This window comes from Streptomyces sp. NPDC014889, assembly GCF_043081205.1.
Classification (GTDB): Bacteria; Actinomycetota; Actinomycetes; order Streptomycetales; family Streptomycetaceae; genus Streptomyces.
Genome location: NZ_JBIBWH010000022.1, coordinates 1 through 57520 on the forward strand (window position 1 = coordinate 1; position 57520 = coordinate 57520).

The window sequence follows — 57520 nt, forward strand, 5'->3', positions numbered from 1 at the left end:
CGGAGGGGCATAAATGCCCCTAATGGAATTCCTGGCGGAATTCCTAACGCCCCGGAATTCGCCTGGCGGCGAATTCTCTGTGGTTTATGCCGGGCCGCTGGCGCGGCCCTTTGATTGTGCGTGAATTTGCCTGGCGGCAAATTCTAGGTTGTGGGTGGTGAATGGATTTTGGTTTTATGTATTTTGCCTGGCGGCAAAATAGTCTTCTGTTGTTTGTTTAGGCCGCTGGCGCGGCCTTGTTGGTTTGGTGGTGTGTGTTGTTCGGAGCGCTGGCGCGCTCCGGTTGTGTTGGTTTGTCATTGTGGTGGGGTGTCATTCTTGGTGGCATGACAGGGTGTTGGGCTTGGTCTGTCTGATGGGTGCTCGGGGGTGGGGCGCCTGCCGGCGCTTGGGGTGGTGGGTTCGGGGGGATCCCATCCGCTGGTGCTCGGCTTGTTCTTGCGGCGCGTCTGTGGGGGCCGCTGGCGCGGCCGGTGTGTTGCTCGTGGGCTCCGGTGGCCCGGAGCGGAGTCTGCGGCGGTCTCCAGGCCTCGTCTCGCGAGGTGTGGACAGATCGCCGTGCTCGGCTCTCTCGTGCGGGCCAGTGCTCGGGTTCTGTCTGCCTTTGGTGTCGGCTGTGGCTGCAGGACGACGCTTGCCTGATCTGGGCGACTACGGTGGGCCGATGTCCAGTCTTCCCCTTGGTAGCGCGCGCGGCCCGAGTTGGTGTCGGCAGTGTGCGTGGTGGGTTCGGAGCTCGTGTCGGCCCTTCAGGCTCAAGGTGCTCATGGGCAGAGGGCGTTGAGCCTGTTGTTGGACGCGGCCCAGATCATGAACGCTCCCAGTGTCTTTCAGGCTCCTTATGAGGTGGCGCAGTCGTGTCTGCGTGGTGCGCTGGACAGTGTTCTGAAGATCGCGGGCGAGGATTTCCCTGGGGTGCGCAGCGCGACCGAGGCTGTCTCCAGGGCGGCTGGGGTTGTGGCGGATGCCTGGCGGCATCGCGGCGAGGTGGGAGCCGGGGATCTGGGTGTCCTCGTCGGCGCGGTCGATCAGTTGCGTGCCGAGCAGGCGAACCGTGGCGGGTTTCGCACGCGGCAGATCGGCCGTCTGGTGCTGGAGCAGACCCGGCAGGAGATGGGGCTCGCTGAGACAGAGGCGGCCCGCAGTTGGAGTGCCTTCTACAGCGCTGCTTCCGGCGTGCTGCACGGCTCCGGCAGCGGGGCGGACGAGGCGCGCCATCAGTTCGGGGATGTCACCGCTGCCATGGAGCAGCTGTTTCTTGGTTTGCCTGAGCGGGCGGAGCGGTTGCGGGAGCTGGCCAGGCTGGATACGCCGGTGCAGCAGGACGCGGACGAGGTTGCGCGGATGACCGACCCGCGGGCTGGGGTGTATTTCTTCCAGGCTGCTGTGAGTGGGCGGTGGCTCGATCTGCTGCCGCTGCCGCGGCTGCTGCCCGAGGAGCAGCGCTGGCCGGCTGTGTCGTATCTGCGGCGGCTGCTGGCTGATGAGCCGGAGCGGGTGTGTTCCTGGGTGGAGGAGAACCTGGACGTGGTCTGTGTCCAGGGTCTTGGGGCGCTGTCGCAGGCGGTTGGGTTGGTCAGCGAGGCGGGCATGGCGGCGTGTGCTTTGCTGGCCGGGTTGGTGCGGGAGCAGCCGGAACGGTTTGTTTTGGTGCGTGCCGCGTACTGGGCCAGGGATGTTCCCGTTGCCGAGCGGACGGGGCAGTGGGTTGCCGTGCTCGAGGATGTCCTGCGGTCTCGTACGTTCACTGCGCAGGAGTCGTGGGAGAGCGGACAGGTGCTGGGCGAGCTCGTCGGCACGGCACACCCCGAAGGGCGGCTGCGCACCGGCAAGGACCGGCTCGGCGTGATCATTCGTTCCGCGCTTGCCGGTGTCCTCGACGACCATCTCAAGGACGAGAACGCGGGTCTGCAGGTTGAGCTCGTGAACGAACTCGGCACGATCACAGTGGCTGACCCGCCGCGTGCCATCGTCGTGACGCTGATGCGGGCTGTGCTCGATCTCGCCCTGGCCGAGGCGCGGCTCGGCGTGCCGGTCGTACAGCGGCTTCGGGGTGTGTACAGCAAGCTGCCTGCCGGCGAGCACCGGGCACGGCTGGTGGCTGTGCATCTGACCGAGTCCTGGCCCCACGACAGCCAGCGTGCCGAGGCTGCGGCCGGATGGTGGCAGGCGGCTGTCGACGTCGCGCGGGAGGTGGGTGGTGGAACATGGCCGAACGCGGACTTGGCCGACTTCCTCGCCCTGCTGGAGGCTCACTGTCCGCATGAGCTGCGGGCGCAGATGGAGGCGGCTCTGGGAGAAGGCTTGGGCGCACCGCCTGCTGCGGCGCAGGTGCGTGCGTGGGCCGATGCCTTTCCCGGGCCGGTGCCACGGTCGTGGCGCATCGTGCGAGGGCTGTCCCCGGTGCTGCCCGAGCCCGTGCTCAGAGTGTGGGAGCCGGTCCTGGTGCTGCTGGAGGAGAAGTACGGGCCTCCCCCTGGCAGGCCTGAGCCCGCTGTGAAGACCACCTCGTGGGTGGAGGCCTGCGGAGGGCTGTGCGTGGAGGTCTTCAGCGCGCGGGTCCAGGCGGAGGGGGTGGTTGCGGCTGTCGCCGCGCTCGCTGCCGCTCCCGGTAGCGAAGACGATGGTGACGCTGACGGGGATCGTGCTGGACTGCTGGGCGAGCTCGTGGCCCAGGACCTGGAGGCCTGGGCTGCGGATCCTGCCGCGGTTGCGGCGGCCGCCGCGCGCCCGGTCCTTCAGGCCGCCTACTTCAACGCCCTTCACCATGCCGCGGGTAAGGGCCTGCTGGATCCCGGGGTGCTGGGGGCACTCGCCGAGGCCGCCTTCGCGATCCGCCCGCCGGAGGCTGCCGGGCCGCAGGCGGTGCCGTTGCAGCTGGTCATCTCCAACCTTTTGCACCGCGCCTGGGACAGTGGCGCATCCCTGGGGGCGGCCGCGGAAGTGGATGCCGTGGCGTGGCTGCGGGATCTGGTCACCGGCTGGAGCACCCCGCGGCTGGGCACCCCCTTCCCGCTCGGCGTGGCCACGACGGAGCTCGGCGGCAGCGCCCTACTGTCCCTGACCGCCTGGGGCGTCCAGTCTGCGGTGCGCACTGCGGGCGGTCTGCCTCAGGAGCTGACAGCGGTGCTGGAGGCGCTGCTGGGTGCCGAGCCGGACGATCAGGCGCTCGCGGTCATCGGGTTCTGCCTCACCCAGCTCCACCGCTGCGACCCGGTCTGGGCGGCCGGCCACGTCGATACGCTCCTGCCTTTGGAGCCGGCATGGCGCCCTGCGCGTGTCTGGCTGGCTCACGGCAAGCCCGACGTGGCGTTGCTGGCCCGGCTGGACCGCACCGGTCTGTGGCGTGTCCTGTGTGAGCCGGACGCCGAAGGCTCCCACTACCGGGTCTTGCTTACGCTGCTGGACGATGCCAAACCCCTCGGCCCTGCCGGGGAGTTCCTGGCCGGACTCGCTGGCTGTCCCGGCGGCGAGGTGGCCGTATCCGCGATGCTGTCCCAGCTCGCCACCTATACCGTCCATGCGGAGAACGGCAAGGTGGCCGAGCGGGCCGCTGGTCTGTGGCGTGCTGCCCTGGATGCCGGACTCCCGGCTGCCGCCTTGCGCGGGGTCGGGCATTTCGCGTTCGCCGCTGGTTTTGACCAGGACCTGTGGCTGGAGCTCACCGTCGCCACTCTCATCCAGCAGTCTGACTTGGAAGACGCCGACTACATGGTCAAGCGCGCCGGTCGTACTCCCGCTTCTCCTGGCGCCCAGTTCATCGCTGCCGCTGCCCTCGACCACGGGCCGGTCGAGGGCTACCGGCGGACCAGGACCGTCCGCCTCGCTGCCGACCTCTATGCTGCGGCACCCACCGAGAAGACCCCCGAGCGTGAGGCATTGCGTGTGGCGCTGATCAACGCTGGAGCCATCGATGACGCTTACGGAAGCTGACAGACAACCATGCGGGCAAACCGTGGATTCGAAGATGCTGGCGCGGGCTGACGCCTTCGAAACTGCGGCAGCTTCGGGGGACACGCCTACAGAAAGGATCTTTCTGGGCGGCGAAACAGATACCAGGGTGCTGCTTTCACGGGTGGCCTGGTGTGAGGATGAGTAGCGTGCTCGATGTTCGCTACGCCCGGATCGCCCGTCGCCGCGGTGGGCCGCGCCTGGAGGTGTTTTTCGCTTCTCGGCGGCGGGCGCAGCAGTCGGCTCCGGCACGGCCCGGGCCACGGGCCCGACCCCAAGATCGTCGAGCTGGCTTCCTGCTTCCCTCAACGGCTATAGCGCTACTGAAACTCCGTAGCGGGCAGGCCGGTCTGCCCTGTGTGCGGGGCGAACGGTGGCCCTGCTCGGTCGGCTACCGCAACCCGACACGGTGGGATCACGTGGGAGCTTCTGGGCCTGGCTGTTCTGGGCAGGGGGCAACCGTCACGGCTGCTCTTGCATCATGTGCAAGGCGATTCTGCTCTCTAGGGTTTCCGGAGCGCTCTCTCCGAAGATCCTCCTCCGTGACAGAAGCACTGCTTCGCACTCCGCGACACCGGCATCTCGCTGCCCTGCTTCGAACAGTGCTTGAGCCATCAGATGGCGGGTGGCCAGTGTCCGTGGGTCCTCGCCTCCAAATTCACTGGATTGCAGGTCCAGAACATAGCGACCGATTCGTCCGGCTTCCTCGAAATCTCCGATGATGTGCAGCCACTGCGCGAAGGAGTACTGGGCGGACATGGTTCTGGCGTCCTGGGCACCGTGCTGCTGCGTGTACCGGTCGATGGCGTGCCGGTGGGCACGGCGCACGATGGCGTAAAGTCCGTACTCGTGGGCGCGGGAGGCGATGAGTTCGGCCTCGTCGGCGGTGCTTCGCTCTATGACACGGGTACAGATTTCTTCGTGAATGATGGGGCGTCTGAATCCGCCCGTGTCGTTTTGCTCTTCCCTGTCGGTCGCGGAAATCAGGTGGGGAAAGACGTCGACAGGCGAGTTGCTCTGCGTCTCGCCGTCGGGGAAAAGCAGCGAGGTGGTTCCTTCCATCTGTTGGAAAGCCCATGCCCAGGCTTCGGCTTCGGGTTCGTGGCGTAGCCGAGGGCGATCGGCAAGATAGATTTCGTGCAGCTCCTGGAGCATCTCGTGGTCGAGGAGCCGGGTCAGTCCCAGGCGGCGGCAGTCCACTGCCGCTCTCACGAGCGAGGCACCGCGTGAGTTCGGTCCGGTGTCTATCGAATCCCACCAGCGGATGAAGAGCGGGACGCTGGCTCCGATATATTCCGCGAACCCGAAACGTCTTGTGGATTCGAGCGCTTCTTTGATCCTCTCGTCACTGGTTAATTGTGTGGCTCTGCGGATCTCTTCCGGAGTCAACTTCCATTTGAGTCGCACCGGCTTGGCACTTCGGATGACTCGTCTGGCCTCGCGAACGTCTGCCGCGTTGCCGGTGGCCAGGCGGATGTAGTCGCTGCTTCGCAGGGTGGCGATGATGCTGTGACGGTGGCCGGAGAGGAAGTTCCGGACGTCGTTGGATGTCAGGCCGTCAGGTACGAGGAACTGGTCCAGTTCGTCCAGCCAGAGAACGCATTTCGTCGATCCGCTGGCGTAGTCGACAGCTGCTCTCAGGCCTGCGGTGGAGGTGGGTGCGAGAAGCAGGTGGTCGGGCACGGATGCACGCACGGCTTCGTAGGCGGTGCGTGTCCTTCCGGACAGCCCGTCACCGATGAGCAGGACGAAGCTCCCTGCGTGCAGGAGCGCGACCAGCCCCTCGTGGACGTTGCGGCGCACGTAGGGGGGTGAACCGGCGCGCAGAGGCACCTGCCAGGCAGGCCGGACGCCCAGGACGGTGGGGTCGGCTATCTCCTTTACCCGTGGGAGTTCCTTCTCTCCGGCCAGGGTGACGCACCCTTCCAGCATGGACTGCCGGTCGACTGCGGCACGGTCGCGGCGGCTTCGCGCGGGCTCGATGAACACGCCGGCAAGCGCGGCGCAGCCCACACCCATCACAACTGCCCAGCGTGCGGTGACTCCAACGGCTTGCAACACGGCCGGAAGGGAGGCCGCAAGGGCAAGGCCACAGACGACGCCCACGGCTCCGAGAACAGACACACCCCGCCGAAACCGCGCCACAGAGCCCCCTCGTCTCCACGCTCCGTAGGTCATGGTCGGTATGCGGAGAGCTGTGGTCAACACCGCCTGAAGCTGCACGGAAGGTCTGTCAGGGCGGTGGGCGTCGGCAGAGATTGTCATGCTGAACCGGTCCGGATCGGGGTGCCAGCAGGCGGTATTCCTGGCCGCGCTCGCCGCGCATACGACTATCCGCCAGGAAACTTACTTCGGCTGCTGATGGAATCGGACAGACGGGTTTTTTGTGCGGATATTCTGTTTACAGATTTCGATTTTCTCTCCTTTACAGGTGTGACCCTGTGCACGAAAGGGTCCGTCGACGGCTGGCTCTGCCCGGGCGGCGACGGCACCCGGGCAGGCGCAGACGCATCAGTCCGGCTGACTGGTGCAGCTGGCGGAACGAGTCAGCGGGCGTCCGCGCCACGGCGGTGACGGCCGGATCGGGCGCCGCCCGGTGTCAGTGCGGCCCCGTAGGGTTTCGTCCATGGCCCGTTCCTGGACGCGACTGCACGAGCACCTCGGTGCCCCGCCTGGCCCGCTCACCTTCGACATGATCAAGGAGGCCGCTGAGTCCCACCTCGCCGAGTCCGACGATCTGGACTGGAAAGAGATGCTGCCCCAGCCGCCGCGGGAGGGCCGCTGGAACGAACTGGCCAAGGATGTCGCCGCGATGGCCAACACCCGCGGCGGCCTGCTCATCTACGGCGTCACGGACCAGGACACGAAGCCCGTCGGCATCGGCTCGGGCGAGGTCAACGCCCAGCAGTACGCGCAGTGGATCCGTAACCACGTCCAGCCCTACTTGTCCGGTGTCACCTTCACCGTTCTGTCCTCGGTCGACGGAGCCACAAGCTTCCTGGTCATCGACGTGCCCGCCAGCCCCATGGCCCCGCACCACGTGTACGGCACCGCTGCCAAGGACAAGGACCAGCAGGCCGCCGTCGTCCCCTATCGGGACCACGACCACACCGCCTGGATGGCCGAGCATCAGATCGAACGCGCCTACCGTGACCGCTTCACCCGCACCCAGCACGCCCAGGAGGAAACCGACCGGCTCTTCGCCCATGCCCTGGAGAACGTCCTGGCCGAGCAGGCCGAGCCGTCGGCCTGGTTCATCGCCGTCGCCCGGCCTGATCGGCCGCTGCCGCGTACTGCCCCATCTCTGGCCCAGGAGATGGCTGGCTACGTCAGCACCACGGCGATCGACCGCTCCCAGGCCCTGGCGCGCAACAGTGACGTCGTCAGCCCGCTGCGGGTTCTGGAGACCGTGTCCAGCCCGCGGCCTGGACTGCGCCGTTGGGTCTTGAGCACCCTGTACCCGAGCATAGGCCGGGGGGTCTATGCAGAGCTGCACCACGACGGCAGCACGGTCCTGGCCGCCAACCTGTCCTGGACGACCCGGCGCGGCAACCCTGACGGCCCCGAGCCCGAGACGACGGGCATCCTGGTCGACGCGGACGTCGCTGGCGCCGCCTGCCGCGACGCCGTCGCTCTCGCCCGTGAACTCGCCCGCCACCTGGGTGTGGACGGCGTCATCCCCGTGACGACGGCCATCGCCACCGCCGAACCGGCGCCGCTGACGCCCGTCGTCACCGAACACGGCAGCTTCAGGAGCATCCCCGACCGGGCCCGCCGGCCCCGCCGCATCCAGCCGGTGACTGTCACGGTGACCCCCGCCGACGAGGACGATCTCCTGCGCGCGAGCGCCCAGGAAGCCTTCACCGACCTGATGCACCAGTTCGGCATCACTGTCTGCCTGTAGCGGGCGATCCCGACAACCGTGGTCTTGCCGTTCGCGACGGCACGCACTGTGGCCTCGACGGATGGCTGTCGGCGATGTGATGCCTTCGTGCGGCCAAGGCCGCGGATGATGGGCAAGCGGGTCCCGCGCCGATCCCCGAGCCGGCGCGGGACCTGATGCACCAGTCCGGCCTCACCCTGTGACCGGATCTCGGGCGGCGCAGGCGTTGCCGATTCCGCTCGTCACGGCGTCGCGCCAGATGTCCCAGACCTGTGGCGCGCCCGGCAGCGTTCCGAGTGCGGCCTTTGCTGCAAGACGGAATGGCTCACATCCAGCCCAGGCGCCTCTACGACGACGCAGCCCACGGAGGCGTCCGCACCCCAATCCGCAATCCGCCGAACTGCGACAAGCCCGCTTAATTGCATGACCACGAAGAATCTCGGGCTTGGCGCAGATCCGGCGTGGGCAGGGCCGGAAACCCTTGGGGGCGGGTGCCCCTGTCAGCGCAGGGACACCCTGATGTCAGTCGAGCCAGTCGTTAGGGATCAGGGCCTGGCGCTGGCCGTCGGTCGGCCGCCAGTTCTCGACGATGGCTTCCTGGAACCAGGGCTCTTCGGTGAGGTCGGCGTGGTCGCACACGATGATCTGCAGAGTGCCTTCGTTGAGTTCGGCGACGTCTTTGAGGAGTTCGAAGTAGGCGGTGACGGTGTTCCAGTCGGCGTCCTGGACGGTGGTGGCGTCTTTGATCTTGGCGGGGAAGAAGGCCTGGGTCGGCTGGTCGAGCATGAGGAAGCCGGGGACGGGACGGTGGTGGAGCTGGAAGTACGTATGGAGAGCCAGGTGGGCGACCATGTGGTAGCCGATCCAGTTCTTGGCGCTGCCGATGCGGTTGAGCGGGAGGCGCCCTTGGGGGCGCCGTACGACGACGTTGAGCTGGCTGAGGCTGATGGCGACTTCGTCCGCCCAGGCGGCCTGGCCCAGGTTCAGGCGCCGGGCCCAGTCGGTCATGTTGACGGCGATGTCGGCGAGCCGACGTTCCGCTTCGGCGGCGACGTCGTCCTCGTCGATCAGGGCTTGGAGGGTGGCGACGTTCTCCTGGGCCAGGACCAGGTTGTTGCGCAGTTCGCCGATGTCGCCGGCGGGTGATCCCGTGCCGGCGGTGAGGGCTTGGTCGATGCGGCCCTGGATCCGGGCGATACGCACATGCTGGTCCTGGAGGTTGCGCATGCGTTCGTCGCTGGCGGTCAGTTCCCGCAGTTGCGCCCCGTTGACCTTGAGGCGTTCGACGACGGCTGCCCGTTCGGCTTCGAGGGATCTACGGTGCTCGTCGCGGATCGGCTGGATGCCCTGAGCCTGGTCAAGTTCTTCGGCAAGCTGCGCGGTGAGTGTGGTGATCTCTGCGGCCGAGGCATCCGGTTCCTCCAGCGGGCGGGTGCACATCGGGCACAGAGCGGCGTCGTAGTCGCGTTCGGGTCCCAGGAGGTTGATGGTCTGCAGGCGGCCGAGTTGCAGGTGGAGTTCGCCGGTGAAGGCCTCTCCCTGCTTTTGCCAGCGGTCCACCAGGGCGAGTGCTTCGTCGAACTGCTGCAGTTGCTCGCGCAGTTGCCGTCGCTCGTCGATCAGGCCCTGGCGCCGGTCTGTGAGGTCCACCGGGCCCACGGTGGAGACCGTGGCGGTGAGCGCCTGCTCCAGCAGGGCGCGGATCTCCTCGGGGCCGGGGGCCGGGGGGACTTCCTCCAGGAGTCCTTCGCTCTGGGCTAGGCGGAGCAGGGCGACACCGCTCGCGTCCACTGCGTCGCGGTGGCGGTGGGCGTCGTCTAGCTTGCGCTGGGCGGCGCGCTGGGCGCGCTGGGCCTCGTTGAGGTGGTGGCGGCGCAGGGCCTGTTCAGGACCGGCGGCTCCGAGGAAGTAGGGCAGGGTGTCCTTGAGGGTCTGGGCGATGCCGTTCTCGGTCTGGCGGTGGAAGAGGGCCTTCTTGTCGGCGATCTCGTTCTGGTTCTGGAAGCACAGCAGGGCCGCCTGGGCGATGGAGACGTCAAAGGCCTGGCGGGCGGCGCCGGTGGGCGGCTGGAAGCGGAAGTCCTCGATGCCCAGGCGGGCGCTGAGCTGGCTGCGCAGCGCGGCGACGTTCGAGTTCGGGGTCAGTTCGTCGGCGCGGGGCAGGTCGAGGGTGTCGCCTCCGGTGCGGATCATGGCCTGGGTGGTCGAGGCACCTGCGGGGCGGGGCCGGGCCAGGAGCATGCGGCTGTCGCGGAAGGCGACCAGGAGCGCGTACCAGCCCACGGTCCGGTCGATGGGTTCGTCCGGCAGGTTGGGGGTGCTGCGGCCCAGGCAGTAGTCGACGATGTCGAGGATCTCGGACTTACCGGTTTCGGACTCGCCGGTGAGGATGTTGAGCGCCCCGGGACGAAACCGCACGACCCTGGGGGTGGGTCGGCCGTCTCGGTGGTAGAGGGCCAGGGCGAGTAGCTGCATGGTGGTTCGTAGGCTCCTTGGGCAGAGGTGGTCAGGGGCGGACGCCGAGGAGGTTGTAGGCAAGGGCGGGCTCGACGACGGCGAGCCAGCGGCCGACGAGGCCGGCACGGCGGGCGCAGTCCGCGACTTCCTCGCTCGGGGCTTGCGAGGCGGCCTTGGGCGGGCGGGGGCAGCGCAGTCCTGCCGTGGTGACCTCGAGGGCGTGGTGGCGTACGGCGGTGCGCAGGCTGGCGCGGGTGTAGTCGGTCAGGGCGGCGGCCCGCGGGGCGAACGCGGCCTGGTGCTGGGGGTGTTCGGTGAGCCAGGCGGACATCGAGTGGACGGCCTGGGTGGGCAGGTCGTTGCGGGTGTCGGTGGGCAGCACGAGCGGCAGCACGAGAAAGGCGCTGGGCCAGGGCAGGGGGCGGTTGGCCTTCTTGGTCGCAGCGTGGACGCTGGTCGCCAGGAGGTAGGCGCCGAAGGCTGTGTTGAGCAAAGCCTGGGCTTCGGGAACACGGTGGTTGGTCATGGTCGCTGGCCTGGCTGCTCGTTGTGGTTCTGGCACAGGTCGGGATAGTCGGGATGCCAGCCGACCGACTCATCGTCCTCGGCGCTGTGGGCCCTGCCGGCGAGGCTGTGCAGGGTGCCGCGTCCGATCCAGCTTTCGGTGGTGCTGCCGGGGCGGGCGGGGAGGCCGGCGGCCTTGTCCATGGAGTCGTCGAGGACGCGTTTGCCGACGGCCTTGCGTTCGGAGGCGGGAGTGTCGTCTTCGACTGCGTCCGTGTGGCGGGTGAAGACGTGGTCCCACTCGTCCCACAGGAGCCGCTCGTAGTCGCCGAGGGCCTGTTCGGTGATCGTGAAGTCGCGCAGCCATGCGGAGCGTTGGGCGCGTGCGTAGTGGTAGTCGCGCAGGTGGCTGGCGATGGTGCGGTCCTTGAGGCCGATCCACTGCATCTGGGCGACGACCATGTCGTCCTTGTAGGCCGTGATCTCGGCCTGGGTGAGGCGGCGCAGTGTCTCGGTGATGGGCAGGTTCTTCCCCGTGAACCGATCGAGGGTCTCTTCCAGGCGGCACTGCAGTTCCTGGGCGGTTACCGAGGCGCGGCTCCGGTTGCGGTCCAGCAACTCCACGGCCATGCCGTACCACCACCCCTTGATGTCGTCGAGGATGGCGCGGGTGTGCTGGCCAGGCCTGATCCCCAGTGCGCGGGCCAGCTTAGAGTCGAGGTCTGACATCAGCGGCGACGCATCGTTGATCTCTATGGCGGCGACCAGCCGGTAGCGCTGGGCGGGGGTGAGGTTGGTGAACTTCTTGCGGTCGTCCGCGGTGTTGCCGGGCTCGGTCGCCCGCGCGACCTTCTCCATGCCGGCCAGGGCGTCATCGACGGAGCGCCCGGGGACGGGGCGGAGCTGGTGGAGGAAGGTGCCTTCGGCCGCCACCTGGGTGGTGGCTAGCCGCAGCAGCGGCATGGTCCCGTTGGACAGACGCCCCAGCACGGTCAGTGCGTCGATCCAGGAGGCGACCGAGCGCCAGAAGTCCTTGCCCGTCTCGCTCAGCCGTCCGGCACGCTCACGATGTTTGGACTGCAGCAGCACGAACGGGTCTTTGCTGTCCTGGTACAGGAACTCGATGTCGTCGAGGACCTCCATACGGACTTCGACCGTGATGTCGTCCCAGCTGCGCTCGGCGAGTTCCAGCAGGGCCAGTTCGCACTGGTAGAGGTATCCGGTCATCTGGCCTGCCGCCGAATGCGACCCTGCTTGCGCCACGTTCCCCACTTGTGGTCGGACCTGTATCAACGACAGTCGGCTCGCTGGCCGTGACGGCCAGCGAGATACGGTGCATGCAGACATCAGCGAATCCGCACGAACCGGACCCCCGCTCCCCTGTCGGCGTAACCTAGCACCTCTCGGACAGGAGCACCGACGCGTGTCCACCGACCTCGAACTGGCCCTGATCCGCAGACACTTCCGCTATGGCCGACTACGAGGGGGACCGTCTCGTCCCCCTTCGGGTTCGTCGGCGCGCCCCGGGACACCTGTGGCCCGGGGCGTACGCGGGAACCAAGGCCGCGGCCACGAAGGGCGGCGTCAGAACCAAGCTGAAGAACGCCGTGTGCAAGGGCACTTTCGCGCTCTCCACCGTCCGCAACAACTGGACAACCACACGCTTGGTCACCGGAGGGGCAGGGATCTGAAGAGCCGTCGAGGGCACGCTCGGATGCGTCCGTGCGCGCCCTCCTTCCTGCTCAGCCTGGCCCGGTGACGGACCTGACGCCGTGAAGGAGTGTGCCAAATGGTTGGAAACGGCACGGCCCTGCGTCAGCACACCACGGTTTCGAAAAGACGGTGTTTGTCAAGTCCACTCGAGTCAGGGGCCGTTGGGCCATAGCGTTGCACGCCGGAAACGCTGGTCGGGAAGGCAGGTGTGATGGCCAGTCAAGGTGGGACGGGCTCGGGAGGCAGCAAGCCGTCCGAAGCCGTGCGCCGGGAGGTATGGGTGCGCAGTGGGGGCAGATGCGCACTGTGCAACGCCTACCTCTTGGATCAGAGGCCGGCCGCCGTTCTCGGGGCTGACCGAGGTGCAGTTCGCCAGGCTGGTGGTGTTGGTACGGCGTCGCGGTGGTGACGTGCAGCGGGGCCGGCCGTGGCGGCTGCCGCTGGAGGACCGGGTGTTGCTGGTGGCGACGTACTGGCGCACGAACCTCACGTTGCGGCAGGTGGCGCCGTTGTTCGGGGTCTCGAAGTCGGCGGCCGACCGCATCCTCGATCACCTGGCTCCTCTGCTGGCCGTCTCGTCGGCCCGTCGGCCGCGCAAGGACACTGTCTACATCGTGGACGGCACCCTGGTGCCTACCCGCGACCGCAGCATCGCCGCCTCGAGCAAGAACTGTCGATACTCGACCAACCTGCAGGTCGTCATCGACGCCAACAGCCGCCTGGTGGTGGCGCTCGGCTTGCCGTTGCCCGGCAGCCGCAACGACTGCCGGGCGTTCACGGAGTCCGGCGTCGATCGGGCCTGCCGCGGCGCACCGACCATCGCCGACGGCGGCTACCAGGGAACCGGCCTGCTCATCCCGCACCGCAAACGACGAGGCCAGACGCACCTCAGCCCCCGGCAGGAAGCGGAGAACGCCGTCCACCGCCGGGCGCGAGCTCGTGTGGAACACGCCCTGTCGCGGCTGAAGAACTGGAAGATCCTGCGGGACTGCCGGCTCAAGGGCAACGGCGTTCACCAGGCCATGCTCGGCATCGCCCGACTCCATAACCTGGCCTTCACCGGATAACCGCACCCCATACGGGACAACCTCTAGGCGAGTCGTCAACACGACAGTCAGTGAACCTCTTTCATCCTGTGCTGGCGGGTGAAATGGGCTGGTCAGCGGGCGTGGTGACGAGGCAGGGCCCCTCGTCGTTGGCGTGGTGATTCCACTCAGCACACCGGCGACCGAAGGGGCCCTGTTGGTTCCGTATCCTGCCACGCTCGACGTCCCGCATGAGCTCGTCGAGCATGTTGCCTGGCTGCTGTACGAGCACCGCCGCGCACGCAACACCCGCTGGCGGAAGCTCGGCTGCTTCGACCAGGCACTGCTCACGCTGGTCCACCTGCGCAAGAACGAGACGTTCGCCCAGCTCGGCGCCGGGTTCGCGATATCGCAGGCCACCGCCTGGCGCTACGTGGACGAGGCCCTGGAGGTGCTGGCTTCCTGGGCCCCGGGTCTCCACGAAGCCCTCACCGGCCTCGGTGAGGGCGACCACGTCATCGTTGACGGCACACTGATCCCCACCGACCGCGTCCGCGTCGATCAGCCGTACTACTCGCAGAAACACAAGAAGCACGGCATGAACGTGCAGGTCATCGCCCGCCCGGACGGCACACCCCTGTGGTTCTCCCGCGCGACACCCGGCCGCACACATGACCTGACCTCGGCCCGTGCCCACGGCATCGTCCAGGCCTGCCTGACCCGGCAGATCCTTGTGCTGGCAGACCGCGCCTACCAGGGTGCCGGCGCCACCTTCCGCACCCCGTACTACCACCACAGCGAACAGCCCGAGCACTACCAGCAGTTCAACCGCGACCACGCTCGACTCCGAGCCCCCGGTGAACGTGCCTTCGCCCGACTCAAGTCCTGGCGCATCATGCGCAGAGCACGCTCCTCCACCCGCCGCGTCAGCCGCACCGTCCAAGCCATCCACGTACTACTGATCTGCGACTGAAAAGCTCTCCTATTCGACTCGCCGACTGGGCATCGCACATGGCATGGTCTGTGATCAGCAACAGGCCTACCTTGAGGAGGGGTTAGTGCTCGCGAGCGTGTGGGACGCGCCGGTCAGGGCGGAGAGGACTTCCGGTCGTGCCCCGCAGCCTTGACGACGACGCAGCCACGCGCGTGTCCGCCGCAGGGCGCCTTCTGCTCTTCGATACCCGTAGCGAGGTCCGGGTAGCAGAAGCCCAACTCGCCAGGCGCCGGATGATCAACCGAGTCGCGGTTGTCACCATGGCCATAGCGGCAGCTGCAATCCTCACCGGAGCCAGCGGAACCACGCTGTCGTGGGACTCCTCAAAGTTCATCAGAGGCAACATCGTCTGCGGCACCGCGGTCGCGCTCTGCGCAGCGGTCCTTCTGATCGCCTACGACCGAGACCTGCCGAGCCGCCACGATCTCCAAGCCGACCTTGAGAGCAAGAAGGAGTCGCTGCGCAGACTCAGCGCACACGAATACCCGCCGCTGGCCGAGCGCCGGCTGCTGTATCGAGAGGACATCGTCGAGGTCGTCGAGCGGTATCAGGCCGAGAGCCGAAGGTACCGGCGCGTGCACAACAGCTTGCAGACTCTCATTACGGTGGGATCCGCGCTCACCACGGCAATCGCCGCGTTGGATACCGGCAAAGAGCTGACCTGGCAAAGCGTCACGCTCACTGCCGTGAGCTTCGCCGTCACGCTCGCCTCCGCGTTCACCGGCTACTACAAGTACCGCGAGCGCAGCTACTTCCTGCAGCAGACGGCTGATGCCATCGAGGAGGAAAGTAACGCTGTCTCTCTCGGAGTTGGCCCCTACCGTGAGTTCGGCGCCAGTCAGGAGCAGGAGGCGCTTAAGCTGTTCACCGAGCGCGTCGAGGATCTACGCAACGAGCAGCGGCGTCGGCAGCAGCAGTTGGACCAGCCGACGGAACAGGGCAATCCGACTTCTCAGCCAGCGGGTTAATCCACTTCTGTTAGGCGGGACAGTTGAAAGAGAGAGATGTCGTCCCGGGCTCAAACCCTGCACCGTCGGTGCCACCTTCGGTCGAGGCCATGGGCGAGCGCGCTATCGCAGCTGGCGGCGACGTTGAAATCGCCGTGACTGGTGACAACAACATCATCCACCACTATCTGATCTTCGGTGGTGGAGACGGCCCAGTGGGCCCGATGCGTACGGACGAAGGGGCTCCGGACTTTCCCGCCTCCAAGGTCAGGGTCGTCGTCCCTGTGCTGATCGGCCTGGTCAACTGGGTTGGTCAGGCTGTCTCGGTGCATCCCGGTCGGCGTCTGGTGAAGTCCTACGTGGAACAGGCTTTGCATCAGGTTGGCGCTCAGGGACTGGTGGTCTACGGGGAGGAGCAGGACACCGGCGAAAGCCTGCTTCTGTTCACCGGGGCGGCGGACGTGCGCACGGTGGGAGCCTTCCTGTTGTCCGAACTGGATCGCATGATGGCTGCGGACTGGGCCAACGTCACGCGCAGGAGCGGCTATCTCTTGCCGCAGTTGCGGCTTGTCCTGCACGCGGGATTCGGCGAATACGACGGCTCCCGCATCTCCAGCCCGTCCTTCGTGAAAGCCATCCGGGCTCATGCCGAGACAACAGTTCTTCACGACGCGGATGCGGGAGACGAGGTCGGCGTGGTGGCGCTGGTGACGGACGAGGCGTATGACGCCGAGATCTACGAGGGCTACTGCGGGAGTGGCCAGCACTGGACTCCGTTCTCCCAGCACGTAGCCGGTGCAAGCCCTCTGGGCTTCTGGGCACGCGGTGCGCTGGGCGCCACGGCACCCGCAGCAGGCTGAAGACCACACGCCCCCTGTACTTCACCGTCCTTCGGCTAGGGTGCCGCAAAACAGGGACGAGGAGGCGTTGTCGTGATGACCGGCTGGCGCAGGGGCGTGGTGTGGGCAGTGGCGACAGCAGCCGGCCTTGCCTGTGTAGGACTGGCGCTGCTGCTGTGGTTGAAGGATCTCGGCACGGCGGGCACCGTGGCGAGCTTTGCCGCCGACACCGTCACGCTCGTCATGACAGTGTTCGCTGTGCGCGCTCTGGTGCTCCAGTCCGCCCATAGCGCCAGCCAGGCCATCGCATCAGGAGCGGGTTCCGTCGCCGCAGGCGGCGGTATCGGCAGGGCCGTGACGGGCAACAACAACCAGGTCTCCGGGGGCGTCCCCACTCCACCGCCCGGATCGCCAGTCCCGGGGGGCCGGGCAGAGGCATCCGGCACGAGGTCGGTGTCTGCGGGCGGCTCGGTCGGAGAGGCGATCACGGGCGACGGCAACAGCACGTGACGGACGCCTGGTGGCAGCGTCTCGGCATGGGGCGCCGTAGCAAGACGCCTCGCAGCGTGCAGGAGGCGGCGCCAGTTGTGCCCGGCACGGTGTCAGCTCCGGGTGACGGAGCGATTGCCGTCGGCGGCTCCGTCGAAACCATTGTGGGCGGCCACCGGAACACCGTTGTCGTATTCCGGGGCCCCGGTGAACGAGTCGTGGGCGCGGCATCCCTGGATGACCTCGACGCCAGTTGCAGGACCCGCATGGTGGAACGCTGGCACGCGGCTGGTGTGCCAGCTGCGGTCGCGGCCGAACTCGCCGACACTCCGCAGGTCGGTGCCTTGCCCGACGCGGTGGCTGCGTCGCCGGAATCCGGGGTCGTGGTTTTGGAAGGCGTTTTCGGGGCGGGCAAGTCGCTCGCCGCCGAGCGCCAGCACCAACGTGATATTGCTGCCGCACGCGCTGATGGCCAGGCCCCCATTCCTGTCCGTCTTGGTCAGGGCAACCTGATCGACACCGCCACCAGCGTTGCACGCATGCTCGGAGATCCTGCCGTGCGCCGGGTACGGCTGATCATTGACGGGCTGGAGGAGCCCGGCCCGATCCGTGGCAAGGAACTGCTCGACCAGGCATGCAGTTGGACGCTCTCCCCAGCAGGTGCACGCTGGCGCATGCTGGCCACTGCGCGTCCCGGCCTGGAGATGGACCAAAAACTGCGCAGGACGATGCCTGAGCTGTCGGCAGATGAAGCGGCCGCGCTGATGGACCGGTTCGGCGGTAACGGCACTGCGGTGCACTGCCAGCCGCGCATGGCGCCTGAGGCCACTGAGCATCCGCCTCACGCGGCAGCAAGAGACTCTCGTGAGGAGGTTGTTGCAAGACTTCGCAAGGCTCTCGAAATCGCACAGAGTGAGAACCTCAACCAGCGTAGGCGCCTGGCCCACTACGAGGCCGACTGAGGCCACAGCGGAGGCGGCGGGGAAGGTGCAAGCAGCTTTTCGCCGGAGCCAGGCACCCCTTTCAGTGCGGTGCCGGTGCCGGGTCCAGGGCGTTGCCGACGGTGCAGCAGCTCTCTCCGGGCATCTGCTGGATCCGGGGCGGCGCCCACACCTTGGTGGCGCCGGGGATCAGGTGCGCGGCTTGCGGTTTCTCGGCGGCGCGCAGCGCGATGAGGGTCTTGCGGGTACCGCATGCGCGGACGATGTGTCCGCGGGTGCGGGGGCGTTTCGGCTCGGCCGGGTGGGCCAGCCGGCGGATCAGGCCCGGCCCACGCATTCGGTCCGCCGACCTGAGCTGCTCCACGGTGTCGGGCGTTGTTGAAGATCGGCAGCGTTGCAGAGCAACGCTCTGGCAACAGAGCTAGCTACCAAGCTCTTGACCAGCCAGGAGTGGGCGGTGAACGGCGACAACGCCTACGCAACAGGCAGTCTGCACTGCCCCGCTTTCGGATCGTGGACTGCAACACCTCTGTCTTCGTTCATCCTGGTTTCTCCATCCGCAATCGGCCAGATGGGAGACAAGTCCTGTCGCACAGCGGCGGGTTGGATGAATGGAGAGCACGGTGGACCGTCCTCTGCTGTCACTGAGGTCAGCCCTGGTATTTCTGCTCGCCCTGCTCAGCGGCGGGGCGGCAAGCGGGCTGACGGCCGTCGCAGGGGAAGGCGCCGCGCGCAGCCTGCTCGCGGGCCTCGCCGCTACAGGACTGGCCGTGTCCTTCTTCAACCGCCTCATCGCCATCGATGACAGCGCCGTCCAGCCGTCAGACACCGTTGGCGCCAGCACGGTCGAGGAGGAGAGCAATGGGTGAACTGCGACCTCTGGGAGACGACCTCAACGATGCTTCGCGGGCGTTGGCCGAGGCGTTGCGTGAGCTTTTCGAGAGCCTTCACCTGTCCGTCCGTCGGTATGCGGCCCGGCGCAGACTCGATCCGGGGACGGTCTCGCGCTACCTGAACGGCACCCGGTTACCTCCGTGGCAGGTCATCAGCGACCTCTTCACTGATGTTGCCGAGCATCGTGGGACCGCGGTCACCACCGAGGCCATCGAGTTGGTACGGGGCCTGTACGGATCGGCGGTAGACGCCGCCTCGTCGCCCAAGCACGCGGTGGAAATCCTGGAGCAGCAGCTGGCCGACGCCGACCATGTCTCCCGGCGGTCCAGCGTCCGCGGCGACGTCCTGGGCGATGCGCTGCTGGACCGGACACAGCGCATCGCCGACCTGGAGACGCTGCTCAACCAGCTGGAGGCCGACCGCATTGCGGAGCAGAAGCGGGCGGATGAGCTCGCGCAGGCGCATCCGGATGTCTCCGGTCTCATCCAGGAGCGCAACGTGCTCCAGCTGGAAGTCGAGCGCCTCGGAGCAGCCCTCCGGGAGGCACAGGCTCAGCGTGCTTCGGCGGAGGACCGCTGCGATCTGCTCGAACGCCAGCTGGAAGCCGTCGAGCAGGCAACAGCGGCTGTGCTACCGGCGGGGCCACAGGACATGCCGAAGATCCTCATCGTCGATGATCAGCCGGACAACCTGCTGGCGATGACTGCAGTTCTGGCGACGCTCGAGCAGGAGCTCGTCACGGTCTCCTCCGGCCGGGAGGCCCTCAAAGCCCTGCTCGACCACGACGACTTCGCCGTCATCATCATGGACGTACAGATGCCGGATATGGACGGCTATGAGACCTGTGCTCACATCAAACGCCGTCCGAGGACCCGGGACGTTCCCATCATCTTCCTGACTGCGATGGGCATCGGATCCGAACACTCCGCCCGCGGGTACGCGGCCGGCGCCGTCGACTACATCAGCAAGCCCTTCGACCCGTGGGCTCTGCGTGCCAAAGTCGCCGTGTTCACCTCCATCTACCTTGAGCGACACAGCCAGTAGATCTCCGGTAGATCGCAGCATCGCCCGGTCCCGTACACGAAGAAGGTACGGGGCCGGGCTTGCTTGCCACGGCACCGGCCGTGTACTCGGCCCCTCTGCCGGACGGTCTGGCCGGAGGCAGCGGCTATTGTCCTATGCATGGCCGGCTGAGACCGGCATCAGTCCACGGAGTACGCCTTCTCGCCCACCATCAAGGGCGCGTCGGTCGGGCCCTTGATGTAGGGGCCGCGCCAGATCACGCGGTGCTCCTGTGCACTGGGGTACCACTGTCGGACCTTGTGCATCCGGACGGTCCACCGGTGGTGGTAGACCCGGCTCGTCCCGCCGTCCTTCGTCGAACGCTGTGCTGGCACCTGGTTGGTGAGCCGGATGACGCGGACGTCGGGCTCCGCCGGCTGTGCCCCAGGCCGGTTCCGGGGTCTGTTCTCGCCGGGTTCCTGCGGGGCGCCGAGGACTGTGACGCCCTGGGCGGCGAGCCGCCAGAATGCGAATGCGTAGCGGGCGGCGAAGTCGTCGTAGGTGTCCTTGATCCGCCCGCCGTCCCACTGCCCTTCCTCCGGCGGCTGTGTGCTGTGCTGGGCGACCTGGTTCAGGACGGTGTTAAGCCTGCGGTGCTCTTCGGAGATCTCGGTGTGCCGCTCGCTGCTCTCGGCGGCGAGGGCGCCGTCGGCCCGCAGTCCGTAGATCCCGTCAGGGACGAGCGGAGGAAGCGGTGATCCGGTGGCGCGCGCCTGGGCGACGGCAAGGCGCCAGGGCTCCGGCTGTACGGGGCCGTCGCGGTCCATGAAGCACGCAAGCTGGACCCCGGAGTACTGGGCGTCGGGTAGGACCTGGTATTGGGTGACGAACTGCCAGCCGAAGGCACGGATGTCGGAGAGGGATCCGCCCCGGTTCTCCACGACGACGGGCTCCGGCAGTACCAGCAGCCCTGTCGGCATGGGGATGTCCCTGTTCTTGTCGAGGGTGCCGACGTCAGCGGGCTCCAGGGTGGCAGCCGCAGCCATGACCGCTGCGTGCGCGGCTGGCGAGATGACGAGGACCTCGGCGTCGTTGAGAAGTTGGAGAACCTGCCGGATCTGCCACCGCGCCGCCTCAATGGGGCTGGACGGCCACGGCCGCCGCATCCCCTGTTTGCCGAGCATCATCGCGAACGCTATGTTCTCGCGGTGCTGTTCAGGCGCGTCGCTGTGGTGGAGTACGGTGCGTAATTCCGTCATCCGGTTGCTCACGTTCGACGCCATCATCGTGCGTACCCACGTGTTGTCCTGCAGGAGCCGACAGGTGTCAGCTCGTGTCTGGTGCGCGGCGCGGGCCGCCCTGGTGTCGCTCCACGTCGTCGAAGTGTCACGGCTGCGCTGCTTCTTACCCCGGCTCGCCTTACCCACGATCTTCCCCTCCCGGTCGCTCCGACAGGAGCTACCCGAGACCGCCCACCGGGATACCGCAGGATCCGGACGGAAGAGGCGAAGACTGCGCGACCGCACGTGGGCGGGGATGACCGTCCCCCGCCATGAGGACCTGGGAGCGGCCTCGTCACAGGTCTCGGCGGAGTGCACCGCCCGAGGTCGCTTTGGCCGGAGCACAGCCGGTGGTGCGAGGGAGCAGGGTGCGCTGGGGTTGGTTGGGGTCAAAGGGGCATGCGCGGGCGGCTGGCGGGCCAGCTCGGCCGCGCGTTCGCCTGGCTCGAACGGCTGGTGACATTCCGGCCACGGCTGTCACGGCCTGGTGACCGGCGGCCGGGCTTGTCTCCGGATGCCATCTGGCGGGGCATGCTCGCTGCTCCGAACCAGCGAAGGGGAAGCCCATGCTGACGAGATTCCGCGGTGTGGTGGCCGCGGTCGTGATGGCGGGTGCGCTCGTGGCGCCGGTCGCGGTGGCGACGGATGCAGCAGCGGCGTCGTGCGCCCGGCATACGACGGGCGTTTGCAAGGCCAACTCTGCGCATCCGCGTGGGGCCACAGCGAAGTGCAAGGACGGCACGTACTCGTACAGCCGGAAGTTCCGGGGGACCTGCTCTCGGCATAAGGGCGTCAGGTACTGGTACCGGTAGCGGGGACGCCGCCGCGCCCCCGCTCGGAGACGATCCGGACGGGGGCGCTTCGCGTGCGGCCTTTTCGCACCCTTGCCGCGGCCCGCGACTCCGCCGACCGTGAGCGCAGGCGGGGTGACGCACAGGCGACAGGGTGCTTCAAGCCACGCAGGTTGGACGACATGATCGGCCGGCTGTTGCTGCACGCGGCGGTGGTGCTGCAGCGGACCGTGGCGGGTGAGGCGGCGGGCGAGCGGCTGAAGCAGCGCCGGAACGCGGCGTTACGGGCGGCGCACCGGCGCGGGATACCCGTCGAGGAGATGGCCGCACGAATGCGGCTGTCGCCTCCCTCACTCCACGAGTGCGTGCGGCAGGTCGAGTGCGACAGAATAGGGACGAATCACTCATTATGCACCGACCGACACCATCAGCGACCGCCTTGAAGAAGCTCAATGATGTTCGATTCATTCGTTAGGGTTCAGAGCTGTGAACGTGAAGCCCTTGACAGGCGCGAAGGCGTGGATCACGTCGGACTGGGACCGGATGAACTCGATCACGCCCTGGTCGATCCGGGGATCGGTCGGGGTGTCCAGCGCGCCGATGCTGAGGTCGATGATCTGGTCGTCGGGGGCGAGTTGCCGGTGAGCGCGACAAGCTTCGCCGCGGTTCCGTGGGTCGCCGATTCGGGAAGGGCCAGGACAACGTCGGAGATGCCTCGTATCTTCTGCACGTTTGGTGAGCTGCCTCTCTGTCGTGGGGGGCTCGGACTCAGCTGGTGACTGTCTTGTACATCGCGTTCCACATCTGCAGCTGGCTGTTGAGGGTCTCGGTCGCGCCGTAGGCGATCTCGGCGAGGTCCGCCTCGGTGCGGACGTTGTTCAGGACGCACTTGCGCGCGTCGGCGGCGTGGCGCTCCTCGACGCCCTCATCTCCGACGTGGATGTTGAAGTAGATCTCGACCTTCTCGACGAACTCGGTCGCCGGCAGGCCGGTGTTGGCATTGCGGAACGCCGTGCGGCAGACGTGCAGCATGGTGTCCGCGTGGGACTGCAGGGCCATCGCGACGCCCAGCATCCGCTGGTAGCTGCCGCCCACCAGCTCACGGGTGCGCGCGCGGTAGGCGAACGTCTGGGGGATGACCAGGGCGCTGTCACGCGCCTCCTTCACGCGGAGGGGCGCCAGCCCGAACTCGCTCTCGCCGAGCAGGTTGTGCGCGTTCTCCATCAGTACCTCGTGGCACTTCTCGGGCTCGCCGTACCCGGCCTCCTCGTTGAGGATGAAGGAGAACAGGGTCAGCGTGTCACGGTCGTCCTGGGCGGCCGCCTGGGCGCACACGTGGGCTATGCCCTTGATCGTGCCCTCGGTCCGGTGGAAGAAGTTGGCCCGGTGGAAGTCGTAGGTGCGGCTGTTCCACTGGTTTTCCTGGAGGAACTTGAAGTAGTCGTTGGTGTAGACGTCGTGCCGCTCCAGCTCGTCCATGAGGGAGACGACCTGGTCGTGCAGTACGGGTGCGGTGGTTGTCGTCATCGCGCTTCCACTCTCAGTTCAGGCGGGGGTCGGACAGGGCCGGTGACTGTTTTGGATTTGCGCACGATCGACCGGTGCGGGGGAATTCGCGCCGCAGGTCGTGGCGCAGCCGGGACGGACCGGTTCAATTTCTGGCCTGGCTGTAGCGTTCCTGAAGCTTACCTGGCTCAATCATGGGGCACGGGTCCTGGCGATAACAGGTAGCAATTTAGCCATTGAGTATCGAATAATTCGACGACCGCCGCAGCGGAAATCTGCGCGGCGGAAAAGAAAATGAGGCCAACGCGCAGCTCCCCTTGGCCGTCGGGGGATTTCCGGCCAAGGGGATGCGCGTGGCCTCGCGGGAATTGCGCGAGGGCGGCCCGTCAGGCGGTCGGAGCCAGATGGTCGTCCTCGGAGACAGGGTTCGCCGAGGTTTCCTTCTTCCAGCCGGTGCTGAGCCTGAGGAGCAGCGAGGCGGCGGCGAGCACCACCCCGAACCAGATGACGCTCGTGACGCCCATGTGGTCGACGAAGAGTCCGCCGAACAGCGCGCCGAGCGCGATGCAGGTGTTGTACGCCATGGTGTTGAGCGACATCGCTGCCTCGAACGTCTCCGGCGCGGCGGCGAGCGTCATGTTGACCTGGGACAGCTGCACGGCGCCGAAGGACAGACCCCACAGGACCAGGGCGACGACGGCTCCGGTCTCCGCGTCACCGATGGTGCGCAGCAGCAGCAGGGCGGCCAGGAGGCCGACCAGTCCGACCACGAAGGTGCCGCGCAGACTGCGGTTGACCGTGTAGCCGGCGACGAAGTTCCCGATGGCGCCGCCGACACCAAAGATGATCAGCACCACCGTGATGAAGGTGGAGGTGGCGCCCGCCTCGTCCTCCAGGTAGGGGCGGACGAACGTGTAGGCGCCGAAGTGGCCGAGGACGAAGAAGATGACGATGAGCAGCACCGTGCGCAGCTGCCCGTTCGAGACCGGCAGCGAGAAGACCTCCTTGACGGAGACGGCGTTCTCCGACGGCAGCGACGGGACGATCGCCGCCACCGCGAGGAACACCAGCAGGCTGAGGCCGGCCCAGATGCCGAAGGTGGTCCGCCAGTTCGTGTGGGCCTCGACGACTGTGCCGAGCGGAATCCCGACGACGGTGGCGATGGAGATACCGGACATCACCACCGCGGCAGCACGGCTCGCGTGCCGTTCGGGCACGATCCGCATGGCCATGCTGACGCCGATCGCCCAGAAGACACCGCTGGCGAATCCCATGCACAGGCGCGTGCCGAGAATCAGCGGGTAATTCGGCGAAATGGCGGTGACGAGATTTCCGAGGGCCAGCACCGCGAGCAGCGTGGAAAGGAGGAAACGCCGGTTGACGCGCCGTGTCCAGGCCACGATGAACGGCACGCCGAGGCCGGCCGCGACGCCCTGCGCGGTCACCATCAGACCGGCGGTACCGACGGAGATGTCCAGGCTCTCGCTCAGCGGAGTGAGCAGACCCACGGGCATCAGTTCGGTGGTGAGGAAGACGAAAAGGCTAGCGGTGATGGCGGCGACGCCGAGCCAGCCCTTCACGGCTGACAACGAGCTTTCTTGTTCCTGTACGGACATGACTTGTCTCCAACAATCTGCTCAAGGGAGGTTCCGGTGGCTTAAGAGGGACGTCAGGAACGCGCTCCGCCTCGGCCCGCGGCGGGCTTGGTCGCGAGCACCACGGGTTCCTCACCGGCGGGCGGCCCCTGCGGCTTGGCCGGCCGGGGCTGCGCGAGCACCACGGCGAGGAGAATCACCAGGATCCCGACGACCTGCAGCGCCGAGAACGTCTCGTCCTCGAAGACGAAGCCGAGGATGGTCGCGACGACGGGACTGCCAAGGGCCAGGAAGGAGACGGCCAGGGCCGGCAGCTTCTCGATCCCGCGGAACCAGAGCGTGTAACTGATCACCGCGCCGAAGACGATGAGATAGGCGAACCCGAAGACGTTGGTTCCGGTCAGGGAGCCGGGCAGCCCCTCGACGGTCAGGGTGAAGGGCAGCGACACGAGTCCGCCGGCCAGCAGCTGCCAGCCGGTAAACGGCAGCAGTCCCACTCCCTCGGGGCGCCCCCAGCGTTTGGTGAACGTGATGCCGGTGGCCATGCAGGCCGCTCCGCCGAGGCCGGCGGCCACGCCGACGGTGTCCAGTTCGGTGGAGCCCTTGAACACCAGCAGGACGACTCCGGCCGCGCCGAGGGCGCAGGCCAGCGCATGGATCGGGCGGATCTTGTCGCCGATCACCAGCGCCGCCAGGATCAGCACGATCATCGGCTGCACCGACATGATCATCGCCGCGACGCCGCCCGGCAGGCGGTAGGCGGCGACGAACAGCAGCAGGTTGAAGGCACCGATGTTGAGCGTCCCGAGCACCAGGGAGCGCCACAGCCACTGCCCCTTGGGCAGGACGCGGGAAATGAGCAGCAGAATGAGACCGGAGGGAAGCGCCCGCATGGTGGTGGCGAGCAGGGGCCGGTCCGGTGGCAGCCATTCGGTCGTCGCCAGATAGGTGCTTCCCCAGATCGCCGGCGCCAGCGCCGTGACACCCGAGGTGAGGAGCTGCCGACCACTGTTCATGGCGCACCGTCCTCCGCTTCGCGACACCGGGCGCGGTATGGGCCGGCGCCAGGCAGAAGTTGTGTTTTCACGTCACCGTTTCCTGACCGCGGAAATCCGCGGCGCCGCCTAGTCGAAAATGGCATCGCGGGTGCGGGAGCGCTTCAGTTCGAAGAATCCGTCGGTGCCCGCGAGGGCGAGCACCCCGTCCCACAGGCGGCCGGCGGCCTCGCCGCGCGGCGCGGGCGAGATGACCGGGCCGAAGAACGCGATGAGTTCACCGTCGGGGCCGGGCACGTGGATGACCGGAGTGCCGACCTCGGTGCCGACGGGGTCCATGCCGGCGTGGTGGCTGGCCCGCAGTGCCTCGTCGTAGTCGGTGGTGCCGGCGACCTCGACGAGGTCCTCCGGCAGTCCGGCCTCGGCGAGGGCGGCGACCATCATGTCGCGCTTGAGGCCCGCCTGCTTGAGGTGGATCAGGGCGCCCATGGCGTTGTAGAGCGGCCGCAGCACGTCCGTGCCGTACCGCTCCTCGGCGGCGATGCACACGCGCACCGGGCCCCAGCCGTCGATCATGCCCTGCCGGTACTTCTCCGGCACTTCCCGGCCCTGGTTGAGCACCGAAAGGCTCATGATGTGAAAGCGCGTTGCGATGGGCCGCACCTTTTCCACCTCGAGCAGCCACCGGGAGGTGATCCACGCCCAGGGGCAGCGCGGGTCGACCCACATGTCGACGACGGTCTTCGCCTGCTGGCTGAACGGCGTGCCACTCATGGAAAGGACGGTCCTTCCGGTCGAATCGAGATCCGGTCAAGCGGATTAAATCCGGGTGAAGAGGGAATTGCCGCCGTCCGACCGGAACTCGTCAACAGCGAAAAGCGGCGACATGGCAAGGTCCTTGGGTGCCGGACGTGGCACGCTCAAATTCTGGACCGGCCGCCATCAATGAGTCCAACACATATTTGTCATCTCATTTATCGTGGGACAAGATAGATCACCATGGAACTGCAGCAGATGCGCTACGTGGTCGCCGTCGCCGAGACGAACAGCTTCACCCGGGCCGCGGAGCGCTGTCTGGTCGTGCAGTCCGCCCTCAGCCACCAGATCGCGCGTCTGGAGCAGGAGCTGGGGGCGAAGCTGTTCGAGCGCACCACGCGCCGGGTGCGGCTCACCCCGGCCGGTGCGGCGTTCCTCCCCGCGGCCCGCCAGTGCCTGGAGGCCGCCGAGCGCGCGGCCGTCGAGGTGGCCGCTGCCATCGGTCAGGTCCGCGGGCGGCTCTCCGTCGGTCTGATCCCGTCCGTCGCCGCCGTCGACATCCCGGGCGCGCTGCGCGACTACCGGCAGCGGTATCCGCAGGTGCGCATCAGCCTCCGGGTGGGCGCGAGCGACGACCTCGTCGAGCAGGTCAAGCAGAGTGCCATCGAGGTCGCCTTCCTGGGGCTGCCGACCACGTCGCGGCCCGAAGGGGTCAGCTGCCGCGAACTCGCCCGGGACCGGCTCGTCGCCGTCGTCGCGCCCGATCACCCACTAGCCGACGGTCCGGCGATCGACCTGCAGCGGCTGTCCTCGGAGGTGTTCGTCGACCTGCCGGCGAAGACCGCCGGCCGGGCCCAGTCCGATCTGGCCTTCTCCGCCGCCGGTCTGACCCGTGACGTTGCGTTCGAGGTGACCAACGCGGACTTCCTGGCCCGGCTGGTCGGGCAGGGCCTCGGCGTGGCGATGCTGCCGTCCGCCTACGCGGCTCAGCTCAGCGGCGTGACCACCATCGAGGTCATCGACGCGCCGGCCCGCGTGGAGTACATCATCTGGAGCCCCGAGAGCCGCACCCCCGCGGCGACCGCCTTCCTGCGCCTCCTCGGCATCCCGGACGGTCACACCCCCTCATGACTGCCCAGGCGCGGCCCGCGAGGTGCGGGCCGCGCCTGGGCACAAGACAGCCGGCGCGGCTCAACCGCCTTGCCTGTCCGGGTCAGTTGCCGGTCAGCGCCGGCTGGTGCGGGCGTACGTTGCCATGGATCTCCAACGTCGCCGTCGACCGGTTGAGCGTGATGTAGTGCAGCCCGGGAGCGCCCTCGGCAAGGAGCCGCTCGGCCATCGCGGTGGCGTACTCGACGCCGATGCGGTGGCCCTGTTCCGGGTCGTGCGCCGAGGCCTCCAGGCGGTGGGCCAGGTCCTCCGGGAAGGCGGCTCCACTCAACTCGGCGAAACGGCTGATCTGGCGGGCGTCGGTGGCCGGCATGATCTCCGGGATGATCGGGACGTCACAGCCGGCCGCCGCCACCCGGTCGCGCAGCCGCAGGTAGTCCTCGACGTGGAAGAACATCTGCGTGATGGCGTAGTCGGCCCCCGCCCGGCATTTAGCGACGAAGTGCCGGATGTCGCTGTCCCAGTCGGGGGAGCGCGGATGGCGTTCGGGGAAGGCGGCGACCCCGATGCTGAAGTCCCCCGACGCCCGCACCAGGGAGACCAGTTCGTGGGCGTAGGTGAACCCGTCGGGGTGCGGGATCCAGGGCGCGCCGGGAGCGCCAGGCGGATCACCGCGCAGCACCAGGACGTCCTGGACGCCAGCGTCGGCGTACTGGCCGATGATGTGGCGCAGTTCCGCCGTCGAGTGGCCGACCGCGGTGAGGTGCGCGACGGGGCGCAGGGTCGTCTCGGCGGCGATCCGTTTCGTCAGCTGGACGGTGCGGTCCCGGGAGGAGCCGCCCGCCCCGTAGGTCACCGACACGAAGTCCGGGGCCAGCCGTTCGATCCGGCGGATCGTCTGCCACAGGGTCCGCGCCCCGGCGTCGGTCTTCGGCGGGAAGAACTCGAAGGAGAACGTGGGAGTTTCCCGGTCGAGCACAGCACGCAGGGTCGTCACGTCCGGCCCCCGGTCCGCGCGGTCATGTGTCGTTCCCCAGGCGCTCGCCGATCTCCCGCGCCGCCTCGGCTCCGAATGCCCCGCCGATCCGGGCGAGCAGCTCGGAGGGAAGCAGTTTGTACTCCTGGGTGCCGACGGACCCGAGCACCGACGTGGCCAGTGCACAGCCCAGTTGTGCCGCCCGCTCGTACGGCAGCTCCCAGGCCAGGCCCGTGAGGAAACCGGCCCGGAAGGCGTCGCCCACGCCCGTCGGATCCACCACGTGCTCGGTCACCACGGCTGGCACGTCCGTCCGCCGCCCGCCGGCCGCCATGATGGACACGCCCTTGGCGCCGCGGGTGACAATCCAGGTGCCCACCCGCCCCAGCACCTCCTGCTCGCTCCAGCCGGTGCGCTCGCGCAGCAGCGCGCTCTCGTACTCGTTGGTGAACAGCAGCCGTGCCCCGTTCACCAGGCGCCGCGTCTGGTCGGTGTCGAGGCGGGCCAGCTGCTGCGAGGGGTCGGCCGCGACGGGAACGCCGAGCGCATGCGCGGTCGCGGTGTGCCGCAGCATGGCCTCGGGGTCGTCGGCGCCGACGAGCACCAGGTCCAGGCCGCCGGTGCGCCGGTGCACCTCGGCGAGGTCGATCCGGCCGGCCTCGGCCATGGCGCCCGCATAGAACGTCGCGATCTGGTTCTGGTCGGCGTCCGTGGTGCACACGAACCGGGCGGTGTGCAGGGTCTCGCTGACCCGGACGGAGGCGATGTCCACACCGGCCTCCCGTAACCGCTCCCCGTAGGCGGCGAAGTCGACGCCCGCGGCGCCTACGAGCACCGGCCGCAGGTCGAAGCGGCCCATGCCGAAGGAGATGTTCGCGGCCACGCCTCCCTCACGGACCTCCAGGTGGTCGGCGAGGAAGGACAGGGACACGTGCTCGACCATCTCGCTGATGAACTGCTCGGCGAACCGGCCCGGGTAGACCATGAGATGGTCGGTCGCGATGGAGCCTGTGACGGCGATACGCACTGCGGTCTCCTCGAAGGTCAGGACGTCAGGACCGGCCGGCGAGGAGCGGCGTCCCGTGTAGGCCGGCGGCCGTGCGCAGAGCGTCCACGCGGTCGGTGCGCTCCCAGGTGAAGTCGGGCAGCTCACGGCCGAAGTGACCGTAGGCGGCGGTCTGGGCGTAGATCGGACGCAGCAGGTCCAGGTCGCGGATGATGGCGGCCGGTCGCAGGTCGAAGACCTCGTCGATGGCCTTCTCGATCTTCTCGTGGTCGGCCTTGGCCGTGCCGAAGGTCTCCACGAACAGGCCGACGGGCTCGGCCTTGCCGATCGCGTACGCCACCTGCACCTCGCAGCGCGCGGCGAGACCGGCGGCGACCACGTTCTTGGCGACCCAGCGCATCGCGTACGCCGCCGAGCGGTCCACCTTGGAGGGGTCCTTGCCGGAGAAGGCACCGCCGCCGTGACGGGCCATACCGCCGTACGTGTCGATGATGATCTTGCGGCCGGTCAGACCCGCGTCACCCATCGGACCGCCGATCTCGAACCGGCCGGTGGGGTTGACCAGCAGTCGGTAGCCCTCGGTGTCCAGCTTGACGCCGTCGGCGGCGAGCTGTTTCAGCACGTGCTCGACGACGTACTGCCGCAGGTCCGGCACGAGCAGCGACTCCAGGTCGACGCCAGCGGCGTGCTGCCCGGAGACCACAACCGTGTCCAGGCGGACGGCCCGGTCGCCGTCGTACTCGATGGTGACCTGCGTCTTGCCGTCCGGGCGCAGGTAGGGCACGGTGCCGTCCTTGCGGACCTCGGACAGGCGGCGGGAGAGCCGGTGCGCGAGGTGGATCGGCAGCGGCATCAGCTCCGGCGTCTCGTCGCAGGCGTAGCCGAACATCAGGCCCTGGTCGCCGGCGCCCTGCTGGTCCAGCTCGTCCGCCTGGTCCCCTGCGGTGACGCCCTCGACCCGGGCCTCGTACGCAGCGTCCACGCCCTGGGCAATGTCCGGGGACTGGGCCCCGATGGAGACGGAGATGCCGCAGGAGGCGCCGTCGAAGCCCTTCTGGGAGGAGTCGTAACCGATTTCCAGGATCTTGTTGCGGACGAGGGTCGCGATGTCCGCGTAGGCCTTGGTGGTGACCTCGCCAGCCACGTGCACCAGGCCGGTGGTGATCAGCGCCTCGACGGCGACCCGGGAGGCCGGGTCCTCGCGCAGAAGCGCGTCGAGAATCGTGTCGCTGATCTGGTCGGCGATCTTGTCGGGATGGCCCTCGGTCACGGACTCCGAGGTGAACAGACGACGGGACACGGGCGACTTCCTCCTGATCGACGGCGGGTACGGCAGGGGTGTGCGGTGTCCTGCGGCCCCGGTGGAGGCCCCCTCGCCGGCTCCCGGCGAAGAGGCCTGCACCGTGTTCATCCCACGCTTACGACAGGCGGTGGCAGGAGAACTCCACCGGCAGGTCGGCGACGGGCCGGAGGGTCCGGAAGACGACCTCGTGCCGGAAGCCCTCCTCGTCGATGAGCTTCTGGAGGTACTGGACGTCGCCCATCGTGCTGAAGAAGATCATCATGCGGCCGTTCTCCGCGAGGTACTTCCTGGCCTCCCGGAAGAACCGGGTCAGCGCGCCGTAGCTCTCGTCCGTGGTGGCGGAGTCGGCCACGTCGCGGGCGGCGAACCACTGGAATGGCGGGTTGAAGATGATCAGGTCGAAGGTGCCCTCGACCGCGCTGAAGACATCGCTCAGTTGGGCCTGGACCCGGTCGGCCACCCCGTTGCGGGCGGCGTTGGCGCGCACCGCCTCCACGGCGTCGGGGTTGATGTCGACGGCGACGACCTCGGACGCCTTGGCGGCCGCGGTGATCGCGAGGGACCCGCTGCCGGTGCCCATGTCGAGGACGCGGTCGCCCTCCTGCACCTCGGCGAAGACCGCTCCGCCGAGGATCGGGGAGACCGGGCAGGGGGTCATGACCGTCGAGGGGACCGTCAGCGTCAGCCCGAGGAAGGGGACGGTCTGCGCGCCCTCCTGCGGAGCGTCGCCCCCGGACAGGACCTTGCGCAGCTCCAGGACCGTCTCGACCTGCTCCTCGGGGATCAGCGGCTGGTAGGTGTCGGTGGTGGCGGTGTGCTGGATGGACGCCATGACGTGAAACGCCTTTCGGTCAGCAAGTTCTGACACTGCGTCAAGCAGGTAGGGTCACGCGTGTCCGTCGAAGAGGCTCGTCACCGAGCCGTCCTCGCAGACCTCGCGAATCGCCCGGGCCAGCAGCGGGGCGATGGACAACACGGTCAGCGCGGGGAACCGTCTGGCCTCCGGGATCGGCAGCGTGTTGGTGACGATCACCTCGCGCGCCCCGCAGCCTGCCAGCCGCCCGGCGGCCGGGTCGGACAGGATGCCGTGCGTGGCGGCGATGACGACGTCGGCGGCGCCCTCGTCCAGCAGCACCCGGGTGGCGTTGGCGATCGTGCCGCCGGTGTCGATCATGTCGTCGATGAGGACGCACAGCTGGCCGCGCACCGAGCCGACGACGCGTTTGGCGACGGCCTCGTTGGGGCGGTCCGGGTCGCGCGTCTTGTGCACAAACGCGATCGGCCGGCCGCCCAGATGGTCGGCCCACTTCTCGGCCAGCCGGGTCCGCCCGGCGTCCGGCGACACCACGGTGACGGGGGCGTCGCCGTAGATGTCGCCGACGTACGAGGCGAGCAGGTTCTGGGCGAGCAGATGGTCGACCGGGCCGTCGAAGAAGCCCTGGATCTGGGCGGTGTGCAAATCGACGGTCATGATCCGGTCCGCGCCGGCCGCCTTGAGCAAGTCGGCCACCAGCCGGGCCGAGATCGGCTCGCGGCCGCGGTGCTTCTTGTCCTGCCGTGAGTAGCCGTAGAACGGCATGACCGCGGTGATTCGCCGGGCGCTCGCGCGCTTAAGCGCGTCCACCGTGATCAGCTGCTCCATGATCCACTTGTTGATGGGGGCGCAGTGGCTCTGCAGGACGAACGCGTCGCTGCCGCGCACCGACTCCTCGAACCGGACGAAGATCTCCCCGTTGGCGAAGTCGTACACCGACTGCGGGGTCAGCGGCACGTCCACATGCTTGGCCACCTCCTCCGCCAGCTCGGGGTTGCTGCGCCCGGCGAACAGCATCACGTTCCTGGCAGCCATCAGCCGTGCAGGCCCTTCCGGTACGCGGCGTGCGCCGCGGCGAGCCGACCGCCGACCTCGGCCGTGCTGACCAGCACGGCCATGTTGGCCCTGGCCGAGCGGCCCTCCGTGGCCCGGTCCACCGCCCGCATCAGGTACTTGGTGATCGCCTGCCCGCGCACCCCGTCCCGCTCGGCCGCCCGCATGGCCTCGGTGATGGCGGCGTCGACCTCGTCGCTGTCGATCGCGTCCTCCGGCCGGACCGTCGTGGTGATCAGAAAGGCGCTGTCATTGCCCAGCGCCCAGTGGTTCTCGATCGACCGTGCGATCACCTCGTCGTCGTCGAGCCGCAGCGGACTGCGGAAGCCGCTGGAGGTGCAGTAGAAGGCCGGGAAGTCGTCGGAGCGGTACGACACCACCGGCACGCACTGGGTCTCCAGGTACTCCAGCGTCAGGCCCAGGTCGAGGATCTTCTTCGCGCCCGCGCACACCACCGCGACCTTGGAGCGTGTGAACTGGATGAGGTCGGAGGAGACGTCCATGGTCCGCTCCGCGCCCCGGTGCACCCCGCCGATACCGGCCGAGGAGAAGAACGGGATGCCCGCCAACTCGGCCGCCACGAGGGACGAGGCGACGGTCAGCGCGCCCATCCCGCCCTGGGCCAGCACCACCGGCATGTCCCTGCTGCTCACCTTGGGGATGCCGGGCGTGGAGGCGAACCGGTCGATGTCGGCGTCGGTCATGCCGACCACGATCCGGCCGTTCTCCACGGCGACGGTGGCTGGGACGGCGCCGCCCGCCCGGACTGCCTCCTCAACCTTCCGGGCCGTCGCGGCGTTGTCCGGGTAGGGCAGGCCGTGGGTGATGACGTTGGATTCCAGGGCCACCACGGGACGTCCCTCGTGGAGCGCCTCGCCCACTTCTTCGCTGAAGACAAGAGGAAGCTGCTGGTGTCGAAAGGAGTTAGTCATCATCGCTCAGCCGGCGTCCGGGCCGTAGTTCGGGACCTTGCTGAGGATGTGCCGACGATTAACTATCTCTGGTATGTAGACCTGTTCATTCCAGCGTTCCTTGTCGACCGGCTCGATCGCGATCGACACCACGCCTTCGTCGCAGTCGAACGCGGTGCTCACCGCCTCGGTCACGGCCGAGACGAGCCGGACCTGCTGCTCGTCGCTGAGCGCCACCGGGAAGTGCTTGATGTTGACGTGCGGCATGATGGTCTCCTTCTGGAGCCCCAGACGCCGGCGGATGGCCGTGGCCAACTCCTCGACATCCGGATCTTTCAGGATCGAGTAGTGGTCGGCCGCGAGGTCGACCATGGTCGGCGGCGCATCTGCATAGCCGCTGGCACCGTCCAGGAACGAGTAGTCGTCGCCCTGCGCCTTGAAGATCGTGATGGGAGCACTGATCTGGCGCTCCGTCAACTCACGGAAGCTGTAACTGAATTCGAAGGTCGTCCCGACCACCTGGACGATCCGCAGCACCAGGTCGACGTCGAGCCCCGGGAAATGCGCGCTGATGAACTCGGCGAACGTCCGATCGTCCTCGGCGACGGCGACGCACTCGTCCGCCAGGGGCCCGTCGAGCGTGCCTGCGAAGACCGAGAACAGGATCCGCACGTACGCCTTGTTGGCGTATGAGGCGTTCCGTTCCATCGCGCACGCCGAGCGGACCTTGGGCGAGCCGGGCGCGATCAGCACCACGTGCTCGACCTTCTCCCCCCGCTGCTCCAGCTGGTATGCCGTCTCGAAGGCGACGCGCGCCCCGAAGGAGTACCCCCACAGCGTGTACGGGCCCTCCGGCTGCACCTCCCTGATGGCCCGCACGTCGTCGGCGGCCATCTGCCGGATCGTCGGATACGGCACCTCGCCCGTGTTGATGCCGTACGCCTGCACCCCGTAGAAGGGTCGCTCGGTGCCCGTCTGCTCGGCCAGCAGCCGCAGGTTCATGGTGTAGCCACCCAGGCCGGGCCAGCAGAAGACGGGCTTGCCCGCCCCCTCATGCTGGAGCGGGACCAGCCGGGAGGAGCGCTCCGCGTCTCCGCCCTGCACCCGCCGGGCGAGCGCCTCGATCGTCGGGGACTCGAACAGCACCTGGAGCGGAAGTGACGCCCCCAGTTCCCGGTTGATTTTGGTGATGAGTCCGACCGCGATGAGCGAGTTGCCGCCGGAGGCGAAGAAGTCCTCGTGCACCGAGACCGTCTCCCGCTTCATCGCCTTCTTCCACAGCTGGGCGATGCGGCGTTCGGCGGTGGTGCGGGGGGCGACGAAGGGCCGCTCGTCGCTGCCCACGTCGGTCTTGTCGGAGGCGGCCAGCGCCCGGACGTCGATCTTGCCGTTGGCGGTGGTCGGCAGCGCGTCCAGCACCACCACCTTGTTCGGGATCATGTAGTCCGGCAGGAAGTTGATCAGGTCTTCCCGGATCATCTCCGCCGGACCGCGCATGTGGACGACGTCCTCGCGCATGCCCTCGTGCAGCCGCTGCTCCTCGCTCACCCTGCCGCCCACGAAGAAGTACGATGGCCCGGTCATCCGGCCGAGGGCGCGCAGCATGCCGTCGATCTTCCGGGCGGACGGCAGGTCGTCGCCGGTGCGGGAGCTGTATCCGGACGACATGAACCCCAGGCCGGCGTCGTTCATCGACAGGTGCTGGAGTGTGCGGCCCAGATCGATGTATCGGAGCCAGTCCGGCCCGCTGCGGCTGATCACTGAGATGCCCAGGCTCGCCCGGTCGTACACCGCCTGGTTGATGGCGATGACCTCCTTGCGCAGCACGAGGTCGGAGGAGATCCGCTCCAGCCGTCCGTCCGCGTAGGCGTACTGGCCGGCCGGCAGCCCTGCAACCTTCCCCGGGTGGGCCTGGACGTAGATGTCGACCGTGTCCTGCGCGCGCGGCCCGGCGTACGGGACCAGTCCGAACGTCCCGAGGTAGTAGTCCTCCTCGGCGACCTCCAGGCGGTCCTTCGTCTCCGGAGCGTACTCCAGCGCGGCGATGTCGAGGCCGTACGCCGGGAGGATCTCCTCGAACAGGCCCACCATGTGGCCGGTCTCGATCTCCAGCACCTCGCGGATGTTGCTCTTGTAGACCGGTTCGATGGCCCGCTTCCGGCCGAGGAAGTGCAGCGTCACGCGCGGTTCGGCCCCACCCGCCGTCTCGGTGATGAGGACCAGCCGGTGGTCGACCGGGTGGTAGTAGTAGATCCCCGCGGCCAGGTCGGCGATCCCCACGAGCTCCAGGTACAGCTGAGTGGCGTAGAGCGAACCGGGCGAGGCGTAGCCGTACTTGGGCAGCAGTCGTTCATCGCTCAGGTGCTGTCCGAAGTACCGCAGGATCTCCCCGAACTGCTCCCAGCCGATCTCGGACAGAGTGCGCGGCCGTCCGCCGGTGACCCGGCGGCCGAGCAGCCGGAGGATGTCGTCCTTCGTCACCTCCCCGCCCTCGTAGGAGCGGTAGGTCTTGCGCGCGAACGCCTGCCGCCGCTGCTCCTTCGTGGTCCGGCCAGGCAGGTCGACCTTCCACTTGCCGGCCGTCTCCGCCGCGTCCCGCACACCGGCGTTCGACAGCTGCGCCTTGACCTGGAGCTTGCTCTCCTTGGACTGGTGGTGCGCCCCGTGGTTGCCCTGGTCCATCAGGGCCGCTTCCTTGGGGTTCAGCTCCACGCAGGCGATCAGGTTCTGGAAGCCGGTCCGCCGGTCCTCCTTGACGATCACCGCGGCGTGCTTGACCCAGTTGTGGTTCTCGATCGCCAGCTTGATCTCGTCCAGCTCGACGCGGAAGCCGCGTAGCTTCACCTGGTTGTCCGCCCGGCCGACGAACTGGACGGTTCCGTCGGCGTTCCAGTAGGCCAGGTCGCCGGTCCGGAACAGCCGGCCCGCACCGAACGGGTTGGCCACGAACCGCTCTTCGGTCAGCTCCGGGCGGTGCAGATAGCCGCGCGCTAGCTGGATCCCGCCGATGTAGAGCTCGCCGACCTCGCCGACGGCCACCACGGACCGCTCGGCGTCGAGGATGTGATACGTCGTGCCATCCGCGGGGGCGCCGATGGAGAGGGAGTTCGGCCCCTCCGCGACGCGGGCGCGGTCCACGGCGAACGCCGACGAGTTGATCGTGCACTCGGTCGGCCCGTACAGGTTGACCAGCTCGCACCACGGCAGGGCGTCGAGGCACTCCTGGGCGAGCGTCCTGGTCAGCGCCTCGCCGCCGGTGAAGATCTGCGTGAGCGAGTCGCAGGTGGGCAGTTCGCACGTGTCCAGCAGCGCCTGGAGCAGCGTCGGCACGCACTGCAGCGTGGTGACGCCGTGCTCCTTGATGGTGTGGATCAGCCGCTCGGCGTCCCGGTGGATGCCGGGGCTGCCCATCACCACCAGGGCGCCGCACGCCGGCGCGAAAATCTCCCACTGCGCCGCGTCGAAGCTCATGGGCGTCTTCTGCAGCACTCTCGTACCGTCGCCGATCCCATAGGCCTCCGCGAGCCAGCGCATCTGGCTGACGATGCTCCGCTGCTCGATCATCACGCCCTTCGGCCTGCCGGTGCTGCCGGAGGTGTAGATGACGTACGCCAGGTTTTCCGCGGCCGGCCGGGTGGGCGCCGGGGCGAAGCCCTCGGCGTCGTCCGCCGTGATAATCGTGGTGCCCTCGGGTGCGAGCGCGGTGAGCCGGTCGACGAGGTCCGCCTGCGTCAGGATGACGTCGGTGGCGGAATCCTCGATTATGTAGCGCAGGCGCTCTTCGGGGTACTCCGGCGAGAGCGGCAGATAGGCGCCGCCCGCGAACAGTACTCCCCAGGCGCCGGTCATCAGATCCAGCGACGGCTCCACGAACAGACCGACCCGGTCGTCGGCGCGCACGCCCATACGGTGCAGGCAGCCCGCCACCTGGTGGCTGCGCCGCAGGAGTTCGCGGTAGGTCAGATGGTCCTCGCCGTACACGACGGCCGTGCTGTCGGGCCGGCGCGCCGCTTGCGCCCGGAGCAGATCGGGAAGGGTCGTCCTCGCGGAAGACTCCGGACTGGATCCGTTGTCTGGCATCATTCGGTCCCCCATTGGATGAGTGGCATCGGGCCGTTCACGCAGGAACGGTGCGCAGCCTTGGGCGTCCTTATAAGCCGGCTGCGGACCCGAGCCGCAGCGCTGTGGCGATCTCGGTGACGCGCTGGGTCTGGTAGGCGATCGCGGCGAGGTTGTCGTCGGTGACGTTCTCGGCGAGCCGCCCGGGAATCGCCTGCCGGCCGGAGACCGAGCTGACCCCGTAGGGGTTGCCGTTGCTCGGCGTCATCATGATGTCGTCGGTGACGCCCGGCGGCACGATGATCCCTCCCCAGTGGTAGAAGACGTTGTTCAGCGACAGGATCGTGCTCTCCTGACCGCCGTGCGGGGCGCCGGTCGAGGTGAACGACGACATGACCTTGCCCGCCAGTCCGCGGCGCGCGTTCAGCGGCCACGCCTGGTCGATGAAGTGCTTGAGCGGGGCGGGGATGAGGCCGTGTCGCCCCGGGCCGCCCATCAGGATGGCGTCCGCCCAGTCGAGGTCGTCGACGGCGGCGGTCGGTACGTCCTTGATGGCTTCGGCGTTCTCCGCCCAGGCCTGGGTCCACTCGGCGAAGTCGGGCCACAGGGATTCGTTTACGTACTCGGGCACCCGGCGCAGGCGGGTCTGCGCGCCGGCCTTCTCCGCCGCCTCGGCCGCGGCCGCGGCGAGCTTGTGGACGTTGCCGGTTCCGGAGTAGTAGATGACGGCTACTTTGGTGACGCCGTCGGCGCCTGCGGTGGTCACGGTCGGTGTGCTCCTTGGGTGAGGCGAACAGGGGTGCGCCGCGTACGTGTTGCGGTGTGCGCGGCGGGGGCGGGCAGGGGCCCGGCTCTTGGGGGCTCAGGCCGGCAGGTCCGTCCCGAAGTACCGGTCTCCGAAGTCGCCGATGCCCGGCTGCATGAAGGCGTTCTCGTCCAGCCGCTCCTCGATGGACGACGTCACCATCCGCACGCCGGGGCGGCGTTCGCGGACGACCTTGATCCCCTCGGGAGAGGAGAGCAGGTTCACGAACACGATGTGCTCCTCGGGCACGCCGTGGTCGCACAGGACGTCGATCGCGGCCAGGGCGGTGCCGCCGGTGGCGAGCATCGGATCGAGCAGCAGTACGTGGCGCCGGGCGATGTCCGCGGGCAGCGCGGAATGGTACAGCCGCGGCAGCTTGGTGATCTTGTCGCGCTGGATGAGGATCTTGCCGATCCGAACCTCCGGCATCATCGCGCGCAGTTCCGTTTCCATGCTGTCGCCGGCCCGGGCGACGGACACCCCGCAGATCTGTTCGGTCAGACGCAGCCCGTGATAGGTCCTGCCCACGGGGGTCTGCACGTCGTACGGCTCGAACGGCAGCAGTTCCAGGCTCGCCTCGATCAACTGCCGCATGATCCGGCCTGCGTTGGGGACGAAGTCCTTCCGCTTGGCGTGCCGGTCACGTACGATGCTTTGGAGCGCGCGCAACTGTTTAGTCTGCGGCAGGAGGTGAACAGCATCCTGAAGCGCGGTTGCCTCTATGGCCATTCCCCTCACCTCTACTTACTCTCGTCGGCGATCCGATCGAATGCCTTGCGCGCCTCCGCAACGAAGGTGCGCACCTTCAGCCGGTCCTTACGGCCGGACGCGTCCTCCAGTCCCGTGTGCGCGTCCACCGCCGCCGGGCGGACCTTCTCGATGGCCTCCGCGACGTTCTGCGGGTTCAGGCCGCCCGCCAGCATCAGCGGCCGGGGCGAGATCCGCACCAGCTCCGCACTGATGCCCCAGTCGTGCACCAGGCCCGTCGCGCCCTTGGCGCCGGTCGCCGGATTGAAGCTGTCGGTGATGAACATGTCGACGGACTCCGCGGCGCCGTCGACCGTCCTGGCCAGCTCGTCGAGGTTGTCCGCCTTCACCACCAGGCTCTTCAGGACGAAGAGGTGCGGGGCGATCGCCCGCAGCCGACGCAGCTCGGCGGGGGCCACGTCACCGTGCAACTGGATGGCGTCGACGCCCATGTCCGCGCAGAAGGACCTGATCTCGTCCGCGTCGGTCTGGTACGTGATGATGACGCCCTTGTTCCTGGGCTGGATCGCCTTGATGATGGCGGCCGCGTCCGCCTCGGAGAGATCCTCGTTCTTGGCGGGCAGCCGCAGCGCGAACCCGAGCCAGTCCGCTCCCTCCTCGACGATCATGTCCGCCTCGGCCTGGTCGATGATTCCCGCGACTTGGATCAGGTTCTGCATTCTGCTCTCCTATTCCTGGCATCCAGTGCCGACGTCCGTTGGGTGCGGCGCCCTCCCCGCCCCAGGGGTGAACCCGGTTACGGGACAGGGCGTGAAGCGGTCAGCGGGGCGAGGTGCCCAGCGTGTTCTTGAGCTCGGCCACGACGAGTTCGGCGAGGGGCGCGGCCGACGCCGGGTTCTGGCCGGTCATGACCCGCTCGTCGCTCTCGGTGTGGGCTTCGTAGGCCGGCGCCTTGCTGTGATGGGCGCCGCGCTGCTTGAGGCGGTCCTCCAGGAGGAAGGGCATGACGTCGACGAGCCCGAGGGAGTGCTCCTCCTCGTTGCTGAAGGACGTGACCCTCTTGCCTTCGATCAGGCGGGTCCCGTCGGAGAGGCGGAGGTTGACGAGTGCTGCGGGGCCGTGGCACACGGCGGATACGACACCGCCTCGCTCGTAGATGTCGATCGCGATCCGCGCGAGGTCCGGGGAGTCGGGGAAGTCCCACATCGCGCCGTGGCCGCCGACGTAGTAGATCGCCGCATACTCCTCCGACCGCACCTGGGAGGCGGGCCGGGTCACCGCGAGCTTCGCCTGGACGATCTCGTCGGCGAGGAATCCCATGATCTCCGGGTCGTTCTCCTCCCCGTCGAACACCACAGCCGGCGGCTCACCGCCGAGCACCGAGACGAAGTCCACTTCGTGTCCGGCGGACACGAAGACGTTGTACGGGTGGGCCGCCTCCGAGACGCTGTAGCCCGTCCTGTTCCCGGTGTCTCCGAGAACGTCATGGCTGCTGACCGCGAGCAGTATCTTGGCCACTTCTTCTCCTGTGTCTCTCGTGAATCGAGCGGGCTTGGGCTTGGCCGGCGCGGCGCTCCCGGCGCCGCGCCGGGATGTGCCGCGCCGGGATGTGCCGCGCCGGGATGTGCCGTGCCGGGATGTGCCGTGCCGGGCGCCAGGGCGCGGGGGTGGTGCGAAGAAGCAGGTACACCGGCGTTGCCCCAGGTGCGACGGGGCGCATCGCGACGTGAAAGGTCGCGTCGGCGCTACGCGAAGGGGCGCAGGTGCTGTGCGAAGGGGCGCTTCCCGAGCTGGCCGCACCCCTGGGCGCCACCGGCGGTGAGATGTGACCGCAGGTCAGGGCTTGTGGATGAACTCGTTGACGGCGCGCACGAACTCGTCCGGCTTCTCGACGAGCACCATGTGGCCGCTGTCGAACTCGATGTAGGACGAGTTCGGAATCCCGGCGTGCAGGTCACGCGAGTGCTGGGTCGGCACCGCCGCGTCCGGGTTGCACGCGAGGACCAGGGTCTCCGCCTGGACCTTGCCGACGAGGTCGCGGATGTCGGTACGCACGAGCAGCTCCAACTGCCGTATGCGACCGCTCGACGGGCTCAGCTCCGCGCCCATCTTGTCGACCTCGTCCAGGCTGTCGAGGCTGTTGATGAACCGCGGGCTGAACGCGGTGGTCGTCAGCACCCGGCCGAACGCCTTGGGGTCGTGCTTCTGGCTTAGCGTCAGGCCGATCAGGTTCTCCATGTAGCGGTCGGTCTGCACCAGACCGCCCACGGGGACCAGGCGCCGGACATTGTCGGGGTGGAGGGCCGCCGTGGCCGCCACGACCGCACCGCCGAGGGAGAAGCCCACCAGGTCGACCGGCCCGAGTCCGGCGTGCTCGATCACGGCGGCGACCTCGTCGGCCAGCTGCTCCATGGTCAGATCGCCACCGTCGTCCTCGGCCGCCTCGCTTCCGGACAGGTCGGGCAGGATGACCGTGTTGCGCTGTGCGAACTGATCGACCAGGTGCCCGAAGGCCGCCTCGCCGCCCTTGCCGACGCCGTGGACCAGCATCAGGGCGGGGCCCGAGCCGGTGACGCGGTACTGGATGCGGGAGCTTCCCACGGTGATCGTAGGCATGACTGATCATCCCTTCTGGATCGTGAAGTAGATGCGCGTGCACCAGTGACGTGCGGCTGGTGTGCGCAGATTGTCTTTCACGCCGTCGAGCGATCGAGACGGCGGCACGAAACCACGCCCAGGCTCACGGTCCCTTCGGCAACTCGGCGTCAGTTGTGAGGTGCGATGCGTGGCGCGGTCGGTACAAGAGCGGAGTTACCTCGCGGGCCCGGCGTGCGGCACCACGACTTGGGGTCGAGCCATCCACACTCCTGAGGAGTCGGTAATGCATACGCCCACGGCAGGTCCGGCTGGCGCAGGAACACTAACAGACAGATCTGCCTGTTTGTCAACGGCCTTTCTCGAACGCTTGCCCGTAATATGGAACCGTCCGTTCTCCTTGCGAATATAGCTCTGACCTGGGGAAAGGGGACCTCTGGCGTAAACGGGCCGGTCACCTGAAGGTGATTTCCTCAGCGTTGGGCGAGATGCAAGTTGCCTGTTTCTTGAAGCCTGAACAGTAGGCGTCGACCGAGGAAGAGCGCGAAACGCGCGTCGCACCAACGCAGCTAACGGAACGTTAGTTGGGCGATTTCCGGCCAAGCCGCGTAGGACAATGCCGCAGAACCCGTACTCGGCAGGGCCGGCAGCTTCAGGACGCCGTCTGTCGCATCAGCACCTCACAGCGGCCAGGTCCTGACCTGGGCGGCGAACACCGTGCTGTCGTTCTGCACGGCCCTGACATGAACGAGTACGGTGCCCTCCGTCACGGGTTCCGCCGCCTCTGCGATCCAGCAAGGGGGCGCCGAGTTCGGCGTAGCGCCCGAACGTGCTCTCCATAGCCACCGCCAGGACCGGCATCGGGCGGACGGCCTCGCGGCCTGACGGGCGGCCTCCATCTACACCATGCCGGGAATGTGGTCGACCGGGTGGTCGAAGAGGATGCGGTGCAGGGTGTACGCGTGCAGCTGCCAGCGCAGCGACGGGCCTTCCAGCTCCAGGAACACCACGTCGGACCGCAGCGTACGGCCGACCGAGGCGGGGTCGACCACCTGCCCCTGGGCCGGAACCGCGCCGGTCGGCCCGGGCCCGCGCAATCGCTGGTAGACGTCGGGCGAGAGGCAGCTGAACTCCGCCTCGGCAAAAACGACCGAACGGCCGTCGCGCAGGAGGTTCGCCTAGTAGCGCATCCAGGTGAACCGGTCGGCCCGTCAGGCCAGGTCGTGGCAGGCCACCCCCAGCCCCCACCTCGGTCGGGACCGAACGGCGGCCAGGCCCTTTGGCGTGGCGGTGTCAGAAAGCTGTACCCCAGGGGCACGCCGCACTCAGGGTGGGCGAGGAGTGCACCTGTCTGCCGGACGGACTCGGCGACAGGCAGCGGCCGCCGCCGTGGCCGTTCCGTGATCCCGCTGTGTAGCGTTCATGCCGACGTTGGACTGCCTGCTGAGCAGTGCAGACGTTCGCCCTTGACGTCCTTCTGCGGGTCTGTGGTCTCCGAGAACAGTCGCTTATACATACATGCTGGCAACCGCGTCGTACGCTATAGGTCGACCTGTCTTTTTTTCAGAGGATCCACGAGTTGGCACGTCAGGAACGAGCTATCAGAACGCGGCAGGCGATCCTCGAGGCGGCGGCGGCGCTCTTCGACGAGTTCGGCTACGAGGGTGCCAGCACGACGGACATCATCATGCGCTCAGGTCTGACCCGGGGCGCGCTGTACCACCACTTCCCGTCGAAGGAGTCCATCGCCGTTGCCCTGGTCGACGCCCAGTCCCAGGCGCTGGAGGCGCCGGAGCGGGACCTGCGACTGCAGTCACTCATCGACTTGACCTTCGAGTACGCCCGGAAGTTGCAGACGGACCTCGTGCTGCGGGTGGGGGTGCGGTTGACGGTGGAGCAGACATCAATCCGCAGCCACGGCGGCCGCCCCTACCGGGCGGCCGAGGAGGCGGTGCACCACCAGCTCCAACTGGCCGCTCAGAACGGGGAACTGCTGCCCGGCCTCAACCTTCAGGAGGTCACCGACTTCATCGTCGGCGCGTTCACTGGTGTGCAGCTGGTGTCTCACGTGTACTCAGAACGTCAAGACCTGCTGGAACGGGTGTCCGCGATGTGGCGACTGGTTCTGCCGGGACTCGCGGTAACGGGACTGCTGGTACGTCTGCGAGTCACTCCGCCGTAGCGAGCAACGGCCGTACGAGGTCCCACACGTCCGAGGAGCTGTCCGAGTTCCACCAGCGCACCTTGACCCGGCTCAGCGACTCGAGGCCCGCCGCGATCACCACCACCAGATCGGCGACGGCCGTCGCGTCCGGGCGACCGCGCAGCTGCTCGGCGGTGTGCTCGTGCAGCGCCTCCAGCACTTCCTCGCGCAGCCGCGGGGCCGGCTCCTCCGTGCCGTCCGCCGTCAGCCGCAGCCCCGCCCCGACCACGGGATCCTCGCGGGCCGCCCGCCACAGCCCGTCGCCGAAGCGGGCCGGCGGTTCGGCCGACGCGTCCGAGAAGGCCGCGTCCAGCATCGCAGTCACAACGGCGCGAGCCTCGCTGTACACCGAGGCGGCCAGGGCGCCCTTGGTCGGAAAGTGGAAGTTCAGGGCTCCCCGACTCACCCCGGCGTCGCGCGAGATCGCGATTAGCCCGGCGGACCGGAGACCCGTGCACCTGATCCGTGTCGCGGCGGCACGGATTAGTTCGTAACGGGTCTGCTCAGCACGAGGATGCATCCGCTACCACAGTCCTCTCCCACGCACGGGCCGTAATGAGGGGTGCCATCGTTACACCGAGACCACGAAACAGACAACACTGTCGGATATTTGACAGCCGGGCGGGGTGGGCGTTCGCGGCGCTGGTCCGCGACATCGCCGACCTCAGCTGCTACACCGGTGCCGCGGTCACCTGCCCCCAGTTTTCGTAGACTCGTTGGTTATGCGGCCCGGCCTTACTGATCGGTCCGGGCTCGCGCTTCCTGGATGATCCGTTCGAACTCAACGGGCGGTTTCCCGCCGGCCGCGCTGTGGCGGCGCTTGTTGTTGTAGAAGTCCGCGATCCACGTCGCGGTCTTCAGCCGGCGCCTCGGGCCGCGTACGGAACGTGTGCCGGTGCACGTACTCGACTTTGAGGCAGAGTGGATCGACTCCGCGGCGGCGTTGTCCAGGGCCGACCCGACGCGTCCCATCGACTGCACCACGCCCCAGTGGCCACACAGCTGCTGGAACGCCTCAGAGTGTATTCGCTGCAGCGGTCCGTGTGAAAGATGACGCCGTCGACCTGGCCGTCTCTGGTCGCGATCGCCATCTGCAGAGCGGCGCCGACCAGCGCGGCATCGTGCCGCTCGCCCATCGCGTAGCCCAGTGCGCGGCGGGAGAAGGCGTCGTGGACGGAGGCGAGGTAGAGCTTGCCCTTCCGACGCCGGGGCGGCCGTGCCGGTAAACACGGCTGGCACCGCGGCCGGGGCGGCCGGCTCCTCCGCCGCACGGACCGCCGGGTAGAGCTCCGCGAGCTGCCTCAACAGCCGTGCGTAAGCCTCACGTTCTGGGCCCGGCGGCTCGGTCCGAGCCTTGCTGGACTCCCAGCCGGACACCGTGACCCGGCGCACCTTCAGCGCGGCGGCCACTTCGTCCAGCGTCAAGCCGTGTGCCTGGCGCAGCCGCTTGCGCTCCTCCCGGCAGCGGAGAACGGGACGCGACCAAGACGTCGAAACCGGGTCTGTGGGCCGGTCTGCGGGCCGGGGACAGCGGCGAGGGCGCCAAGCACTGGCTGCACATCCTTACCGAGATCAGGACCCGCGGCTTGGGCGACCTGCCCATCGACGGTCGGCTCTCAGCGGTCCACCAGTAGCCCAACCACCTGCTTGAAACGTTCATTTGAGGTTAGGGGCGGGGGGAAGGCGCGGCGTCTTCCCGTCGGCGGCGCATTCGTCCGAATCGTTTGAGGCTGCGGACGTCCATCACTGCTACGACGGCAACTGCTGTCAGTGCTCCTGTGGCCACCGCTGCGGCTAGGCTGGCCCAGCCCTGGGCGTACTGGGTGAGTTTCGCGACTAGAGCGGCAGCGGCACCGCTTGCGCTGATCTGGCCGAGGGTGGATGCGCGCGCGCTTTGTAGGACGCTGCGCAGATGAGAAATACGAGCGAGGTTTACACGCCCGCTCCGAGCGCTTTGCTTTTTCTGTCGTTCGATGTCATCGATGATGTTGTCGAACCGACGGTCAAGGTCTTCTTCGCTGCCGGTCACACGCTTTTGAAGGGTGTGGTAATACCGGTAGAGCATAGGCGCGAGATCATTATCCGTCTTGCTGACCATTGCACGCTCCTCTCATGGTCGAGAAAAAGGGTTCCAGGAGATCTACGTTGACATCTGCCTGGGTCAGCTTGGCGAGGCCTTTCGCTTTTTGACCTCTTCGTGTTGCTGCTGCACCCCCGACCGCTTCAGTCAGTCCCTCACAAGTCAGCAAGTGGATCAGTTGAGCTTCCACGGCGCGGCGCTCTCCGAGGCTGAGCCCGTCGATCGCTCGTAGCACCTCGCGAACGGGTTGCAGATCTTCGGTCAGGTATTCGTCAAACACTTCCTCCAGTTTGTAGTCGGCATATACCTGGAGTCCTGCTTCCGTTCGTTTTTCGCGGACGACCTCTTCTGCGATCTTTCGGATGTCGCAGTAGGTGAAGACGCGATCGGGCTGGGCGAATGCGCGAGCGAATGCTTCGTCTGCAACTTCGAGCGGGTCGATGATGAGGGGCGCACACTCAAGGAGCAGGAACAGCCTCAGCGGGCCTACCTGCTTTTTGTACTGGTTGCGGAGTTCCGCCAGTCGGGCTTCCCGGTTCCGCTTGTCGCGTCGCGGACGGATGATCAAGGCGGCTTCTCCTCCCGAAGAACGCGCCAGCAGTGGCCGGCACTGGAGAGGCCGCCCCTGCGGATTCGTCTCGACGACTGTAGCGGGAGGGGGCCCGCGGGCGTTTATCGAAAGGAAGCTCGCGCAGCATCATGATCACTTCCGGTCTCGGGGCGTCTCTGTGGATGCGCGTCGGCGACTTTTTTTGATCAATTCCATTCGATGGGCACTCAACGAGGAGTGATGTAGGAGACGTTGAGGAATGTTCTCGGTGTCGGCGGCAGCTCGCGTGAGCTGGTCGCCTGTTGTCGGACTCGGGGGTGGGAGTGTCTGCGGAAGCGGTGACGGCGTTAGCTGCGGCTGGGGGGATGGCCGTGGTGCAGGCTGCTGGGACGGATGCGTGGCTGTCGGTTCGGCAGGTGGTCGCCCGGCTGTTGGGGCGGGGTGATAGGCAGCGGGAGGCTGCTGAACTGAGCCGGCTGGACCAGATGGAGGCCACGCTGACGGCGGAGGAGGACGTTGCCGATCAGAGGGAGCGATGGGAGGCGGTGTGGCAGACCCGTCTGGAGGTGATGCTCGAGGCGCTTGATGCGCAAGCTCGGGCTGTCGCCGTCACTCAGCTGGCCGAGGTGGTCGCCACTGCGCAATCTGTTCGTGGTGGGGTGCAGGCATCGCCCGGTGGTGTGGCCGCGGGCGGGGATGTGCGTATCGCTGCGGAGGGCGGCTCGGTGGCGGGCGCGGTGGTACAGGTGGAGGGCGGTGTGCATTTGGCGGGCCCTTTCCCTTCCGAGGAGCGGCTTCAGGACTGATTTCGGTGCAGGAGACCGCTGGGCAGTTGGTTGCGCAGAATGGCGCGGTGGCCGCAGGGCGTCTTGAGGTGGGCCAGTTGGTGGTGGCTGCGCCGTCGCCCGGTGGTTCTCGGGTCATGACACTCGCCTCCCCGATGGGTTTGCGTCATCCTGAGCGTCCGTTGCGAGGTCGTGGGGCGCTGTTGAATGATCTGCAGGGACAGTGCAGCGGGCGCGGGGATGGCCGGCTGCATGTTCTGCACGGGTTGAGCGGCAGTGGGAAGACGGCCCTGGCGTTGGAGCTTGTTCACGGGCTGCACGCTCAGTTCGGGGCGGTTTTTGGTCGTTGTGCGTGGTGGATCGACGCCCGGCAGGACGCGCTGTTTGAGGGCGGGCTTCGGGCGGTGGCCAGGCGGTTGGGTCTTCCGGGTGATGTGGTCGATGCCGAGGAGATGGTTGATGCTCTGTGGCACCGGCTGAGTCAGGCCGAATGGCCATGGCTTCTGGTGGTCGATGGGGTAAGTGATCCTTCGTTGCTTGACGGGCCGGGGCAGTTGGCAGCTGGTACCGGGTGGATCAGGCCGCACTCGTGTCGTTGTGGGTTGGTCGTGGTCACCACGTATGACGGGACGGCGGAGATCTGGGGCTCGGGCGCGGTGTTGCATCCGGTGTTCCCTTTAGCCGAGGAGGATGCTGCTCGTGTGTTGTTCGATCATGCTGGGCCGAATGCCGGATCGTGGAGCGGCGCCGTTCGTCTGGCGCACCGATTGGGCGGCCTGCCTTTAGCTTTGCGGATGGCGGGAGCTTATTTAGCCGAGGTGAATGGAATGCCGGATGCTTTTCGTGACACTGACATGCCTGCGGAGTTCGATGCGTTCGTGCGGGCGTTGGATGAGCCAGTCGGCCAGGACCTGCATCCAGCTCCGGTGATCGCTGACACCTGGCGTCTTGCACTCGACATGCTCGAGCGTCGGGGTTTTCGGTACGCCTCCGCCGTCTTGGTGTTGCTGTCGGGCTTCGCTGATGCTCCCGTTCCGTACACCCTCGTGCTGCGTTCTTCTCTTTTGGGCGGGAAGCCGGGTTTCGAGGGAATCGACGGCAGTACTGTGTGGCGGACCTTGCGTGCTCTGGCGGCGCTCAGTCTGATTGACTTTTCCCCTGTGGAGGGTGCTGGCCCCTCCGCTGCACCGTCCGGGGGCGCTCCTGCAAGTGTGCGAGTGCATCCACTGATCAGGTACCTCAGTTGCAGTCCGCGCTACTTCGCCCTTGTCGTCACCCTGTTGGGGTACGCCTGCGGGGCCGAGCAGGCGGGCAAGCCCGAGGAGCCCGATACGTGGGCTGCGTGGTCCTTGTTGGCTCCGCATGCGTTGTCGCTGGTGGAGCAGGAAGCCGCCCTGGAAGGTACGCCGCTCGAGGTTCAGGTTGCCGGAGCCGAGGCGGCGGAGATGGCTGCTCGCTATCTCCAGGCCCGCGGGCTGTCCCGGCAGGCCGGTTCCGTCTTTGAGAAAGTCGTGGCATGGCGCACGCGCCTTTTGGGCCCGATGGACTCGGAGACGCTCACGGCACAGCACAATCTCGCTGGGGCTCTGCACGACGTCGGTGAGCTCGCTCAGGCCGAGGCCACCTATAGAGAGGTGTGGCTGGGCCACTGCGCCGTTCGGGGTGAGGTCTTTCCTCACGCGCTCACCGCCCGGCATGAACTGGGGCGGGTGCTGCACGACATGGGGCGCTTGGCGGAAGCCGAGGAGCATCTGTCTGCCGTCTTGGAAAGCCGGCGGCAGTCTCACGGGGACGAATACGGCGCCACGTTGTCCGCTCGTCATGAGTTGGCGCGGGTGTTGCATGACCTGGGCCGTTGGGAGGAAGCACGCCGGGAGTATGCGCAGGTCCTTCAGGCACGGCGTCGTGATCTCGGCGACAACCATCCCCGGACGTTGACCGCGCTGCACAACCTCGCCTGTCTGGAGCAGGATGAGGGGAAGTTGGACAGTGCGCTGCGTCAGTTCCGTCGCGTGCATGCCGCCCGGTCACAGGTTCTTGGGCAGACGCATCCTCAAACGCTGTCGACGGCTTACCGGCTCGGGTGCGCCTTGCGGGACACAGGAGACGCTCCTCAGGCGCAGGCACTGCTGCAGCACGTCCACGCAGAGTTGTCGTCGTCTCTGGGAAATGGGCATGCCCACGTACAAAGAGCGGAGCAGGCTCTGCACAGTCTTCCTGCGGCTCCTGGGTAGCCGTGCAGTGCTTACGTGTGGGCGTCTTTGATTCTGCTGACTGCTGCCAGGAGGGTGGTCAGTGTCTCCACGACGTTGGCTGCTCCTGCTTCTCTGAGCATGCGCGCATGGCTTCGCTGGGTGGCGACGCCGATGAACTGCACTCCCGCAGCCCGCGCGGCCAGGGCGTCAGCCACGGACTCCCCGATGAGGAGCGTGCGTGAGCGGTCGCCTCCTAGACGGCTGGTGGCCAGAAAGATGGCATGTGGGTGAGGTTTCATCAGTCGTGGATCGGTAGGACGCCCGAAGACGCCCAGTTGCGGTGCACTACCGGTTTCGGGATGCAGGTGTGTGAGGAACGTCTGGACGGCGGCGGTTGCGTGATCGGTCACCACGGCTAAGCGCCAGGGTCCTCGGCTCAGTGCGCCCAGGAGCTGCGCCGCACCGGGCAAGGGCTCCGCGCGACGCGCTGCCGCAGTCTCATAGGTGGTCAGGATGCCGTCGAGCTGACGAATTTGTTCCGGCGATCCCCGGTCAACCGCCGAGCGGAGTAAGGAGACAGGATCGGCAGTCCCACTGGAGTCGGTACTCAGATGCAGGCCGCTGGCCGCTTGCGCCAAGTGGCCGGATACCGAACGCACATTGTCGGCGAAGAGCCGGCACAGGATACCGTCGAAGCTGAACAAGACGGTCTGCGATTGAGCAAAGCGCTGACGCAGCCAGGCTAGTTCTGGCGGATCACTCACAGCAGTGTGCTGCTCGAAGTGCCGCACGCTGTCATCCACCCAGGGGTATAAGACGTCGTACCAGCGTTTGAAGGTGAGGTAGTGCCGTTGGCCTTCCCTGGAGATGTCATATAAGCCGGGACTGGATTCGTCGGTCTTCCTCGGAAGGGGCCGTATCAATGGGGTAAGCGCTGCGTCGTGAATCAGTGCAGGAGAAATCATGGCCAGTGCCCGTTCCCTAGAGCGGGCGAGGTGAAGCTGGCTCAGCGTCTCCCAGCTGCCGGGCGCAAGCTGCGCACGGAAGAAGACGTCCAAGCGCTGAGGCAGGCTGGTGATCAGCTGATCGATTCGTGCTTCTTCACTTTCCATGCGTCGGCGTGCCCGCTGCTGTTCCTGGGCAGTGGGGCCGTAGAAGGCGGTGGCTGCCTCGATGGCCTGCCGGCGCCGCATCTCCCGCAGGACCAGTGTTTCCTGGCGCAGGATGCGTGCAAGCGTCGGTGCGGAGCGTGCGTAGCAGGTGGCTATCTCCTTGACCGCTCGGTCTTCAGTTTCCGGCACGTCCGTCCGACCAGGCTCCAGGTGTGTCTCGATGACAGTAGTGAGGGCTCCTCGGATGCTGCCGAGGCGCTGGCGGACTGCGGGCGCGTTGGCTATGTGCCGTTCCAGGGCCCGCATCGACACTCCAAGAGCGGCTGCCAGACGCGGGCTCAGGCCGTAGCGGCCTTCGGCCGTCAGGCCCATCGTCTCCAGTCTGCGGTAGCTATGCGGTGTCAGTCCGAGTTCGCTGCACAGGTCGCTGGCCCGCAGGCCGTTGGCGCGACGCAGGTCGGCCAACTGCCATGCCCGCATGTTGGATTGGTTGGCCAGCTCCAGAGGATGGATACCCAAAGCCTCAGCAAGCTGCCGGATGCGTGGTGGGTCGGGGACGCGCTGACCGTTTTCGTAGGCGAGGATCTGTGCCTTGCTGGCACCAACTTTCTCGGCCAGCTCCTCGGCGCTCAGGGTGCCCTCCGGGGCCTTCAGGCGTGCCTGGCGCAGGCGGGCGCCGGAAAACATGAGAGCCAAACCTCTCGCCATTAACGGGCCCCTCTCGCTTCGGCGCGGTACATTTTACGTGCGTTGCACCCAAGGGACAGGGGGCCATTCGCTTTGCCTGCAAGCCCGCAAGCTGGGCGAGTGTGCCATCAAGGAACACTGCCCCCTCCCAGGGAGCCGCTCCGGACGACGACAGTGGAGTCCGAACGGGTGACGAACCAAGGCCGCCAGACAAGGAGCGGGCCCCGCGGGGGTTTGCTACTGCTAATCCGCGGGACCCAGGCCGGCGACCCACCGTCACGCAGAGCCTCTCCGTCCCACCGGGGAGGCTCTCCGGCTATAAGAGCCGGGTCACACGTGACACTGGTCTCCGTCCTTCGGCTCCGGTGGATCCGAGGCGGAGCGCATGACCACCCCCCTCCATCTGCGGCGGCTACGGAAGGTCGAGGTCAGCTGGCCCGTAAGTCACCTGGCCTCGCCTCCCATCACCCGACGTTGAGGAGGAGGTGACGAAGACATTACCTGGCTGTCGCCCGCACGCGTTTACGAGCATTTCCCCCATCGTGATGCCACCGTTCAGGGAGTGCGCACCATGCGCTCCCCCGCTCCCTCGCGCGCCGGAGCCGCGGAGCCCGGCATCAGCCGGGAAGCCGGGAATTGGGGGGCGGTTTCACGCCCGGGCGGCCTAGACGGAGTGAAAGGCGCGGAGGTGGTGAAAGGGGGCGTGCGGGACGCTCACGCGCCCCTCTTGAGATGCCACACTACCGGGCAGCCGCTCCGAGAACGGGTGATCGCCCTCGAGCGGCAGGACGCCTTGAGCAGTTCCACCTCTTGCGGGCCTGAGCGAGCTGCCCGCGGTCGTGAGCCGGGGCGGCCGTCAACGCGTCAACCACGCCATCCGCGAGTCCTCTCGCCGCACCGAGCGCCCTGTCGACCGCCGGATGCATACGCGGAGCCTCGTACCTGCCGCGCGAGCGTACGGCTTGGCGGGACCGCAGACCCGCTTCTCCGTGATCGCCCGCTCCGCCACCGCACCACCTGCCTGTTGCAGAAGCAAACGAAGTATTGTCGGTGCTCCTGGGTTGAGGCCGCAGCAGCTCCCGTGAGCATCAGGGACTCCACCAATCTCAGTACGCCTCTGTAGTGCCGAGCGTGAGCTCGCTGTCATCGAACTGGTTCGCGGGCCGCAGGTGCAGCGATAGGGGGAAGCAGAGGTGGTGCGGCAAGGTGTCCGACTGCTCGATCGCCGGATCGGCGAGTTCGGCGGCCAAGCGCTGATCGTTCATCGAAGAGGGCGGGCGTTCTCGGGGCCGGCCACCCATACTCCCTACGACATGTCAGGTCCAATGCGACGAAGGCGACCAAGGCAGTAACGGTGACGTCCCTGCTCCGCATGGGTGAACTGGATCTCGATACACGCCCGTCCAGCCGATTCCTACCGCTATCTGTAAAAGCATGCTCAAGAACACGATGCGTACCACAGCGATCGCCGTTCTGGTCTTTCTCTCCCCGTCCGCACCCGTATCAGCCGTCGGCGAAGCCGACCCGGCACATGCCGAGATCGACTGCCCAAACGGGTACGTCTGCATCTACCCCGAAATCAACTTCGGCGGCCAGCCGTGGGTACGGCGTGCCGTGGACGGTGGCGTGAAGGACCTGCCCTCCGCAATCCGTGACCGCGGCAGCTCCATCCGAAACAACTCCGACCGCACCGCCCGGGTCTACGAGAAGCGGAACTACAGCGGCCGGTGGGTCTGCGTCACCCGCAGCGGCGGCTCCATTCACGACCTGCGCGGCTACAACCTCAACGACCAGACCCGCTCCTTGAAGATCAACCGCAACGACTGCGGATAGACCGCCCCGACGAACAGGAGGGGGTAGGTGGCAGCAGGACTGCTGCCGTCCTGTTCAGTGCCCGGCGGCGCGCCCCCAGGCCCCTTGAAAAGGGCGGACTCGATCCAACGAACGACAAACGCAGTCGCCACGGGGCAGGGCAGCCCTGATGCAGCAGTCGTCGGCTGGCCTGACCTCAGGCTCCTACTGGCTGAGGAGTTGCGAGTAGGGTCTGAAACGCGTCCTGTCTTCCGGGTCAATGACGCCGTCGAGGTCGGTGAAGTAAAACGACGTCGTCGTGCCGGCCACCACGTCGAGGATGAACTAGCCACATGACACTGGATAGGCCTCCCAGAGGGGGCCGCGCCCCTCGTTGAGCAGGACGGTCCATTGCTCCGGCTCGACACCGGGCCGCACCAACCACTCACGACATCCCCCCTGCACCATGTCGACAGGGAGGCACACAGCGGGTGGGCGGGCCGGGACCCCGGCCCGCCCACCGCGCGCCCGGCCGGCACCCACCCAGGTGCTGCTCGTCCCGCCCGGGACATCTCCCGATAGCCCCTCAGGGGGCACGAGGGTGTCTCTTTCACGACGCGGCAAGCGACGGAAGACCGCTCCTAGTGGCGGCGCGTCGACAACCGGTACTCGCCAACCGCCACTCCAGGCTCATGCGTGCGCGTGGGCGGCAGCAAGCTAGGCGGCAGTTCGTTGCGGTGACGGCGGAGGATCTGCCGCAGCGCACGGCCGCGGGCGGGGTACGGGCGGTAAGCCATGGCGCACAGCATGGCAGGCGATCAGACCTCGCTCGGCCACGTCGTCAACACGCTGCCCTGCTTGCCGGAGAGGGCGATGCGGGCACCGGGCATACTGTCGCACTCCCCCACCCGCGACGAGAACTTGTTGAGCGGCTGGTAGCTGTTTCCTGTGTGCACGCGACAGCGCTCGCAAGGATCTATCCCCATTCGAGGCGTACCGGTCTTTGTGCGATTGACGCTGCGGCCCGGACCTGCACAGCGCAAAACGAGTCGCGGCGCAGGGAGCCCGGGTTTCGTACGGGCCCAGCCCAGGCTCGACGGTCCACCCAGGAGGCCATCGCAGGCTCTGCGCTACCCCAGCACGCGTCCGATGAGCCCGCCGCGGGCAGGTGACGCGGCTCTCTAACGGTATCCACCGCGCCATACCCGAGCCCGGTACCGACGTCCTGTCGCTTCGCCACCCCGGAGTCGTCAGCGGCCCCAGCTAGGCCGACCCCATGTCCGCGGCCCTGGCCGTCTTCCACAGCTGGGCCCTCCACCGCCTCGACACCGAGCACTGACCCGTACAGCGTGAGAAGGACTTCACCGGCCTCACCGTCCATGTTGATGGCCCACAGAACCGCGCGGGATCCCGTCGAGGCCAAGCACCCACCACACACTGATGATGGTGCCCTGTATCTAGACCAAGCGTGCTGCTGCGTCTCCCGTACAAGCAGTTGCCTCACATGCAAGAGCGTGGGCTTCCCCGTACGAGTTTGTCGGCCCGGCCTCGTCTCGCTGGCCGCTGGTGTCGTAGATTCTGCTTCCGCGCGCGAGGGTCCACTGCAGGTCTCCCGAGTCTGAGCAGGCCTGCCACGACCTGAGCAGCCCGGTTGCTGCCAGTTGGTCAAGCAGGGCAGGTAGCTCCGCGAGCGGGACACCGCAGGCGCGCGCCATCTGGTCGAGTTCGCTCAGGCCGCTGCCCGCTTCCGGGTCAGTTTGCGCTGCGAGGTAGACGCTTGCCAGTTGCGGTAGCGGTCCGATTGCCCCCGCTGTTACGGAGGAACTGGCGCGCAGTGCCCAGTCCGCGGCACGCATCCGGTCGGGGCGGGCTGCGGCTTGGCCGAGGAGCGCGGCGTCAAGTAGTTCGGCAACGACCTCGTTGGCCGCGTTTGCGGGTACTGTGCACAGCCATCGCGCGTGCTCCAACTCGTGCCATGGGCCCTGGATGGCGTTGAGTCGGAGGCTGCGCAGCACGCCTTTGGGCAGCCGGACATGCATTTCGGCGTTCACGCGGAGGGCGCACTGCAGCGCAAGCAGGCGCGCGGCGGGCGACGTGCCTGCGGGAAGCGCTGCGGCCAGGTAGCTGAGGATTTCGCGTACCCGGATCTGTTCGCCTGGCCCCTTGGGGCGGCGTCTGTGTCGTCGGCGGGTTTCCGGCTGCAGCGGTGCGCGGGTGAGGACGGTGTCGGGCACTACGGCGGCCTGTGCCGTTGCTGCGGCGCAGGCGCTGCAGGCATCGGCGAGTCGCCATCGCCGTCCGCCGTATTCGCGTGCGAGGAGGAGGCGGATGGGGCCGGCGCAGCCGCGGTGGCGGGGGTGCCAGGCGCAGCCGCGTTCGTGGCATTGGCAGATGCGCAGGTGCGGGGGGCGGAGGTCGCCGCGTGCGTGCCGTGCGAGGTGGGCCAGGGCGGCCGAGCGGGCGGCGGCTGTGGTGATGCGCGTGCTGCCGTGTGGGCAATGCCGGCACACGAGGACGAGCCCGCTGGCGTGCGGGTGCAGTTCCACGGTCCAGGTGCGTGGCGTCGCAGGGCATGTTGTGCGCAGCGTCATGGGCGCGTGTTCCTCCTGCTGCTTCCGCGCCGATTGCGTCTTCGGTTGTGGGGGTGGCCGACCACCGTAGTGCAGAGGTCTGCCCTGCCGCAGTTGATGCCACCTGGGCAAATAGGGCAGAGGTCTGCACTGACAGGGCAGGGGTCTGCACCGTCGGATGGGCAGGTGACGATCTTTCCGCCCGATCCGGACCTCGATGCGCTGCGGTTGGAACTCGCGCGTCTGCGGGCCGCGCGCGGGTGGAGCTACGACGAACTCGCCGCCCGCAGCGGCCTGGCCAGGCGCACTCTCATCGAGATCGAGCAGGGCCGCACCATCGGCACGCTGAAAACCTGGCACGCTCTCGCTCACGCTCTGGAGACTCCGTTCGACGAGCTGTTCAGCACCCTGTGCCGCGGGCATGACCTGCCCGGTTCGCCCCGGGACTGACAACGCACAGGTGGCTGCTAGAGACCACCCGAATCGGCGAGACCGTATCGAACCTGGGATCAAACGTTCGCACACCAGTCACAACACATGAGGCCGACCGGGCGACACGTCAGCATTGCTGTCGTGGATCCGGCGTGTTGACTGGCAGGTTCGCCCGCATGCGCTCCACACAACCTTCTGCGGCCCGGCGCTGGGACGGCAGTCCGATCGCCCAGCGTGTGCGCTGCTCCCTGCAGGTCACCCCCGGCGACGTCAGTCGGCTGCTGCGCTGCGGCCAAGTCGACCGATGCCGCGAGTGCGGCAACCGAATCGAGTGGTACCACCGCAGCAGTCAGCGGACCGTCCGCCTCCATCCCCGCGAGCTACCGGCCGCCCGGGTACCGGCGGCGTGCCGCTGGCACGTCAGCTCCGGCGTCGCCTACCCGACGGGAGACGGCAGTGGCTGGTGTCGTCTGCCGCACGCCGTCGTATGCCCTGCCCAACAGGCACCCGCAGCCCCTCCCGAGTTGGCCGGGCTTCGCCAGGCTCTAGCAGTAAACACCCGCCGCCTGATCGACACCGGCGCCTTCACCCCTCCCCCGGCTGTTCCGGACGGCCCGGCACCCCAGGATGGAACCTCGCCGCTCTGCCGCCCGACCCGGCCCATCGTGCAGTTGCTGTACGTGCGCTACCTGGCCGCCCGCCCGGTGGACGAGATCCAGTGCGTCGCCCGGACCAGGCGCCGCCACCGCTGCACCAACACCCTGCTCTCCCCCGGCGCCCTGGCCGGCGTCTGGAGGCTGGTTCCGGCCACCGAGACGAGCGGTCAGCTGGCTCTGCCCTCTGCAGTCATGGCGGTCTACGACCTCAGCAGCGTCCCGTACGCCGAACAGCTGCGGTGGCGCGCCCAGCGTTGCCTGCAGCACGCCGCGATCCCCACGGTCGCCGACCTGGCGGTGGCCGACTGGGAGCTCTTCGACCCGCTGCGCCACCGCGAGCACATCCACAACCGCCTGCCCGCCCCTACCCGGCGCCCTGACCTCGCGGGCAGGACACATCAGGCAGTCCGCCCATGACGCCCTTCCATGCCGTCGAGATCACCCTGACCAGGCCCGCCACCCACAGCGAGTTCCGGCACGCCCGGGAAAGGTTCGGCTGGCCGTCAACGCGGACCGTACCCGGCTGATGGCGGTCCAGAACGCACGCAGCCCCGACG

General features: G+C 67.7%; 50 protein-coding genes and 3 pseudogenes (1 of these 53 cut by a window edge). 20 read left to right on the forward strand and 33 right to left on the reverse strand.

Annotated elements, in window-relative coordinates; all coding sequences use genetic code 11:
• Positions 1-780 precede the first annotated feature (780 nt).
• Positions 781-3933: a hypothetical protein gene (locus ACF09J_RS32445; RefSeq protein WP_392309044.1), complete on the forward strand. Its 3153-nt coding sequence runs from the start codon at positions 781-783 to the stop codon at positions 3931-3933.
• Between the two features lie 480 nt (positions 3934-4413).
• On the opposite strand, the gene ACF09J_RS32450 is transcribed toward ACF09J_RS32445, so the two are convergent.
• Positions 4414-6057 carry a hypothetical protein gene (locus tag ACF09J_RS32450; RefSeq protein WP_392309045.1) on the reverse strand — a complete coding sequence of 548 codons (1644 nt, stop codon included), beginning with the start codon at positions 6055-6057 and terminating at the stop codon, positions 4414-4416.
• A gap of 520 nt (positions 6058-6577) precedes the next feature.
• On the opposite strand from ACF09J_RS32450, the gene ACF09J_RS32455 reads away from it, so the two are divergent.
• Positions 6578-7855: an RNA-binding domain-containing protein gene (locus tag ACF09J_RS32455; RefSeq protein ID WP_392309046.1), complete on the forward strand. Its 1278-nt coding sequence runs from the start codon at positions 6578-6580 to the stop codon at positions 7853-7855.
• Positions 7856-8356: 501 nt separating this feature from the next.
• Here the strand turns inward: ACF09J_RS32455 and ACF09J_RS32460 are convergent.
• The 3 genes from ACF09J_RS32460 to ACF09J_RS32470 are packed head-to-tail and all read right to left on the reverse strand — an operon-like array spanning position 8357 to position 12022.
• Positions 8357-10309, reverse strand: coding sequence for a DUF3732 domain-containing protein (locus tag ACF09J_RS32460; protein ID WP_392309047.1), 1953 nt, complete (start codon positions 10307-10309; stop codon positions 8357-8359).
• A 31-nt stretch (positions 10310-10340) separates the two neighbouring features.
• Complete coding sequence (locus ACF09J_RS32465; protein ID WP_392309048.1) at positions 10341-10817, reverse strand: three component ABC system middle component; 477 nt, start codon at positions 10815-10817, stop codon at positions 10341-10343.
• A complete protein-coding gene (locus ACF09J_RS32470) occupies positions 10814-12022 on the reverse strand; it encodes an ABC-three component system protein (RefSeq protein ID WP_392309049.1) in 1209 nt (402 codons plus the stop codon). The genes ACF09J_RS32465 and ACF09J_RS32470 overlap by 4 nt, the downstream gene beginning before the upstream one ends.
• 773 nt (positions 12023-12795) lie before the next feature.
• Here ACF09J_RS32470 and ACF09J_RS32475 point away from each other — a divergent pair.
• The 6 genes from ACF09J_RS32475 (at position 12796) to ACF09J_RS32500 (ending at position 17764) form a co-directional block, all read left to right on the forward strand.
• Positions 12796-13575 (forward strand): transposase, encoded by a 780-nt coding sequence (locus ACF09J_RS32475; RefSeq protein WP_392309050.1) that lies wholly within the window; start codon positions 12796-12798, stop codon positions 13573-13575.
• A gap of 133 nt (positions 13576-13708) precedes the next feature.
• The gene (locus tag ACF09J_RS32480) at positions 13709-14506 is read left to right on the forward strand and encodes an IS5 family transposase (RefSeq protein WP_392309051.1); all 798 of its coding nucleotides are present in this window, start codon (positions 13709-13711) and stop codon (positions 14504-14506) included.
• 137 nt (positions 14507-14643) lie between these two features.
• Positions 14644-15495, forward strand: a complete 852-nt coding sequence (locus ACF09J_RS32485) for a DUF4231 domain-containing protein (RefSeq protein ID WP_392309052.1) — start codon at positions 14644-14646, stop codon at positions 15493-15495.
• A gap of 89 nt (positions 15496-15584) precedes the next feature.
• A complete protein-coding gene (locus ACF09J_RS32490) occupies positions 15585-16334 on the forward strand; it encodes a hypothetical protein (protein ID WP_392309053.1) in 750 nt (249 codons plus the stop codon).
• A gap of 72 nt (positions 16335-16406) precedes the next feature.
• The gene (locus ACF09J_RS32495; RefSeq protein WP_392309054.1) at positions 16407-16823 is read left to right on the forward strand and encodes a hypothetical protein; all 417 of its coding nucleotides are present in this window, start codon (positions 16407-16409) and stop codon (positions 16821-16823) included.
• Positions 16824-17068: 245 nt separating this feature from the next.
• Positions 17069-17764, forward strand: a complete 696-nt coding sequence (locus ACF09J_RS32500; RefSeq protein ID WP_392309055.1) for a hypothetical protein — start codon at positions 17069-17071, stop codon at positions 17762-17764.
• Between the two features lie 61 nt (positions 17765-17825).
• Here the strand turns inward: ACF09J_RS32500 and ACF09J_RS32505 are convergent, their stop codons facing one another.
• Positions 17826-18080, reverse strand: coding sequence for a hypothetical protein (locus tag ACF09J_RS32505; protein WP_392309056.1), 255 nt, complete (start codon positions 18078-18080; stop codon positions 17826-17828).
• Between the two features lie 286 nt (positions 18081-18366).
• Between ACF09J_RS32505 and ACF09J_RS32510 the strand changes: the two genes are divergently transcribed.
• Entirely contained in the window at positions 18367-18612 is a 246-nt protein-coding gene (locus tag ACF09J_RS32510; protein WP_392309057.1) for a hypothetical protein, read from the forward strand.
• Positions 18605-19681 carry a response regulator gene (locus ACF09J_RS32515; RefSeq protein WP_392309058.1) on the forward strand — a complete coding sequence of 359 codons (1077 nt, stop codon included), beginning with the start codon at positions 18605-18607 and terminating at the stop codon, positions 19679-19681. The genes ACF09J_RS32510 and ACF09J_RS32515 overlap by 8 nt, the downstream gene beginning before the upstream one ends.
• A gap of 158 nt (positions 19682-19839) precedes the next feature.
• Here the strand turns inward: ACF09J_RS32515 and ACF09J_RS32520 are convergent, their stop codons facing one another.
• Positions 19840-20898: a hypothetical protein gene (locus tag ACF09J_RS32520; protein ID WP_392309059.1), complete on the reverse strand. Its 1059-nt coding sequence runs from the start codon at positions 20896-20898 to the stop codon at positions 19840-19842.
• Positions 20899-21524: 626 nt separating this feature from the next.
• On the opposite strand from ACF09J_RS32520, the gene ACF09J_RS32525 reads away from it, so the two are divergent.
• Positions 21525-21731, forward strand: a complete 207-nt coding sequence (locus tag ACF09J_RS32525; RefSeq protein ID WP_392309123.1) for a DUF3761 domain-containing protein — start codon at positions 21525-21527, stop codon at positions 21729-21731.
• Between the two features lie 747 nt (positions 21732-22478).
• Here the strand turns inward: ACF09J_RS32525 and ACF09J_RS32530 are convergent.
• From ACF09J_RS32530 to ACF09J_RS32545, 4 genes are all read right to left on the reverse strand, one after another.
• A complete protein-coding gene (locus tag ACF09J_RS32530; RefSeq protein WP_392309060.1) occupies positions 22479-23237 on the reverse strand; it encodes an iron-containing redox enzyme family protein in 759 nt (252 codons plus the stop codon).
• 365 nt (positions 23238-23602) lie between these two features.
• On the reverse strand, positions 23603-24796 hold the full coding sequence (locus ACF09J_RS32535; RefSeq protein WP_392309124.1) for an MFS transporter: 1194 nt from the start codon (positions 24794-24796) through the stop codon (positions 23603-23605).
• Positions 24797-24885: 89 nt separating this feature from the next.
• Positions 24886-25827: an EamA family transporter gene (locus ACF09J_RS32540; RefSeq protein WP_392309061.1), complete on the reverse strand. Its 942-nt coding sequence runs from the start codon at positions 25825-25827 to the stop codon at positions 24886-24888.
• A gap of 108 nt (positions 25828-25935) precedes the next feature.
• Positions 25936-26580 (reverse strand): disulfide bond formation protein DsbA, encoded by a 645-nt coding sequence (locus ACF09J_RS32545; RefSeq protein WP_392309062.1) that lies wholly within the window; start codon positions 26578-26580, stop codon positions 25936-25938.
• A gap of 225 nt (positions 26581-26805) precedes the next feature.
• Here ACF09J_RS32545 and ACF09J_RS32550 point away from each other — a divergent pair, with 225 nt between their 5' ends.
• Positions 26806-27693 (forward strand): LysR family transcriptional regulator, encoded by an 888-nt coding sequence (locus tag ACF09J_RS32550; RefSeq protein ID WP_392309063.1) that lies wholly within the window; start codon positions 26806-26808, stop codon positions 27691-27693.
• An 82-nt stretch (positions 27694-27775) separates the two neighbouring features.
• On the opposite strand, the gene metF is transcribed toward ACF09J_RS32550, so the two are convergent.
• The 13 genes from metF to ACF09J_RS32615 all read right to left on the reverse strand — a co-directional run bounded on the left by metF (position 27776) and on the right by ACF09J_RS32615 (position 42954).
• Positions 27776-28669, reverse strand: a complete 894-nt coding sequence (gene metF / locus ACF09J_RS32555; RefSeq protein ID WP_392309064.1) for a methylenetetrahydrofolate reductase [NAD(P)H] — start codon at positions 28667-28669, stop codon at positions 27776-27778.
• Positions 28670-28691: 22 nt separating this feature from the next.
• On the reverse strand, positions 28692-29675 hold the full coding sequence (locus tag ACF09J_RS32560; RefSeq protein WP_392309065.1) for a carbohydrate kinase family protein: 984 nt from the start codon (positions 29673-29675) through the stop codon (positions 28692-28694).
• A gap of 25 nt (positions 29676-29700) precedes the next feature.
• Positions 29701-30954 (reverse strand): methionine adenosyltransferase, encoded by a 1254-nt coding sequence (metK, locus tag ACF09J_RS32565; RefSeq protein WP_392309066.1) that lies wholly within the window; start codon positions 30952-30954, stop codon positions 29701-29703.
• Between the two features lie 118 nt (positions 30955-31072).
• Positions 31073-31789 (reverse strand): HemK2/MTQ2 family protein methyltransferase, encoded by a 717-nt coding sequence (locus tag ACF09J_RS32570; protein WP_392309067.1) that lies wholly within the window; start codon positions 31787-31789, stop codon positions 31073-31075.
• Between the two features lie 54 nt (positions 31790-31843).
• Positions 31844-32806 carry a ribose-phosphate diphosphokinase gene (locus ACF09J_RS32575; protein ID WP_392309068.1) on the reverse strand — a complete coding sequence of 321 codons (963 nt, stop codon included), beginning with the start codon at positions 32804-32806 and terminating at the stop codon, positions 31844-31846.
• A complete protein-coding gene (locus ACF09J_RS32580) occupies positions 32806-33756 on the reverse strand; it encodes a pseudouridine-5'-phosphate glycosidase (RefSeq protein ID WP_392309069.1) in 951 nt (316 codons plus the stop codon). Before ACF09J_RS32580 ends, ACF09J_RS32575 begins: the two co-directional genes overlap by 1 nt.
• A 6-nt stretch (positions 33757-33762) precedes the next feature.
• A complete protein-coding gene (locus ACF09J_RS32585) occupies positions 33763-37815 on the reverse strand; it encodes an amino acid adenylation domain-containing protein (RefSeq protein WP_392309125.1) in 4053 nt (1350 codons plus the stop codon).
• A 70-nt stretch (positions 37816-37885) separates the two neighbouring features.
• Complete coding sequence (locus tag ACF09J_RS32590; protein ID WP_392309070.1) at positions 37886-38560, reverse strand: NAD(P)H-dependent oxidoreductase; 675 nt, start codon at positions 38558-38560, stop codon at positions 37886-37888.
• Positions 38561-38656: 96 nt separating this feature from the next.
• Positions 38657-39328, reverse strand: a complete 672-nt coding sequence (gene upp / locus ACF09J_RS32595) for a uracil phosphoribosyltransferase (protein WP_392309071.1) — start codon at positions 39326-39328, stop codon at positions 38657-38659.
• A gap of 11 nt (positions 39329-39339) precedes the next feature.
• Positions 39340-40026 (reverse strand): phosphoribosylanthranilate isomerase, encoded by a 687-nt coding sequence (locus ACF09J_RS32600; protein ID WP_392309072.1) that lies wholly within the window; start codon positions 40024-40026, stop codon positions 39340-39342.
• Between the two features lie 100 nt (positions 40027-40126).
• A complete protein-coding gene (locus ACF09J_RS32605) occupies positions 40127-40825 on the reverse strand; it encodes a type 1 glutamine amidotransferase domain-containing protein (RefSeq protein WP_392309073.1) in 699 nt (232 codons plus the stop codon).
• A 318-nt stretch (positions 40826-41143) separates the two neighbouring features.
• The gene (locus ACF09J_RS32610) at positions 41144-41923 is read right to left on the reverse strand and encodes an alpha/beta fold hydrolase (RefSeq protein ID WP_392309074.1); all 780 of its coding nucleotides are present in this window, start codon (positions 41921-41923) and stop codon (positions 41144-41146) included.
• An 878-nt stretch (positions 41924-42801) separates the two neighbouring features.
• Positions 42802-42954, reverse strand: a complete 153-nt coding sequence (locus ACF09J_RS32615) for a hypothetical protein (protein ID WP_392309075.1) — start codon at positions 42952-42954, stop codon at positions 42802-42804.
• Between the two features lie 527 nt (positions 42955-43481).
• On the opposite strand from ACF09J_RS32615, the gene ACF09J_RS32620 reads away from it, so the two are divergent.
• Entirely contained in the window at positions 43482-44084 is a 603-nt protein-coding gene (locus tag ACF09J_RS32620; protein WP_392309076.1) for a ScbR family autoregulator-binding transcription factor, read from the forward strand.
• Here ACF09J_RS32620 and ACF09J_RS32625 read toward each other — a convergent pair.
• The 6 genes and pseudogenes from ACF09J_RS32625 to ACF09J_RS32650 form a co-directional block, all read right to left on the reverse strand.
• Positions 44071-44625: a TetR family transcriptional regulator gene (locus ACF09J_RS32625; protein ID WP_392309077.1), complete on the reverse strand. Its 555-nt coding sequence runs from the start codon at positions 44623-44625 to the stop codon at positions 44071-44073. The genes ACF09J_RS32620 and ACF09J_RS32625 overlap by 14 nt on opposite strands.
• A 215-nt stretch (positions 44626-44840) precedes the next feature.
• A complete protein-coding gene (locus tag ACF09J_RS32630; protein ID WP_392309126.1) occupies positions 44841-45089 on the reverse strand; it encodes an integrase core domain-containing protein in 249 nt (82 codons plus the stop codon).
• Between the two features lie 44 nt (positions 45090-45133).
• Positions 45134-45376, reverse strand: a pseudogene (locus ACF09J_RS32635) (DDE-type integrase/transposase/recombinase); the annotation flags it as partial.
• Positions 45258-45636 (reverse strand): annotated as a pseudogene (locus ACF09J_RS32640) (helix-turn-helix domain-containing protein); the annotation flags it as partial. The pseudogenes ACF09J_RS32635 and ACF09J_RS32640, both read right to left, overlap by 119 nt.
• Before the next feature lie 135 nt (positions 45637-45771).
• Positions 45772-46203 (reverse strand): hypothetical protein, encoded by a 432-nt coding sequence (locus ACF09J_RS32645; RefSeq protein WP_392309078.1) that lies wholly within the window; start codon positions 46201-46203, stop codon positions 45772-45774.
• Positions 46184-46753 (reverse strand): hypothetical protein, encoded by a 570-nt coding sequence (locus ACF09J_RS32650; protein ID WP_392309079.1) that lies wholly within the window; start codon positions 46751-46753, stop codon positions 46184-46186. The genes ACF09J_RS32645 and ACF09J_RS32650 overlap by 20 nt, the downstream gene beginning before the upstream one ends.
• 347 nt (positions 46754-47100) lie before the next feature.
• Between ACF09J_RS32650 and ACF09J_RS32655 the strand changes: the two genes are divergently transcribed.
• Complete coding sequence (locus ACF09J_RS32655) at positions 47101-47541, forward strand: hypothetical protein (protein WP_392309080.1); 441 nt, start codon at positions 47101-47103, stop codon at positions 47539-47541.
• Between the two features lie 5 nt (positions 47542-47546).
• Complete coding sequence (locus ACF09J_RS32660; RefSeq protein WP_392309081.1) at positions 47547-49754, forward strand: tetratricopeptide repeat protein; 2208 nt, start codon at positions 47547-47549, stop codon at positions 49752-49754.
• 11 nt (positions 49755-49765) lie between these two features.
• Here ACF09J_RS32660 and ACF09J_RS32665 read toward each other — a convergent pair whose 3' ends face one another.
• Both ACF09J_RS32665 and ACF09J_RS32670 read right to left on the reverse strand, forming a co-directional pair.
• The gene (locus tag ACF09J_RS32665; RefSeq protein ID WP_392309082.1) at positions 49766-51514 is read right to left on the reverse strand and encodes a helix-turn-helix domain-containing protein; all 1749 of its coding nucleotides are present in this window, start codon (positions 51512-51514) and stop codon (positions 49766-49768) included.
• Between the two features lie 1106 nt (positions 51515-52620).
• Positions 52621-52764 carry a hypothetical protein gene (locus ACF09J_RS32670; RefSeq protein ID WP_392309083.1) on the reverse strand — a complete coding sequence of 48 codons (144 nt, stop codon included), beginning with the start codon at positions 52762-52764 and terminating at the stop codon, positions 52621-52623.
• Positions 52765-52963: 199 nt separating this feature from the next.
• Here ACF09J_RS32670 and ACF09J_RS32675 point away from each other — a divergent pair, with 199 nt between their 5' ends.
• Positions 52964-53347 (forward strand): peptidase inhibitor family I36 protein, encoded by a 384-nt coding sequence (locus tag ACF09J_RS32675; protein WP_392309084.1) that lies wholly within the window; start codon positions 52964-52966, stop codon positions 53345-53347.
• 776 nt (positions 53348-54123) lie between these two features.
• Here ACF09J_RS32675 and ACF09J_RS32680 read toward each other — a convergent pair.
• Positions 54124-54261, reverse strand: coding sequence for a hypothetical protein (locus tag ACF09J_RS32680; RefSeq protein ID WP_392309085.1), 138 nt, complete (start codon positions 54259-54261; stop codon positions 54124-54126).
• 501 nt (positions 54262-54762) lie between these two features.
• Positions 54763-55896: a hypothetical protein gene (locus ACF09J_RS32685; protein WP_392309086.1), complete on the reverse strand. Its 1134-nt coding sequence runs from the start codon at positions 55894-55896 to the stop codon at positions 54763-54765.
• Positions 55897-56061: 165 nt separating this feature from the next.
• Here ACF09J_RS32685 and ACF09J_RS32690 point away from each other — a divergent pair, with 165 nt between their 5' ends.
• The 4 genes and pseudogenes from ACF09J_RS32690 to ACF09J_RS32705 form a co-directional block, all read left to right on the forward strand.
• Positions 56062-56325, forward strand: coding sequence for a helix-turn-helix transcriptional regulator (locus ACF09J_RS32690; protein ID WP_392309087.1), 264 nt, complete (start codon positions 56062-56064; stop codon positions 56323-56325).
• A 158-nt stretch (positions 56326-56483) separates the two neighbouring features.
• Positions 56484-56870, forward strand: a pseudogene (locus ACF09J_RS32695) (DUF6083 domain-containing protein); the annotation flags it as partial.
• Between the two features lie 102 nt (positions 56871-56972).
• Positions 56973-57380, forward strand: coding sequence for a hypothetical protein (locus ACF09J_RS32700; RefSeq protein ID WP_392309128.1), 408 nt, complete (start codon positions 56973-56975; stop codon positions 57378-57380).
• A 109-nt stretch (positions 57381-57489) separates the two neighbouring features.
• On the forward strand, positions 57490-57520 hold the 5' portion of the coding sequence (locus tag ACF09J_RS32705) for a hypothetical protein (protein WP_392309088.1). The gene runs 344 nt beyond the window's last position; only the first 31 of its 375 coding nucleotides appear in the window; its start codon is at positions 57490-57492; its stop codon lies off the right edge, out of view.

What these genes read in the sequence shown, in the direction of transcription:
- ACF09J_RS32455 (WP_392309046.1), top strand. Translation starts at nt 6,578, where the DNA reads ATGGCCCGTTCCTGGACGCGACTGCACGAGCACCTCGGTGCCCCGCCT.
- ACF09J_RS32460 (WP_392309047.1), bottom strand. Translation starts at nt 10,309, where the DNA reads ATGCAGCTACTCGCCCTGGCCCTCTACCACCGAGACGGCCGACCCACC.
- ACF09J_RS32465 (WP_392309048.1), bottom strand. Translation starts at nt 10,817, where the DNA reads ATGACCAACCACCGTGTTCCCGAAGCCCAGGCTTTGCTCAACACAGCC.
- ACF09J_RS32470 (WP_392309049.1), bottom strand. Translation starts at nt 12,022, where the DNA reads ATGACCGGATACCTCTACCAGTGCGAACTGGCCCTGCTGGAACTCGCC.
- ACF09J_RS32490 (WP_392309053.1), top strand. Translation starts at nt 15,585, where the DNA reads ATGGGCGAGCGCGCTATCGCAGCTGGCGGCGACGTTGAAATCGCCGTG.
- ACF09J_RS32500 (WP_392309055.1), top strand. Translation starts at nt 17,069, where the DNA reads ATGGTGGAACGCTGGCACGCGGCTGGTGTGCCAGCTGCGGTCGCGGCC.
- ACF09J_RS32505 (WP_392309056.1), bottom strand. Translation starts at nt 18,080, where the DNA reads ATGCGTGGGCCGGGCCTGATCCGCCGGCTGGCCCACCCGGCCGAGCCG.
- ACF09J_RS32515 (WP_392309058.1), top strand. Translation starts at nt 18,605, where the DNA reads ATGGGTGAACTGCGACCTCTGGGAGACGACCTCAACGATGCTTCGCGG.
- ACF09J_RS32520 (WP_392309059.1), bottom strand. Translation starts at nt 20,898, where the DNA reads ATGACGGAATTACGCACCGTACTCCACCACAGCGACGCGCCTGAACAG.
- ACF09J_RS32525 (WP_392309123.1), top strand. Translation starts at nt 21,525, where the DNA reads ATGGCGGGTGCGCTCGTGGCGCCGGTCGCGGTGGCGACGGATGCAGCA.
- ACF09J_RS32530 (WP_392309060.1), bottom strand. Translation starts at nt 23,237, where the DNA reads ATGACGACAACCACCGCACCCGTACTGCACGACCAGGTCGTCTCCCTC.
- ACF09J_RS32540 (WP_392309061.1), bottom strand. Translation starts at nt 25,827, where the DNA reads ATGAACAGTGGTCGGCAGCTCCTCACCTCGGGTGTCACGGCGCTGGCG.
- ACF09J_RS32545 (WP_392309062.1), bottom strand. Translation starts at nt 26,580, where the DNA reads ATGAGTGGCACGCCGTTCAGCCAGCAGGCGAAGACCGTCGTCGACATG.
- ACF09J_RS32550 (WP_392309063.1), top strand. Translation starts at nt 26,806, where the DNA reads ATGGAACTGCAGCAGATGCGCTACGTGGTCGCCGTCGCCGAGACGAAC.
- ACF09J_RS32570 (WP_392309067.1), bottom strand. Translation starts at nt 31,789, where the DNA reads ATGGCGTCCATCCAGCACACCGCCACCACCGACACCTACCAGCCGCTG.
- ACF09J_RS32575 (WP_392309068.1), bottom strand. Translation starts at nt 32,806, where the DNA reads ATGGCTGCCAGGAACGTGATGCTGTTCGCCGGGCGCAGCAACCCCGAG.
- ACF09J_RS32580 (WP_392309069.1), bottom strand. Translation starts at nt 33,756, where the DNA reads ATGACTAACTCCTTTCGACACCAGCAGCTTCCTCTTGTCTTCAGCGAA.
- ACF09J_RS32585 (WP_392309125.1), bottom strand. Translation starts at nt 37,815, where the DNA reads ATGCCAGACAACGGATCCAGTCCGGAGTCTTCCGCGAGGACGACCCTT.
- upp (WP_392309071.1), bottom strand. Translation starts at nt 39,328, where the DNA reads ATGGCCATAGAGGCAACCGCGCTTCAGGATGCTGTTCACCTCCTGCCG.
- ACF09J_RS32600 (WP_392309072.1), bottom strand. Translation starts at nt 40,026, where the DNA reads ATGCAGAACCTGATCCAAGTCGCGGGAATCATCGACCAGGCCGAGGCG.
- ACF09J_RS32610 (WP_392309074.1), bottom strand. Translation starts at nt 41,923, where the DNA reads ATGCCTACGATCACCGTGGGAAGCTCCCGCATCCAGTACCGCGTCACC.
- ACF09J_RS32625 (WP_392309077.1), bottom strand. Translation starts at nt 44,625, where the DNA reads ATGCATCCTCGTGCTGAGCAGACCCGTTACGAACTAATCCGTGCCGCC.
- ACF09J_RS32645 (WP_392309078.1), bottom strand. Translation starts at nt 46,203, where the DNA reads ATGGTCAGCAAGACGGATAATGATCTCGCGCCTATGCTCTACCGGTAT.
- ACF09J_RS32655 (WP_392309080.1), top strand. Translation starts at nt 47,101, where the DNA reads ATGGCCGTGGTGCAGGCTGCTGGGACGGATGCGTGGCTGTCGGTTCGG.
- ACF09J_RS32665 (WP_392309082.1), bottom strand. Translation starts at nt 51,514, where the DNA reads ATGTTTTCCGGCGCCCGCCTGCGCCAGGCACGCCTGAAGGCCCCGGAG.
- ACF09J_RS32675 (WP_392309084.1), top strand. Translation starts at nt 52,964, where the DNA reads ATGCGTACCACAGCGATCGCCGTTCTGGTCTTTCTCTCCCCGTCCGCA.
- ACF09J_RS32685 (WP_392309086.1), bottom strand. Translation starts at nt 55,896, where the DNA reads ATGACGCTGCGCACAACATGCCCTGCGACGCCACGCACCTGGACCGTG.